We start from the raw sequence: 57,671 nt of genomic DNA on the forward strand, positions 1-57,671 counted from the left end.
GACCTTCGGGTCCTTGAGCTTGGCGCTCTGGCCGTTGAAGGTGAGCTGACGGTAGTTGGGGCCGCCCGCTTCACGGATCTCACCGGCCGACACCTGCGTCGCCTGCTTGTAGGCGGATGCGTCGCCGCCGACGTCGAAGTAGTCGACCTCACCGTTGGCGAAGGCGCCGGGCATGGAGGCGGAGTCCATCGCATGGAAGACGATCTTGTCCAGCCTGGGCTTGTCGCCCCACCACTTCGGGTCGGCGACCACCGTGACCGTCTTGGCGGACTTGTCGATGCCGCCCAGCTTGAACGCGTTACCGGTGACCGGGATCTTGTTGACGTAGGCGGTGTTGAAGGACTTGGCGTCGGAGACGTACTTCGCCGGATAAAGCGGCTGGTTGTTCGACGCGTTGTACATCGCCTTCCAGTCCGCGTACGGCTTGTCGAAGGTCATCACGGCCTCGTAGTCGTCCTTGCCCTTCTTCACCTCCGCGATCCGGTCGAAGCCGAGGGTTGAGGTCACCTTGTACGCCTCGTCTTGGCCGCTCAGGGCCGTGGCGTTGGCGGCGAGGTCCTTCCAGGTGATCGGTGTGCCGTCGGACCACTTGGCCTTGGGGTTGAGATGCCAGGTGACGACCTGCTTGCCCTTGACCGTGGCGGAGTCGGCATCCAGCAGGAACGCCTTGTTGGGGCTCTGCACACCGCGCGCGTCCGAGTGCCACAGACTCGGCATGAGGGCCTTCATCACTTCCGTGGGGCCGGCCTGCAGACCGTCGATCTCCGTGATGTTCCACTGGGTGGCGAACGTGTCGATGGCCCAGTTCATCGTCCCGCCCTGCTTGAGCTTCGCGGGGTCCGTCGCCTTGATGTTGACGGCGGTGGACTTCTGCGGCGCCTTCTCCTGCGCATCGTCACTGTCGGACCCGCCGCAGGCGGTCAGCGCCAGCGACGACACGGCGAGGGTCGCGACGAGCGAGAGCGGATATCTGGAGACCTTCATCGATGCCTCTTCCTTGAGCTGTTGGGAGGTGACGGCCATGGGTGCGTGCGGCCCACGTCAGTGCGGCGCTGTGGCGGGGACGACGTCGAGCGCCGTCGCGTAGTGGCAGGCCGCCGTGTGGTCGGGGCCGAGGACGGCCGCCGCGGGGTCCTCGTCCCGGCAGCGCGCCTGCTCGCCGTCGCCGAGCCCGGCGTACTTCGGGCAGCGGCCGGCGAACCGGCAGCCCGACGGCACATCCGCCGGACTGGGCAGATCGCCGCTGAGCAGGATCCGGCCGCGTTCCCGCTCCTTGCGCGGGTCGGGCAGCGGGACCGCGGACAGCAGCGCCTGGGTGTACGGGTGGGAGGGCGCGGCGAAGACGGCGTCGGCCGCGCCGAGTTCCACGATCCGACCGAGGTACATCACCGCGATGCGGTCGGCGATATGCCGGACCACGGACAGGTCGTGCGCGACGAAGAGATAACTGAGCCCGAGGCGGGTCTTCAGCTCGTCGAGGAGGTTGAGGACGCCCGCCTGGATGGAGACGTCGAGCGCGGAGACCGGCTCGTCGAGGATGACCAGCTTGGGTTCCAGCGCGAGGGCGCGGGCGATGGAGATGCGCTGGCGCTGGCCGCCGGAGAACTCCTGCGGGTAGCGGTCGGCGTGCTCGGCTTCGAGGCCGACCATGTCGAGGAGTTCGGGGATACGGGCGGCGATCCGCGCCTTGTCCCAGCCGTGCGTCCTGAGCGGCTCGGCGAGGATGTCTCCGACCGGCATCCGGGCGTCGAGCGCCGCCATCGGATCCTGGAAGACGATCTGCATATCGCGGCGGAGCCCCTTGCGGTCCGCCCGGCCGAGGCCGCGGATGTCCTTGCCGAAGACGGTGACGGTGCCGGCCTGTCCGCTGGGCAGGTCGAGGATCTCCAGCAGGGTGGTGGTCTTGCCGCAGCCGGACTCGCCGACCAGGCCCAGCGTCTCGCCCTCGCGGATGTCGAAGCTGATGCCGTCCACCGCCCGTACGGTGCCGACCTTGCGCTTGACGATCGCGCCCTTGGTGAGCGGGAAGTGCTTGACGAGCCCGTCGAGTTCGAGCACGGTGGGGCGCTCCGAGCGCGGCAGCCGCTCGATGGCCCCGGCTTCCGGCAGCGCCGGCACCGGGTAGACGGCGTCACGGTCGAGCCCGGCGCCGATCTCGTGCGCGCGGTGGCAGGAGGTCGGATGGCCGGCGCCCTCCGCGATCTCCAACTCCGGTTCGTCCGTGCGGCATTGGTCGACGGCGATGGGGCAGCGCGGGGCGAAGGGGCAGCCGGGCGCCAGGTCGACCATCTTCGGCGGGTTGCCGTCGATGGGGGTGAGGGCACGGCGTGCGGTGCCCTCCGCCCGCGCCTCGTCGAGTCGCGGGATCGAGCCGAGCAGGCCGATGGTGTACGGCATCCGCGGCCGGTAGTAGACCTCGTCCACGGGGCCCGCCTCGACCGGCCTGCCCGCGTACATGACCTGCACCCGGTCGGCGAAGCCGGCGATGACACCGAGGTCATGGGTGATCATCACGATGGCGGCGCCGGTGACCTCCTGAGCGGTCCTGAGCACTTCCAGGACCTGCGCCTGGATGGTCACATCGAGGGCGGTGGTGGGCTCGTCCGCGATGATGACCTTGGGGTCGTTGGCGATGGCCATGGCGATCATCGCGCGCTGCCGCATACCGCCGGAGAACTCGTGCGGGAAGGCGTCCACCCGGCGCCTGGGGTCGGGGATGCCGACCACGCCGAGGAGTTCGACGGCCCGTTTGCGGGCGGCCGCCCTGTCCAGTGACTGGTGGACCTGGATGGCCTCGACGATCTGGTCGCCGACGGAGTAGACGGGGGTCAGCGCCGACAGCGGGTCCTGGAAGACCATGCCGATGTCCTTGCCGCGGATCCCCGACATGGCGGCGTCGCCGAGACCCAGCAGCTCGCGCCCGGCGAGCTTCACGGACCCGGTGACCTCGGCGCTCTCGGGCAGCAGACCGAGTACGGCCATGGAGGAGACGGACTTGCCGGAGCCCGACTCGCCGACGATGCCGAGGACCTCGCCGGGGCGCACGGAGTAGGAGACGCCGCGCACGGCCCGTACCTCGCCGGCTTCGCTGGGGAAGGAGACCGTCAGGTCGCTGACGTCGAGGACGGGCTGCGCCGCGTCGGCAGCCTCGGTGGGCTGGGCCGCAGTGGTCTCGGTCACCGTCGGGGTCCTTCCTGGGGCGCGCGCTGCGCGGTGTGCTGGTGCTGGTCGTGGTTCATCGGGCGGAGATTCAAGGGGCGCAGACTGATGGGGCGCAGATTCAATGCGCTGGGGTTCTTTGCACGGGGATTCATTGCACGGGGATTCATTGCGCGGGGATTCATTGCGCGGCGCCCTGGCCGTCCGCCGCTGCCGTTGTTGCTTGCGCCGGAACCGCCGCGACCGTTCGCTCCCGCTTCGGTCCCTCCCGCCTCGGCCGCTTCCCCTTACGCGATGAACGCGCCTTCGCACCGGCCGCGTTGGGGTCGAGTGCGTCGCGCAGCCCGTCGCCGATGAAGGAGATGGAGACACCGATCAGCACCAGACAGCCGGCCGGGAAGAAGAACAGCCACGGGTAGGTGCTGGCGTTGGTGGTGTTGTCGGCGATGACCGTGCCGAGGGAGACATCGGGCGCCTGCACACCGAAACCGAAGTACGACAGGCTGCTTTCGCCGATGACCGCGGCGCCGACCTGGATGACGGTGTCGATGATCAGCATCGAGGCCATGCTGGGCAGGATGTGCCGGAAGATGATGACCGGTGCGGGGACGCCCATGTACTTGGCGGCCTTGACGAACTCGCGGTCCTTGAGCGTGAAGGTCATGGAGCGTACGACGCGACCGGTGACCATCCAGCTGAAGGCGCCGAGCAGCACCACGAAGATCAGCCAGGTGGAGCCGCGGAACGCGGGCGACAGGACGGCGATGATCAGGAACGAGGGCATCACCAGCAGCAGGTCGACGATCCACATCAGCACCCGGTCGGTCCAGCCGCCGAAGTACGCGGCGAAGGCGCCGACGGTGGCGGCCAGGAAGGTGGAGATGACACCGACCAGCAGCCCGATGATCAGCGACTTCTGGAGACCGCGCATGGTGAGCGCGAAGAGGTCGACGCCGCCCTGTGTGGTGCCCCACCAGTGGTCCCCGGAGGGGCTGGAGAGGAAGTTCATGAAGTCGTGCTGCTGGTAGTCCCACTTGGTGAGGAGCGGGCCGCCGTAGGCGCCGAGGAACAGCAGCACGAGGAGGCACAGTCCGAACAGTGCCAGTCGGTTCCGGGCGAAGCGGCGGACGGTCAGCCGCAGCCGTGAGGTACGGGCCTTCGCGGGGCGGCCGCCGTCCGCACCGGGCGGGACGGGACCGGGGGCCGGTTCGGTGGTGGGGGGCAGCTGGACGCTCATCGCGCGCTCTCCTGAGGGGCGGTGGGGTGGGGGTCGATCTGCGGTGGGGGTACCTCCCAGCGGAAGCTGGGGGTGGGGGCACCTCCCAGTGGCAGCTGGGGAGGTCAGCGGACCCTTACGCGCGGATCGAGCGCCGCGTACAGCAGGTCGGACAGCAGTCCGGCGATCAGCACCAGTACGGCGGTGAACAGCCCGACCGTGGCAACCGAGTTGACGTCCTGCTTGTTGATGGAGTCGACGAGCAGCTCGCCCATGCCGTGCCAGCCGAAGGTCTTCTCGGTGAAGGTCGCACCGGTGAAGAGCAGCACGATGTTGTAGACGAGCAGGGGCACGACGGGCAGGATCGCGGTCCGCAGGCCATGTTTGACCAGGGCCTTTCCCTTGCGCAGCCCCTTGGCCCTGGCGGTACGCAGGAAATCGCTGCCGAGGACGTCGAGCATGGTGGAGCGCTGGTAGCGGCTGTAGAGCGCGACCTGAAGGATGATCAGGGTGAGTGCCGGAAGCAGCATGTGCTGGGCGCGGTTGACGAGAGCGTCGAGATTCCACTGCCCCGCGTACTGCGGGTCGTACTCGCCGAGCACCTTGATGGTCTGCGAGCCGTCGTTCAGGGCGGTGGCGCCGATCTTCAGCGCGACGCCGATCACGAACACCGGCATGGCCAGCACGAAGAACGAGGCCAGGGTGGTGAACCGGTCGAAGAGCCGGTACTGCCGAATGGCACCGAACGCGCCCAGGGCGACACCGCCGAGAGAGCCGATGAGGGCGGCGATCAGCAGCAGCCGGGTGGAGACCCCGACCCGGCGGCCGAAGTCGTCGTTGACGTCGTCACCCTCGATGGTCTTGCCGAGGTCGCCGTGGACGACGCCGTCCGCCCAGTGCCCGAACCGGGAGAGGATCGGGGTGTCCGGGTTCATGTTGTAGTCGTCGAGCGTCTTGGTGATGGACGCCTCGGGAAGCGGCGGGTTGCGGCCCTCGAACTTGGCGCGCGGATTGAGACTGAGCCCCGCGAGGAAGTACGTCAGTGACGCGGCGACGACCACCAGGACCAGATAGTTCGCCAATCGGCGCAGCAGATATCGGCCCATGTCGCAATGCTCTCCCTCGTGCGCACCGCACCAGCACGTTGCGGCTGGGGTGGGGACGGTGCGGGTCGAACGCCATCTTCAGGCCATAAGAGGCGTTTGTCGATCACGGGAAGCGCGCGGGACGGCAATGCCAACTCCATTGCCAGCTGAGGTATTTGGGTAGATCATCCGGTGAACTCGTAGGTCATGGCGCGCATTTCCCTGTCATTCGCAGGCGTAGGCCCGATCTTCGGGAAGCAATGCCCGCTATGCGGACGCCGCGCCGAACGTGGTCATGTACAGGGCGAATTGACGAAGACTTTACGTACGCGGCCGGTGGCAACGCGGCCGCGCTGCCGTATTCGACCGTGCTGTCGTATCCGGCCGCGGTAGGTCCTCCCTAGGCCGACACGATCCGGACTATCTCGCGAGGGCGTGACTCGCGCTCGTCGTAGGTGGTGTCCAGGCCTGCCGCCTCGACGGCGGCGAACGCCGCGGCGAATGCCTCCTCGGACTCGCACTCCACGATGGAAATCACCGCGTCGCTGTCGGGGGACACCCAGCAGTCGGCCGAGAGGCAGCCCGGCGTCCGGCGGAACTCCTCGCCGACCCGGTGGACGCGTGCGAGGAACTCCTCGCGGTGGGCGGCGTGCGGGTAGTGGTGTGCGACCATGCCGACCTTCATGCTGTTCTCCCTTGGATATCCGTATGGGTGGGCAGCCCGAGCGCGCCGGCGGCGGCGCCGGCCACGAGCGACTCGTCGTGCGGGGCCTGGCCGGACAAGGCGATCGAGGTGCCCTCGACCGCGCCGACGAAGGCGAGTGCGACGGCCCTGGCCGGCGGACCGTCAGGGATCGAACCCGCCTCGCGTCCGGCTCCGATGAGGCCGGCGCAACGCTCGATGAGTGATTGGTAGCCCTTCTCGACTTCGCGGCCGACCGGATGGTCCTGTCCGGAGAACTCCAGCCGCAGTGCGATGGCCACGCGGGCGATGTCGCGCCGGCAGTAGACGGCGTGGCCGCGTGCCAGGGCCAGCAGCGCCGCAGCCGGATCCTGCTCCTGCGCGACGAGTTGGCCCACCTCCTCGTCCCAGGTGGCCATGACCCACTCGCTCACGGCCAGGGTGAGGTCCTGCTTGTCCTTGAACTGGTGGTAGAGCGCGCCGCGTGTGTATCCGGCCTCCCTGGCCACCTGCTCCAGTACGAGGTTGCCGTAGCCGTAGCGGGACAGTCCCCGAGCGGCCGACTCCAGCAGCGCGTTGCGTGTACGCGCCCTCCGCTCGGCCTGGGTCGGGCGGCGTGGGCTCGCGGAACCGCCTGCGTCCGGTCGGTTCGCTTCGTTTTCCCGTACTTGGCTCTCTCGCACATGACTTTCTCGTACATGCATGAATGTATGTTACTCGATTTTGGTGGCGTGTGACCAACTGGCCAACCTGCCCACGGTGTTGGAGCCGCCGCCCACAGGGCCGGGCCCAGCCCGACCTGGTGGCCGGAATGCCGTCCTTTCCCGACAGTCTCACCACTCACTACGTTCCGCGGCGGGAGTGGGGTGCGTGCGGGGGAGTGGCGCCCGCACAGGCTTCGGCAGATTCGGCAGAAAGGGCAGCATGGACCAGGGAGAGACTCCGGCGTCGATTGCGGACCTCGGCGTCGACCGCCGCAAGGAGCTACGGGCTCAACGTCATGCCATAGTCGCGGCCGACGAGTGGCGGCTCGCCCCTGGATTGTCGGCGGAGTTGGCCCCGCTGGCCGAGACATGGGAGCGGCTCGACCCGGATCCGCATTTCGGTGGCGGTCGCCGGGCCACCCGCACACGCCGCTACAGCGACTTCGACTACGCACCGGACACCGGTGAGTTGGCCAGGCGCGGTCATGTCGCGTACCTCCAGAGCGAGGAGATGAACTCCTTCGTCGGCGGAACGGCCCGGCACTTCGGCGATGTCGAGCCGCGGACCTGCACCAATGCGCTCTTCCGCGCACTGGTCCGCTATGACTTCGACAGCCTCCCGATCGAACCCGAGTACCGCTCCCGCAACTGGCGCTGCCAGATCCACCAGATCCGTATCACGGTCCATCCGGGCCGGACGTACGACGTCGTCCCCGAGGGCGTGCACTCCGACGGGTACCCCTTCGCCGGGCTGCATCTGATGGCCCGGGTCGACGTCGCCGGCGGGGAGAGTTCCCTCCTGAGTTGGGGCGAGGATCGTCTGCTGGCCAGAACGACACTTCGTGAGCCGCTGGACACGCTGATATTCGAGGACCGGCGGCTGAAGCACCACACGACGCCGATCAGCGCTCCGCGTGAGAGTGAGGGGCACCGTGATGTGCTGGCGATCTCGTTCTCGCTGCCCGACTCGCCGTACCAGACTCTGGTGTGACGGGCGCGGGCGCCACAGGGGCAGACATGCCGGCGCAGAGACAGGAGGAGGCCGCGTGGTAACCATCCATCTGAAATATGAGATCGACACCGAACGCCTGGAGGAATTCGAGGAGTACGGGCGCCGCTGGATCCGACTGGTCGACCGCTTCGGCGGCACCCACCACGGCTTCTTCCTCCCGAGCGAGGGCGACAGCGACATCGCCTATGCCCTGTTCTCCTTCCCGACGCTCGCCGCATACGAGCAGTACCGTCTCGACAGCGCCACGGATCCCGAATGCCGGGCGGCATACGAACTCGCCCGTGAAACCCGCTGCATCAAGCGCTACGAACGCCGCTTCCTGCGTCCGCTCCAGCCCTGAGTCAGGGCGCCGGCGGCCGTCACAACCGACCGGCGGACAAGGACTGATCGGTGTCGGGCCGCTGATGCCGCGATCACCGAATCCCCGAAGTGATCTTCCCTGGAATGCCGGTGCCCCTCGTGATGACTTAGGTTAGCCTCGCCTCAGTGCAAGGGGAGTTGGCGTGCTGTCAGTTCCCGCTGTGAGGGCTGGTGTCGACCGCGCCGGCCCCCGAAGGAATGCAAGGAAAGCGAGGAGCCATGACCGAGCCCCGCCGTGCAGCGGACCGTAGGACTCTCCCGGGGGGAGCAGGAGGGGAGGGCATGCGGATGTCGCGCCGGGGTCTGTTGGCCGCGGGAGGGATGGTCGGGGTGGGCGCCTTGTTAAGCGCCTGCGGCGCCGAGGGGAAGGGGGCGGGCGGCGGTGCCGGCGGGTGGAGCTTCAAGGACGATCGGGGGGAGACGGTGAGAGCGGACAGCGTGCCGAAGCGGATCGTCGGGTATGCGGCCGCCGCGGCGGCTCTCCATGACCTCGGGATCGAGTGCGTGGGCGTCTTCGGGCCCGTGGCCTACAAGGACGGCACGCCCACGCCGCAGGCCGGCTCGCTCGACGTGCGGAAGCTGACGTCGCTGAGCGGCGCGGTCGGCGGGGACTTCAACGTCGAGAAGTACGCCGCCCTCAAACCCGATCTGCTCGTCAGCAATGTGAACCAGCCGCCGCAGCTGTGGGCCGTCCCTCCGGAGACCTCGGAGAAGATCCGGGGCCTGGCGCCCAGCGTCGGCATCATCACCGCGAAGGTCTCGGTGCTGCAGTCCATCCGGAGGTACGCGGCGCTCGCCGAATCCCTCGGCGCCGACCTCCGGGCCAAGAAGGTCACCGACGCCAAGGCGCGCTTCGAGCGGGCCGCGGAGCGGCTGCGCCGGGCCGCCGAGGCCAAGAAGGGGCTGAAGGTCCTCGCGGCCGCGGCCCAGCCCGATGCCCTGTCGGCGGGAGTGCCCACGGCCTTTCCCGACACCCGCTATTACGCGGAGCTCGGCATCGAGTTCATCGTGCCCCGCAACCCCGGCAAGGACGGTTTCTGGGAGCCGGTGAGCTGGGAGAACGCCAACTCCTACGCAGCGGACGTGATTTTGCTCGACGCGCGTCCCAACAATGTGCCGCTGGCGGAGCTCGCCCGCCTGAAGCCCACCTGGAACCGGCTGCCGGCGGTCAAGGCGGACCAGGTCGTCCCGTGGAACAACGAGGCACAGTCCAGCTACGCCGGCTACGCCCCGCTGATCGAGAAGCTGGCCGACGCGGTGGAGAAGGCCGAGAAGGTCACCTGAGCGCACTGCCGGGCGGCAGCGCGCCGTCCAGGATGTGAGTGAGGCCCAGACGGTAGCTGTACTGGGCCTCCAGCTGCCGGGAGTCCGCCGCGACCTTCGCCAGGTGCGGGAAGGACGTCGGGGCCGGTTCGGTGGCGGCGACCTTGGGGTAGTGCGGGGCGCCGTGCCCGGCGTCCTGGCCGGGCTCCCCGTGCGGTGTGTGCAGCGCCTGTCCGGCCGTGTAGTACCAGATCGTCTGGTGGGTCCAGAAGGCCTGTTCGCGGCCCAGGCCGGAGTCGACGAGCGCGCCGATGATCTCCTCCGTCATCCATACCGCCGAGAGCCCTACGAGTTCGCCGCGCGCGACGACCGGTACCACCCATGGGTTGTCGATGAACGCCCGGTGCATCAACTCGCAGACCACGATGATGCGTTCGCGCGGATCCTCGGGCAGCGGCGGGCGCGGCAGATCCTGTGCGACGTGCTCCAGGACGAGCATGAGGAGCTCGTCCTTGTCGCGTACGTGGTGGTAGACGGCCATGGGAGTGCTGCCGAGGACCCGTGACAACCGACGCATCGTCAGGTTCTCCGCGCCCTCGTCGCGCACGATGCAGTACGCCGCGTCGACGATCTGCTCCCGCGACAGTCTCGGCGGACGTCCCCTCTTCCGGCTTCCGGGTGCGTTGGTGTTCAGCGCTCTGCCCTCTCTCCGATTCCCGACGGTGACTGGTGCAGCCTGCCACAGGGGTTGAGGATGAAGTTTTTATACATGTACAGTAACCGTTGTTTCAGGCATCCTCCGGTGATCCCCCGTGTGCAATGCACACCGGGGGATGCCTGGGCACACGACCCTGATGTGAAACGAGGTAGGTTCTCATGGCGCGAGTCGATGGGAGCGCCCGCAAACGGCGCGAAGTCCCGGAGATCCGCACGTACTTGGCCACCGTGCTCAGGGTGGCCGCGCTGACCCCGAGGCTGCTGCGGGTGACCGTGGGCGGTCCGGGGCTGCGCGGTTTCGAGGCCGGCGAGCGGGCCGAAGAGCGCATCAAGCTCTTCTTCCCTCCGGAGGGGCAGACGGCGCCCGCCCTGCCGGAGTACGGGCCCGACGGGGTGCGCTTCCCTCCGGGAGCCCCGCTGCCGCATGCCCGTAACTACACCGTGCGCCGCTTCGACCCGGCCGGCCCCGAACTCGACGTCGACTTCGTGGTGCACGGAGACGGCCGGGCCTCGAACTGGGCGCGGCAGGCCACACCCGGCGCGCTGCTGGGCATCGCCGGGCCGACCGGCGGATCCCTGCCGTCGAAGACCGCCGATCTGCATCTGATGGTCGGTGACGAGACGGCGCTGCCGGCGATCGCCTCGCTGCTGGAGCGGCTCCCGTCCGGCGCCCGCGCCCATGTGATCGCCGAGGCCGCCGACCCGGCCGAACGGCAGGAGTTGGTATGGCCGCCGGACGCCACGGTCACCGTGCAGTGGGTGTACCGCGCGTCCGGGACCTGGGTCACTCCCACGCCGTTGGAGTGCGCCGTGCGCGCGTTTCCGTGGCCGGCCGGCGTGGTGCACGCCTGGGTGGCGGGCGAGGCGGCGGCGGTGCGCGACATCCGGCGGTATCTGCGCGACGAACGGAAGTTGGGCCGCGAGGAACTGCACGCGTCCGGCTACTGGCGCCACGGCAAGACCGTGGAGGAGTGGGTGCAGGGGGAGGGCGAGCCCGCCGCGGAGTACTGATCCCTCCGGACGTGTGGACGGGACACGCGGACCGGATGCCGGCGGCCGGGCGCGGTGCGCCGCGCCGGCCAGGGGCCGTTTCCGATCAATTCAGGGCCGATATGACCAACAGGTGCGGCATGACCAATTCAGGTGCGGCATGACCAACTTAGGGGCGGGAATGCGGAAAGAAGGAGCGGCGGAGAAGTCCTCCGTCCGGCTCGGCTGGGTGCTGTCCGTTGTGGTGGCAGCCCAATTCATGGTGACGCTGGACGCCTCCGTGGTGAATGTGGCGCTGCCGGCGGTACGCGCGGATCTCGGCTTCAGTGAAGCGGGACTGCTGTGGGTGGTGAACGCCTACACCCTGGTGTTCGGCGGGTTCCTGCTGCTGGGGGGCCGGGCCGCGGACCTCTTCGGGCGGCGCCGGGTGCTCTGGCTCGGGCTGGGCCTCTTCGGCCTGGCGAGCCTCCTGGGCGGGCTGGTACAGGAGCCCTCGCAACTGGTGGTGGCCCGAGCGGTACAGGGGCTCGGCGCCGCGGTGCTCGCACCGGTGGCGCTGACGATCGTCACCACGACCTTCCCCGAAGGCGCCCAGCGCACCAAGGCCCTGGCGCTGTGGAGCGTGGCGGGCGCCTCCGGCGGTGCGGCCGGTGTGCTGATCGGCGGTGTGCTGACCGACTACCTCAACTGGCGCTGGGTGCTGCTGATCAACGTGCCGATCGTGCTGTTCGCGGCGGTGGGCGGCAAGGAGGTGCCCGACGGCAGGCCGGAGCAGCGGTCCGGGCTCGACCTCATCGGCGCGCTGCTGGCCACCACGGGGCTGGCGGCCCTGGTCTACGGCGTGGTCCGCATCGGTGGCGACAGCCTGACGTCCGGGGCGACGCTCGGCTTCCTCGGTGCCGGCATCGTGCTGCTCACGGCCTTTGTGCTGTACGAGGCCAAGGGCGCCCGTCAACCGCTGGTCCAGCTGCGGCTGTTCGCGCACCGCTCGGTCAGCGGCGCCAACCTGGCCATGCTCCTCCTGGCGTCCGGGCAGTTCGCCAGTTTCTACTTCGTCTCGCTCTACCTCCAGCAGGTGCTGCACTTCACGCCCGCCGCGGCGGGGCTGGCCTTCCTGCCGTTCTGTGTCGGCTTCACGGCCGCGGCCATGCTCTCCGGCCGGGTGCTCGCACGTACCGGTCCCCGCATCCTGGTGGTCGCCGGGACGCTGATCGGTGCGCTGGGGCTGGCGTGGTTCAGCCGGATCTCCACGGACGGTGGTTTCCTGGCGAACATCCTCGGCCCCTCGCTGGTGGCCAGCTTCGGTATCGGCGCCTGCTTCGTCCCGTTGGCCAACGCGGCCACCGGCAGCGTGCTCCCGCAGGACGCCGGTATGGCGTCCGGTCTGCTGAACAGCGGTCAGCAGGTGGGTGGTTCGCTCGGTCTCGCGGTCACCGTCAGTGTGGCCACCAGCCGAACCGCCTCGCTCTCCGACGGCGGCAAGCCGACGCTGGCGGCGCTCAACGACGGTTACGGCGCGGCGTTGCTGGCCGGGGCCGGACTGCTGGTGCTGGCGGCGCTGGTCGCGCTGATCCTGCCCGGCCGTCAGCCGGCCGGGTCCGCGGAGTCCGCCCCCGCCGAGCCCGACGAGCAGGCCGAGGCGAGGATCACACAGCCGTCCTGACGCTTCGGAAGGGTGCCCCGGGGCGTGTGGGGGGGGGGGGGGGGGCGCCCCCCCCCCGCCCCCCCCCCCCCACGGCTCCCCGTACCCGGGTCCGGATGTAAGGACCGAACCGACACATGGCCCCTGACCTGCATAAATGCATCGCGAGGGCGCGTGGACCCGCCGATGGCTTTCAGGTTAAAAGCTATATGCGTAAAGTAATGTGACGTGGGTCACCCCCTATTTGGTTGATGGGCTGATCGCGCTGTTGTTAGGTTGTCCTTGCCTGACCAGCACGAATCGGGGGATCACGGAGGGGGATTTTTCTATGTACGGGGAATTCTTTGACTGTCCGGGGATTGAGCGCGAGCTCTCCCTGCTTCGGTAGTCGCAGCGGCACACCGCATTCATGACCAACGCTGCGTCCAACTCTTTCTCTCGCATCGGCGGAATTGCCGATTTTTGATTGATTCATCGACCCAAACTTTTCCGGTCGATTTCCGGTCTCTGTATTGGTGACTTCGGGCGGCTGCGGCCGGTCCGCGGCCGTTTTTCCGGAATCGATGAGTGTTGCCGGCCCGTCCGGTCGCGGGGCATTGTCGTACGCCTCGAAAAGTCCACCCCAATGTTCCTGGGTAGAGCTCTGCCGAAAATCACAGAAGGAGCAGTAGTGCCGGAAACAATTCCTTTCACGATGGATTCCATCAAATCTGATGTGGCGGAGATACTGGGGCTGAGCGCCGCGGAAATAGGGGACGACGACAACCTCTTGGTGGCCGGGCTGGACTCCGTTCGCATGATGACCCTGTCGGCCCGCTGGCGGGAGACCGGAGTCGAGGCGTCCTACCCGGACCTGGCCAGGAAACCCACCGTACGCAGCTGGTTCGAGCTGCTCGGCGCCGGTTCCTAGCCACACCTTCAGGGCCCGCGCGCAGGAGCGGGCCGCCGCCTACGGGACAGGGGAGCAGTATGCCGAACCCTTTCGAGGACGACGCCGGGACGTTTTTCGTCCTGACTAATTCCGAGGGCCAGCATTCGATCTGGCCGGAATTCGTGGAAGTGCCGGAAGGATGGTCCGTCGCGCACGGGCCGGTGGCCCGTGCGGCCGCACTCGATCACGTCGAAGAACACTGGACCGACATGCGTCCGAACAGCCTTAAGGAAGTAGCGCTCTGATGGTCGATCCTCTTGCTCTGGATGAAGCGGTCCTGGATGTCGTCGGATTAGGCTACGGGCCGTCCAATCTCGCCCTCGCGGTGGCGCTCGCCGAGCACAATGCCGGCGCCCCGGGAAACGCTCAGCTCACTTCCTGTTTTTTTGAGAAGCAGCCCTCTTTCGGCTGGCACCGCGGCATGCTGATCGACGACACCACCTTGCAGGTCTCGTTCCTCAAGGACCTGGTCACCATGCGGAATCCGACCAGTGAGTACAGTTTCCTGGCGTACCTGCAGAGCAAAGGTCGGCTGGCGGACTTCATCAATCACAAGATGCTGTTCCCCTCCCGGGTGGAATTCCACGACTACCTGGAATGGGTCGCGGACAGCTTCAAGGAAAACGTGCAGTACCACTGCGAGGTGGTCGATATCCGTCCGGTCGAGGAGGACGGTGAGATCACCTGCTTCGAGGTCGAGGCGCACGACCGGAGCAACCCCGGCACACCGATGATCCGGCGGGCCCGCAACGTGGTGATGGCCGGCGGCCTCCAGCCGCACCTCCCCGAGGGCGCGCAGCTGAGCGACCGGATCTGGCACAACCATGAACTCCTCGACCGGCTACGGCAGTTGACCGGGGCGGAGGCGCGCAGCTTCACCGTGATCGGCGCCGGCCAGAGCGCCGCCGAGACCGTCGAGTATCTGCACCGCACCCAGCCCGAGGCCGAGATCCATGCGGTGTTCGCACGCTACGGCTACGCGCCGGCCGACGACAGCTCCTTCGTCAACCGCATCTTCGACCCGGAAGCGGTGGACCACTTCTACCGCTCGCCCGAGGACGTCAAGCAGATGCTCCTCGACTACCACCGCAGCACCAACTACTCCGTGGTCGACCTGGAGCTGATCGACGAGCTCTACCGCCGCCTCTACCAGGAGCGGGTGACCGGCCGCGAGCGGCTGCGCGTCCACAACATCTCCCGGCTCGTCGAGGCGCGCACCGTCGAGGACTCCGTGCGGGCCACCGTGGAGTTCCTGCCGACCGGCGAGCACACCGTCATGGACACCGACTACCTCGTCTACGCCACCGGGTACCGGCCGATGGACGTCCTCAAGGCCCTCGGCACCGTCGCTCCGTACTGCCGCACCGACGAGAGCGGAAGGGTACGGGTGCGCCGGGACTACCGCGTCGAGACCGACGACGCGCTGCGCGCAGGCATCTTCCTCCAGGGGCCCACCGAGCACACCCACGGCATCACCTCGTCGCTGCTGTCCAACACCGCGGTCCGGGTCGGTGAGATCGTCCGCTCCATCGCCGGCGGCCGGCACGACACGGACCAGGCCCCCGCCTACGCCGACGCCGAGGCCTGAACGTGCTGCCATCAGCGACGGTGGGCGCGCCCTCCAGCCCGTGGATCAGGAACCACGGCGCGCGCACCACGCCGAGAACCCGCCTGGTGTGCTTCGCGCACTCCGGCGGCGGGGCGAGCTTCTTCCGGGACTGGGCACCGGGACTCCCGGACGACTGCGAGCTCTGGGCGATCCAGTACCCCGGCCGTGAGGACCGGCTCCACGAGCCCTTCCTCCCCGACATGGGCGCCCTGGCCACCGCCATCACGGGACAGCTGGTCCGGCACCAGGACCTCCCCATGGTCCTGTTCGGCCACAGCATGGGGGCGTCCGTCGCCTACGAGGTCGCCCGGCGGATGGCGTTCCGCGCACCGGGCACCGTACGGCACCTGATCGTCTCCGGCCGGATGGCGCCGCACCGCCAACCGGTGATCCCCGAGGGCGAGATGACCCATCTGCGGAGCGACCAGGAGATCGTGGACCGGCTCACCGCACTCGGCGGCAGCCGCTCCGACGTCCTGGACGACCCGGACCTGCGCGCCTTCGTACTGCCCGCGGTACGCAACGACTACCGGCTCATCGAGAGCTATCACGCCAGGCCGGGCCCGCTGCTGCCGATCGACATCACCGCGCTGACCGGGGATGCGGACGACGGCGTGCGGCCCGAGGACGTACGGGCCTGGGAGCAGTCGGGCAGCGGCGACTTCGCTTTCCGGTCCTTCCCCGGCGGTCACTTCTATCTGATACCGCGCCGGACCGACGTCACCGAGGAGATCTCCCGGGTGCTGCGGTCCACGACCGCGGCCGGCCCGGCCGCCCCCTGACGCGGGGGACGCCGTGAACAGCACAGCAGACCAGTGAAAGGTGATCCAGCGTGAGCATCGGCCTCCCCCGGTTGATCCACGACCCGGAAGCGCGCTTCGAGCCGTTTCCGCTGACCGACACCCAGCAGGCGTATCTGCTCGGCCGCACTGACGTGTTCGAGCTGGGCAATGTCTCCACCCACGCCTACTACGAGTTCGAGGGCGAACTCGACGTGCCGCGCTTCATCGCGGTGTGGGAGCGGCTGATGGCCCGGCACGACGTGCTGCGCCTGAGCATCGAACCGGAACTCGGCGAGCAGCGGATACTCCGCGAAGCGCCCCCCGTGCCGGTCGAGCTGATCGACCTCCGGCAGGACGGTCCGGCCGAGGCGGACCGGGTCCGCGAGGAGATCCGGGAGCGGATGTCGCACCGGGTGCTCCCGGTGGACGGCAGCCCCCTGTTCGGCATCGTGATCTGCCAACTGCCCGGCGGCCTGCTCAGGATCCATATCGACTTCGACGCGCTGATCCTGGACTACCTCAGCTGGAAGCTGCTGCTGGCCGAGCTCTCCGTGCTCTACGCCGACCCGGACGCCCGGTTACCCGAACTGGAGCTCACCTTCCGGGACTATGTGCTGGCCGAGGCGACGCTGCCGGAGACCGAGCGCTACCGGAAGTCGCTGGAGTACTGGACCCGGCGGCTGCCCGGTCTCCCCGCCTCGCCCCGCCTCCCGCTGGTCAAGGACCCCGCCGAGGCGAGCCACCCGAAGTTCGTGGGCCGCCGCGCCCGTATGGACGCCGAGCGCTGGGAACGGCTGCGGATACGGGCGGCCGAAGGCGGCCTGACGCCCACCGGTCTGGCCCTGGCGGCCTTCGCCGAAGTGCTCGGCACCTGGAGCGACAGCGCCCACTTCACCCTCAACGTGCCGCGGATGAACCGGATGCCGCTGCACCCCCAGGCCGACGCCATCCTCGGTGAGTTCGCCTCCTTCTCCCTGCTGGAGGTGGACAACCGGCACTCGGACACCTTCGCCGCCCGCGCGGGACGGATCCAGGAGCAGGGCTGGCACGACCTGTCCCACCAGGAAGTGAGCGGCGTACGGCTGCTCCGCGAGCTGGCCCGGGTGCAGGGCGGCGGACATGGCGCACGGATGCCGACCGTCCTGACCAGCACCATCGGGCTGCGAGGCGGCGAAAAGCCGCTGCTCGGGGGACATCTGAGGGAACTGCGCAGCATCTCCCAGACCCCGCAGGTCTACCTGGACGTACAGATCGATGAACACGACGGTGAACTGTTCGTCAACTGGGACGCGGTGGACGAGCTGTTCCCGCCGGGCCTGATGGACGAGATGTTCCACGCCTTCTGGTCGCTGCTGGAGCTGCTGGAGGCGGACCCCGACGCCTGGCAGGCGCTGGAGCCGCTGACCCTGCTCGACGGCACCGTCCGGACCGGGATCGCAGGCCCCGACAGGGCCGTTCCCGACGTCCTGGTGCAGCACTTCTTCGAGTCCCGGGTCGCGGCACACCCCGAGCGCACCGCGGTGATCACCTCCGCCACCACCCTGACGTACGGGGAGTTGTACGCCCGCGCCAACCAGGTGGCGCACTGGCTCAGGGACCGCGGCGCCGCCCCGGGGCGGCCGGTCGCCATCGCCATGGAGAAGGGCTGGGAGCAGCTCGCCGCCGCCTTCGGCGTACTCCTCGCCGGCGCCCCGTACGTCCCCCTCGACCCCCGCCAGCCCACGTCCCGCCTGCACGGCATCCTGCGCAGGACCGGCGCCGAGCTGCTGCTGACCCAGTCGGCGCTGGACGAGCGGCTGCCGGTGCCCGACGCCATCCGGGTGCTGCGGGTCGACACCGAGCTGACCGCGGAGCTGAGCACCGAGCCGCTGCCGGCCGTGCAGGGCCCTGACGACCTGGCCTACGTCCTGTTCACCTCGGGTTCCACGGGCGAACCCAAGGGCGCGATGATCCGGCACCGCGGCATGGTCAATGCCGTACAGGCGACGATCGACGAGTTCGGCGTCGGCGCGGGAGACACCTGCCTGGCGGTGACCGCCCTGCACCACGACATGTCCACCTTCGACATCTTCGGCGTGCTGGGCGCCGGCGGCACCGTGGTCGTCCCCGACGCGGACCGCGCCCAGGACCCCGCGCACTGGGCCGAGTTGATCGCCGCACATGGAGTGACCCTGTGGAACTCCGTGCCCGCGATGATGGAGATGCTGCTGGAGGAGACCGCCTCGGACCCCGCCACGACGGGCGGCACGACACGCCCGATCGACTCGCTGCGGCTGGTCCTGCTGGGCGGCGACTGGATTCCGCTGTACGTCCCCACCGACCTCGCCAAGGCCGCCGAGGGCGTCCGCGTGGTCAGCGTCGGCGGCCCGACCGAGACCACGCTGTGGAACATCTGGCACCCGGTCGACGGCATCGACCCCCAGTGGCGCAGCATCCCGTACGGCAAGCCGATCGCCAACACCCGCTACTACCTCCTGGGCGACGGGCTGCGCGGACGTCCGGACGGTGTGACCGGGGAGATGTACTGCGCCGGCCCGGGTGTCGCCGCCGGATACTGGGAGGACCCGGACCGTACCGCCGACGCCTTCCGCCGGCACCCCGTCACCGGCGAGCGCCTCTACCGCACCGGCGACCTGGGCCGCTTCCTCCCGGACGGCGGCATCGAGTTCGCCGGCCGGGCCGACTCGCAGATCAAGATACGCGGGCAGCGCATCGAACTCGGCGAGATCGAGGCCGCGTTGGGCGCACACCCCGCCGTCGCCTCGGCGGTGGCGGTGGCCCTCGGCCGGCCGACCGGCAGCGGGTACCGGGGCCTGGCCGCCTTCGTCACCCTCCACCAGGGACAGCCGCATCCCGAGGCCGAGGAGATCCGCGCCTCACTGACCTCGCGGCTGCCCGCGTACATGGTCCCGGCCGCGCTGCACGTCCTGGACCGCTTCCCGCTGACCGCCAACGGCAAGGTGGACCGCCGCGCCCTGGCGGAAGGACACGAGAGCGCCGAGCGGCAGGAGACCGTCACCGCCGGCACCTCGGCGCCCGGCACACACCTGGAGCGGGCCATCGCGCTCATCTGGGAGCGGGTGCTGGACGCCGAGAACATCGGCGCGCACGACGACTTCTTCGCACGCGGTGGCGACTCGCTGCTGGCCACCCGGCTCGTCAGCCGACTCCGGGAGGCCCTGGAGATACCGGATCTGACGGTGCGTTCGGTCCTGACCGGGCCGACCGTCACCCAACTGGCGGCCGACCTCGCCGGACGGGAGAGCGACCCGGCCCGACTGGAACTGGTCGCCGAGATCTTCCTGGAGATCGAGGGCATGACGGCGGCGGAGATCGACGCCGAACTCTGACCGACCAGCAAGCACGGGGCGAACAGCACAACGGACGACCGGTCCGTCCAGCACGGGAACGAGGGGGAAGAAACATGACGAAGCAGTCGGGCATCGAGGACATCTGGCCGCTGGCGCCGTTGCAGCAGGGGTTCCTGTTCCAGGCGCTCTTCGACGAGCAGGCCCACGACGTCTACACCATGCAGCTCGTTCTGGAGCTGCGCGGACCGCTCGCGCCGGACGTGCTGCGACGGTCGGCCGAGGAGCTGCTGCGCCGCCACCCGAATCTGCGCGCCGGATTCTGGAACGAGCGGGTGGCGCGCCCCGTCCAGGTCGTCCCCCGGGAGTTCCGGCTGCCGTGGCGGGAGACCGACCTGACCGGCCTGCCGTCCGCGGAGCAGGACGCGGAGCGCCGGCGTGTCCTGGATGCGGACCGGCAGGAGCGCTTCGACCTCGCCAAGCCGCCGCTGCTGCGCTTCCGGCTGCTCCGGCTCGGTGCGTCGCTGCACCACCTCGTCATCCACGCCCACCACATCCTGCTGGACGGCTGGTCGATTCCGCTGCTGGTCCGTGAGCTGTCGGAGCTCTACGCCCGGGACGGCAGCGCGACGGGCCTGCCGCGGCCGCACTCCTACCGCGACCACCTGGCCTGGCTGGCGCGGCAGTCCACCGAGCAGGCCGAGGCCGCCTGGCGCGAGACGCTGTCCGGACTGAGCGGCCCGACGCTGCTGTTCGGCCCCGACCGCACCCGTGAGCCGCAGTTCCCGCGGAAGCTCACCGCCACGCTGAGCGAGGAGACCACCGCGCGGCTCGGCGGCTGGGCGCGCGAGCGGAACCTGACCCTGAACACCGTCGTACAGGGACTGTGGGCCGTCCTGCTGGGCCGACTGACCGGCAGCCGGGACGTGGTCTTCGGCGCCTCCGTCTCCGGCCGCCCGGCGGAGCTGCCCGGCGTCGAGTCGATGATCGGGCTGTTCATCAACACCCTGCCGGTACGCGTCCGGCTGCGCCCCGACGAGCCGCTGGCCGCACTGCTCGAACGGATCCAGCAGGAGCAGGCCCGGCTGCTGCCGCACCACCACCTCGGCCTGGCCGACGTACAGCGGGCCGCGGGCACCGGCGAGCTGTTCGACACCCTGATCGTCTTCGAGAACGCCCCGCTGGTCTCCGAGAGCCTGGAACGCGGGCACACCGCAGACAAGGTCGAGGTCAAGGGCCTCGACAACCACGACGCCACGCACTACCCGGTGACCCTCGTCCCGCTGCTCGTGCACGACCGGCTGCACCTGGGGTTCGAGTACCAGCCGGCAGTGCTGGCGGAGCCGGCGGCCACCGCCCTGCTCGACCGCTTCCTGCGGCTGATCGACGCACTCCTGGACGACGCCGAACGCCCGGTGGGGCGGCTGGACATCCTCGGGGCGCAGGAGCGGCGCACCCTCCTCCGGGACTGGAACGACACCGCTTTCGAGGTCCCCGAGCAGACCCTGCCAGAGCTGTTCGCCGAACAGGTCGCCGCCGCCCCCGGCCACCCGGCCGTCGCCTTCGACGGCACCGAGCTGACCTTCGCCGAGCTCGACGCCCGCGCCAATCGGCTCGCCCACTGGCTCATCCGCCAGGGCGTCGGCACCGAGGACATCGTCGCGCTCGCGCTGCCCCGCTCCCTGGACATCGTCATCGCGCTGCTGGCCGTACAGAAGGCCGGTGCCGCCTACGTCCCCGTCGACCCCGAATACCCCGCCTCCCGCATCGGCTACATGCTGGCCGACGCCCGGCCCAAGCTGCTGCTGACCTGCGCCGAGGTGCTGGACGGGGCGCTGCGCAGGTCCGCGGGCACGGTGCCGACCACCGCGCTGGACACCGTCCAACTGGCCGCCGCGCTGCGCGAGATGCCCGCCACCGCACCGACCGACGCCGAGCGGCTGCGCCCCCTGCTGCCGCACCACCCCGCGTACGTCATCTACACCTCGGGCTCCACCGGCGACCCCAAGGGCGTCGTCACCGTCCACCAGAACGTCATCAGCCTCTTCGCCAACCACCAGCGGCAGGTCTACGGGCCGGCCGCCGAGGCCGCCGGACGCCGGCTGCGGGTCGGCCACGGCTGGTCGTTCTCCTTCGACGCCTCCTGGCAGCCGCTGCTGGCCCTCTTCGCCGGTCACACCATCGAGATCCTCGACGAGGACACCCGGCGCGACCCGCAACGCCAGCTGGACTGGCTGCGCGCGCGGCAGATCGACTTCATCGAGGTCTCGCCGTCCTTCTACGGACAGCTCTCGGCGGCCGGACTCGTCCAGGACCGGCGCAGCCCGCTGGCCGGGCTCGGCGTCGGCGGCGAGGCCGTGCCGCAGGCCATCTGGGACGAGCTGCGCGAGCTGACCACCACCCGCGGCTACAACTTCTACGGACCCACCGAGTGCACCGTGGACTCCGTCGTCGCCGAGGTGGGCGACAGCCCCACCCCGGTCATCGGCCGGCCCATCGGCAACATCCGCGCGTACGTCCTGGACGACTTCCTCAACCCGGTGCCGCCGGGCGTCGAAGGCGAGCTGTACCTCGCCGGCAACGGGCTCGCCCGCGGCTATCTGCGCAGGCCAGGGGTGAGCGCCTCGCGCTTCGTCGCCGATCCGTTCGGGGCGCCCGGCACCCGGATGTACCGCACCGGCGACGTGGTGCGCTGGACCCACGACGGACAGCTGGACTTCTCGGGCCGCACCGACCACCAGGTCAAGATCCGCGGCTTCCGGGTCGAGCTGGGCGAGGTGGAGACCGCGCTCGGCGGGCACCCCGACGTCGCCCAGTGCGCCGTCGTCGTCCGCGAGGACCGCCCCGGCGTCAAGCGGCTGGTCGGCTACGCCGTACCGGTACCGGGCACGGAACTGGACCCGGCCGCGCTGCGTGCCCACCTGACCGGCGCACTGCCCGACTACATGGTTCCCGCGGCCCTGGTGCCACTGCCCGAACTCCCGCTGACCACCCACGGAAAGCTGGACCGGGCCGCGCTGCCGGTCCCGGCCGCCACCGCCACCAGCACCTCGCGGCCCCCGCGCACCGAGCCGGAACGCGCCCTGTGCGCGCTGGTCGCCGAACTTCTCGGACTGACCGCCGTCGGCCCCGAGGACAACTTCTTCGAGCTGGGCGGCGACAGCATCGTCTCCATCCAACTCACGGGGCGCGCCCGCGCGTTGGGCCTGTCCCTCGCACCCAAGGACGTCTTCGCCGCCGCCTCCCTCGCCGACCTGGCCGCCGTGGCGTCCGCCGACACGGCAGCCGGCGCGCGGACCGACGACACCGGCACCGGCCAGCTGCCGCCGACGCCCATCATGCGGTGGCTGACCGGCACCGGCGGCCCGATCGACCGCTACGCGCAGGGCAACCTGCTCCGGCTGCCCTTCGACCTCACGCACGACGCGCTCATCACCGCCGTCCAGGCACTCCTGGACCGGCACGACGTGCTCCGGACCCGCTTCACCTGGACGCCCGGCAGCGACACCGCCGACTTCGAGGTGCGCCCCGCCGGATCCGTGGCGGCGAGCGACATCGTGCACCGCGTCGACGCCACCGGCCGCACCCCGCAGGAAGCGCGCCACGCCCTGGCCGCCGCGTACGACGCCGCGCTCACCCGCTTCGCCCCCGCCGACGGTGTGGTCTTCCAGGTCATCTGGTGCGACACCGGCGACCGGGACCGCGACCGGCTGCTCGTCCTGGGCCACCACCTCGTCGTCGACGGCGTGTCCTGGCGGATCCTGCTGCCCGACCTGTCGGCCGCCTGCCGCGCGGCCCTGGCCGGCGACACCCCCGACCCCGCGCCGGTGCCCACCTCCTTCCGCCGCTGGGCCCAGGCCCTGCCGGCCGAGGCCCGCCGGCCCGAGCGGGCCGCCGAACTCGCCCTGTGGCGCGAGGTGCTGGACGGCGGCGACCCGCTGCTCACCGACCGGCCGCTCGACCCGGCGCGCGACACCGTGGGCACCCTGCGGCACCTCACCCGGACCCTCGCGGCCGGGCAGACCGCACCCCTGCTGGCCGAGGCACCCGCCGCGTACGGCACCGGCGTGAACGAGGTGCTGCTCTCGGCACTGGCGCTCGCCGTGGCCGCCTGGCGCACCCGCCGCGGCGCCACCGGAGAGGACCGCTCGGTACTCGTCGCCCTGGAGAGCCACGGCCGAGAAGAGCAGCTGCTGCCCGGTGCCGACCTCTCGCGCACCGTGGGCTGGTTCACCGGCGTCTATCCCGTACGCCTCGACCCGGGCCCGGTCGACCTGGACCGGGCGCTGGACGGCGGCGGCGAACTGACCGACGTGGTCAAGCGGGTCGGCGAACACCTGCGGGCCGTACCGGACAACGGCATCGGCTACGGACTGCTGCGCCACCTCAACCCCGAGACGGCCGAGCGGCTGGCCCAACTGCCCGTCCCCCAGATCGAGTTCAACTACCTGGGGCGGTTCACCACCGGCGAGACGGCCGCCACGGAGTTCGCCATCGCCGACGAGCAGGCCGACTTCAGCGACGCGGCGGACCCCGCCATGCCGGTCACCTACAGCCTCGATGTCAACGCCTACACCCTCCATCGTCCCGACGGACCCGAACTGCATGTGCGCTGGTCCTGGCCCGAAGCACTGCTCACCGAAGCGGACGCCGAAGCGCTGGCCGACCTCTGGTTCCAGGCGCTGCGCGCGATCACCGTCCAGGCAACCCGGCGGTAGCACACCCCCGCCCCGCCCCCCTCGCAGTCCGACCCACCCCCGTACTGCGCCTTCCGCAGGAGTTGAACCATGGTCACCGAAACCGTACGAGCGGCGGTCCGGCGCGCCCGCGCCGCCCAGGAAGAGTTCGCCACGTGGTCCCAGCAACGCGTCGACGACGTTGTCGCGGCCGTCGGCTGGCAGTGCTATCAGGAGGACACCGCCCGGGAGCTCGCCCTGCTCAGCGAGCGCGAGACGGGCCTCGGTAACAGCGAGCACCTCTGTGCGCTCCAGCGCCGCAGGGTCCTCGGCATTCTGCGGGACATGCACGGCATGCGCACGGCCGGCGTCGTCGAGGACCTGCCCGAACTGGGCCTGGTGAAGCTCGCCAAGCCGCTCGGAGTGATCGCCGCGGCCAGCCCGGCCACCGCCCCCGCACCGGGTCTGATCTGCAACGCGTTACCCATCCTCAAGACCCGCAACGCGGCGGTGTTCACCCCCAACCCCCGTGCGTACCGCACCGCGAAGCGGACCGTCGAGCTGATGCGGGAGGCGCTGGACGCGGCGGGCGCGCCCCGCGACCTGATGCAGTGCCTGGAAGTGACGGGGCGTCAGGCGGCGGTGGAGCTCATGCGGGCCGCCGACCACATCGTCGCGGTGGGTGGCACCGGAACCGTACGGCGTGCGTACGAGAGCGGCACCCCCGCCATCGGCGCGGGCGAGGGGAACCCGACGGTCATCGTCGACGAGACGGCGGACGTGGCCGACGCCGCGGAGAAGGTGGCGTACGGCGCCGGCTACAACAACGGCACGTCCTGCTCCTCGGAGAGCAACGTGCTGGTGCACTCCTCGGTGGCCGAGCGCTTCCGCGGCGAGCTGGTCCGGCACGGCGTGCACCTGTGCTCCGAGGAGGAGACCCGGCGGATCCGCGGCGTGCTGTGGACCGAGGACGGCAAGCTCGACCGCGACCTGGTCGGCCGCCCGGCCGCCGAGATCGCCGAACGCGCCGAAGTCGCCCTCGCGGACCCGGACAAGGCCATCGTGCTGGCCCTGACCGGCACCGACCCCGAGCACGACGACCCCGTCCTGCGCGAGAAGATCGCGCCCCTGGTCACCCTGCTCACCTACGACAGCTTCGACCACGCCGTCCACCTCGTCCAGACACTCTCCGACCGGTGCGGCCGGGGCCACAGCTGCGCCATCCACACCACCCGCACCGACCGGGTGATGCGACTCGCGGAGACCATCACCACCTGCCGGGTGGTGGTCAACCAGTCGACGATGACCAACACCGGCAGCTTCGCCAGCGGCGTGCCCTTCACCACCACGCTCTCCAGCGGCAGTTGGGGAGGCACCAGCGTCGCGGGCAACATCACCTGGCGGCACTTCCTCAACTACACCCTCATCTCGCGCCCGATCCCCGAATCGCTCCCGGACGAGCAACAGATCTTCGGCAGGTTCTGGGGCACCGCCCCGCAGCAGCACGCCGCCGGTACACCCGAGGAAGGCGCCCCGTCCCGTGTCTGAGCAGTCCAGGAACCAGACCCACGACGCCGACCGGCTCGCCGCGAAGAAGAAGGAACTGCTGCGCCGCAAGCTCGCCGAACGCGGGCTGACAGCATCCGGCGGCACCGGCACCGGCACCGGACGCGCTTCCGGAACACCGGACGCCCGGCGCACCCCCACCCTCTCCTCCGCCCAACGCCGGATGTGGGCCCTCCAGAAGCTCGCCCCCGAAGCCGCCGCCTACAACCTCTGCCTCGCCTTCCACATCGAAGGCCACCTGGACACCCGGGCCCTGGAGGCCGCCCTGTCCGATGTGCAACGCCGGCACGAGGTGCTGCACACCGTCTACCGCGAGACCGCGGACGGCACCGTGACGCCCGAGCTCGTCACCGACCCGCGGCTGCCGCTGACCGTGGCGGACCTCCGCGACACCCCCGCCGAAGATCGCGCCGCCGCGGCGGACCGCCGGGCCGCACAACTCGGCAGGCACCCCTTCGACCTGGCCGCCGAGCCACCGCTGCGCGCGACCCTGCTGCGCACCGGCGACACCGACCATGTCCTGGTGCTCGTCGCACACCACATCGCCCTGGACGAGGGCAGCTGGAACGTCCTCTTCGACGAGCTCGCCGAGTCCTACCGGCGGCACACCACCGGCGTGAACGCCCCGGTGCCGCCCCCGCACACCCAGTACGCGGACTTCGCCGCATGGGAACGGGAACGGAACACCGACGCCTGGACCGCCCGCCAACTGGACCACTGGCGGAGCCGGCTGACGCCCTGGCCGGAACCGACCGCACTGCCCACCGACTTCCCGCGCCCCGCCACCCCCGAGGAGGACGGCGCCACGCACACCAGGCCGCTCGGCCCCGACCTGGCCGCGCGCGTCCGCGACCTGGCCCGCGAGCAGCGGGTCACCCCCTTCATGGTGCTGCTCGCCGCCGCGGCGGTCCTGCTCGGACGGCGCACCGGAAGCCAGGACATCGCCCTCGGCACGCCCGCCATGAACCGCGACCGCACCGAGTTCGAGAACCTCATCGGCAACTTCGACAACACGCTGCTGCTGCGCGTCGGCCTGGCCGGCGACCCCGACTTCCACGAGGTGCTGGACCGCGTACGCACGGTCTGCACGGACGGCTACGAGCACCAGCAACTGCCCTTCGAAAGCGTCCTCCAGGAGCTGCGGCCGCACCGCACCGCCAGCCGGAACACCCCCTTCGACGTGATGTTCCTGCTGCGCACCGACACCTTCCGCGAGTTCACCCTGCCCGGCGTGCGGGTGACGCCGCGCCCGGTCTCCAACGGCACCAGCCAGTTCGAACTGACCCTGGCCGCCGTGGTCGCCGGCGACGAACTCGCCCTGGAGGCCACCTATCGCACGGACCTGTTCCGCCACGAGACCGTCGAGGCGCTGCTGGCCCAGCTGGAGCAGCTGCTGACCGACCTCACGCACCACCCGGAACAACCGGTCCGCCTGGCGTCCCTCCTCACGCCGGACGAGCGCGAAAAGCTGCTCGTCCAGTGGAACGACACCGCCCGCCAGGTGCCCGACGGACCACTCGGCGCGCTCTTCGCCGCCCAGGCCGCTCGGACGCCCGACCGGACAGCCCTGGTCTTCGGCCAGGAGACACTCGGTTACGCCGAGCTCGACGCCCGCGCCAACCAACTCGCCCGGCTCCTCATCGACCTGGGCGCCGGGCCCGAGTCCGTGATCGGCCTCGCCCTGCGCCGCTCCGTCGACATGGTCGTCGGCCTGCTGGCCGTACTGAAGGCGGGCGCCGCCTATCTGCCCCTGGACCCGGACTACCCGGCCGAACGCCTGGCGCTGATCCACCGCGACGCCGCCCCCGGCCTGCTCCTGACCACCTCCGACGTGGCGGCCGCCCTGCCCGGTGTCGAGCCCGCCCGGCAGATCCTGCTGGACGACCCGGCGGTCCGCGGCCGGCTCGCCCAGCAGGGCACGACCGACCCGCAGCCCACCGGCCTCACCCCCGACAGCCCGGCGTACGTCATCTACACCTCCGGCTCCACCGGCACCCCCAAGGGCGTCGTCGGACTGCACAAGGGCCTGGTCAACCGGCTGACATGGTTCCACCGGCGCTACCCCTGGCACCCCGCCGCGCCCGTGTGCGCGAAGACCTCCCTGAGCTTCCTCGACGGCACCAGCGAACTGCTGGGCCCGCTGCTGCACGGCGGCACCGTCGTGCTCGCCGACCAGATCGCCGCCAAGAGCCCGGCCGACCTCGGCGCTCTGATCCAGCGGCACGGCGCCGCCCGGATCACGGTGGTGCCCAGCCTGCTCTCGGCCATCCTGGAACTCGACGACCGCGACCGGTCCCGCTTCGCCGGCTGCGACCTGTGGATCAGCAGCGGCGAGGCGCTCCCCGCGGCCGTGGCCGAACGCTTCGCCGAGGTCTTCCCGCACGCCCGGCTGCTCAACTTCTACGGCTCCTCGGAAGCCAGCGCGGACAGCCTGTACACGGAGGTCGACGGCGCCGACCCGGCACTCGGCGGCCCCCTGTGGAACACCCGCGCCCACGTCCTCGACGCCGGGCTCCAGCCGGTGCCGGCCGAGGGCGTCGGCGAGCTCTACATCGCCGGCGAGGGCATCGCCCGCGGCTATCTGCGCCGCCCCCGGCTGACCGCGCAACGCTTCGTCCCGGACCCGTACGGGCCGCCCGGCAGCCGTATGTACCGCACCGGCGACCTCGTCCGCCGAAGGGCCGACGGCGCCCTGGAATATGCCGGGCGGGCCGACAACCAGGTCAAGATCCGCGGCTTCCGGATCGAACCCGGCGAGATCGAGGCCCTGCTCCTGGAACGCGCGGACATCGCCCAGGCCGCCGTGGTCGCCCGGTCCGACGGCGCCGGCGGTACCGCACTGGTGGCCTACGCGGTGCCCGAGCCGACGGCCGAGCCCGACGCCCGCACACCGGACGGCCCCGAGCTGCGCGCGCACATCGCCGCCCGGCTGCCCGACTACATGGTCCCCGCCGCCACCGTCCTGATCGACGCCCTCCCGCTGACCCCCAGCGGAAAGCTGGACCGACGGGCGCTGCCGGCACCCGACTTCAGCGCCGCCGTGGGCGACGACCGGCCGAGCACTCCGGAAGAGGAACTGCTCGCCGGGCTGTTCGCGCAGGTGCTGGGCCTGCCGTCGGTCGGGGTGCGGGACCGGTTCTTCGAGCTCGGCGGCGACAGCATCCTCTCCATCCAGCTGGCGAGCCGGGCCAAGGCCGCGGGGCTGCCCATCTCCCCGTGGGACATCTTCCAGCACCCCACCGCGGCCGGTCTCGCGGCGCTGGCGGCCGCGTCCGCGCCGGACGCACCAGAGGGGAGTACGACACCCGTGCCGACGCCCCCCGCCGTGCGCCGGCTGGCCGACCCCGGGGCGGGCGCGCCGCGCCCCTGGTCGGCACTGCTGCGGCTGCCCATGGGGACCACCCGCGAACGCCTCACCGAGGTCCTCCAGGCCCTGCTCGACCGGCACGCCATCCTGCGGGCCGTGCCGGACGGCGCGGAGCTGCGCATCCCGCGCACCGGAGAACCGTCCGCCGCCAACCTGCTGACCCCGGTCGACGTCGACCCGACCACCGAAGCGTTCACGGAATCCGTCCGTCGTCAGCGTGCCGCGGCACCCGAGCGGCTGGACGCCCGCCGCGGTGTACTCCTCGACGCCGCCTGGTGGGACGGCGGGACACAGGCCCAGGGCCGGCTGCTGCTCAGCGTCCACCCGCTGGCCGCCGACGCGGACTCCTGGCGGATCCTGCTCGCCGACCTGGCCGCACTGGGCCGGGGGAGGGGTGGCCTGGACACCGCCCCCGCCGCGTACGCGGACTGGGCGCGGGAGTACGCACGCGCACTGCGGGCGACCGAGGACACGGCGCGGGCGCACTGGCAGGACCTGCTGTCCGGCCCCGACCCGTTCAGGGACCTCTGGGGTGCGGCCACCGCGCCCCGAGCCACCCGGACCGTGGAACTCGCCGACGGCCGCACCACGGCCGCACTGGACCGCGTCGCCGGGAGATTCCACGCGGACCTCGCCGAAGTCCTGCTGACGGGGCTCGGGTCGGCGACGCTCCGGCGGTCCGAGGAACGCGGTGCCGAGGCCTCCGACGGGGTGCGGGTCGAGCTGACCCGCTCGGGCCGGGACGCCGCGGCGCTGTCCGGCTGGACGGCCGGCGGCGCCCAACCCGCCACCGGCGTCGGACGGTTCGACATCCGGCTCGCCGTACGGTTCGGCACGGACCACGCGCACCAGGACCCCGGCGTACTGCTCAAGCACGTCAAGGAGGACGCCCGCCCGGCGGCCCCGGAGAGCCTGGGATACGACGCGCCGGACGGCCGGCTTCCGGCCCCGGGCCTGCGCTTCGTCCACCACGACACATCTCTCGACACCGATTCCGGGAGCGGTGGCGAGACCGATGGCGATGCCGGTGCCGACTGGTCGGCGCTGCCGTGCGACGACCTGGCCGAGAGCCCCGACGCCCTCCCCGGAACCGTGGCCGGCGGACCCGACCCGGCAGCGCTGGAACTGACCAGCTACCGCTCCTCGTCCGGCGGCGAGCCCGTGCTGCGCCTGGTGTGCACCTGGCCGACGGCGCCCGGAGCGGAACGGGAGGTGACGGCCCTGAGCGACGAGTGGGTGCGCGCGCTGCACACCCTGGTGGACCAACTGGACCACGACGACGCCGGCGGCCACACCCCCTCCGACTTCACCCTCGTCTCGCTCGACGCCGACGCTCTCGCCGCCCTCGAAGCGAACTTCCCAGCCCTCTGACCCGCCGGACCGCGGCCACGAACCGCCACTCCGGCCCGCCCGCCACCCCAGGTGCGGGCCGCCCGATCCGACCCACAGGAGAACAGGTCATGACCGTCGCCACCCGTACCGCGCGCCCCCGCCACTACCTGATGTGCCGCCCCACCCACTTCCGGGTCGACTACTCCATCAACCCGTGGATGGACCCGACGAAGCCGGTGGACACCGCGCTCGCCGTCGCCCAGTGGGAGCAACTCCGCGCCCTCTACCTGGAGTTGGGGCACACCGTCGAACTGATCGAGCCGCTCGCCGACTACCCCGACATGGTCTACGCGGCCAACGGCGCGACCGTCGTCGACGGCAAGGTGCTCGGCGCCCGCTTCCGCAACCCGGAGCGAGCCGGCGAGGGCCCCGCCTACCTGGAGTGGTTCCGCGCGCACGGATACCAGGAGCTGCACGACCCGGTGCACGTCAACGAGGGCGAAGGCGACTTCCTGGTCACCGGGAGCCGCGTACTGGCCGGCAAGGGATTCCGCAGCACGCCCGAATCCCACGCCGAGGCCCAGGAGTTCTGGGGCCGCCCCGTCGTGAGCCTCGACCTGGTCGACGAGCGCTACTACCACCTGGACACCGCGCTCGCCGTGCTCGACGGCGACGAGGTGATGTACAACCCGGCGGCGTTCACCCCCGCGAGCAGGGCCCTCCTGGAAGAGCTCTACCCGGGGGCGATCCACGCGGAGCCCTCCCAGGCCGCGGTCTTCGGACTCAACGCGGTCAGCGACGGAAAGCATGTGGTGCTGCCGGAGGCGGCCACAGGCCTGGCCGCCCAGCTGCGCGAGCGCGGCTACGAACCGATCGGCGTCGACCTCACCGAACTGCTCAAGGGCGGCGGCAGCGTCAAGTGCTGCACCCTCGAACTCCGCCCGGCGGCCGCCTGAGCCCGGCCGGTCTCCGCTCACCCCCCTTTTCTCTGCAGCACTGATTCTCTGCGGAACTGATCTCTTACTGATCTCTTGAGGAGCAGAAATGCTCGATGGCTGTGTCCCTTGGCCCGAATCGCTGGCACGCGAATACCGGGCCAGGGGCTACTGGAACGACGAAACCCTCGGCAGATGGCCCACGGATCCCGGCCGCGGCGAACGGATCGCCCTGCGCACCGCCGACCGCACCCTGACCTACGCCCAGCTGGACCTGGCCGCCGACCGCCTCGCCGCCGGACTGCGCGCCCGAGGCCTGGCCGCCGGCGACCGCGTCGTGGTCCAACTCCCCAACGTGGCCGAGTTCGTGGTGCTCTCCTGCGCACTGTTCCGGATGGGCGCCCTGCCGGTCTTCGCCCTCCCGGCGCACCGTGCCGCGGAGATCGTCCACCTCGTGGAGGTCTCCGGCGCGGTGGCCTATGTGTGCCCGGACGAAGTGCTCGGCTTCGACTACCGGGCGCTCGCCACCGAGGTCCAGGGCAGCACCGGCACCCTCCGGCACATCCTGGTGGCCGGTGACCCCGGCCCGTACACCGCCCTGGCGGACGTGGACGCGGAACCGGAGCGGCTGCCGGCCCCCGACCCGCAGGACGTGGCGCTCTTCCTGCTGTCCGGCGGGACGACCGGCAAGCCCAAGCTCATCCCGCGGACGCACGCCGACTACGCCTACCAGCTGCGGCAGAGCGCCCGGCTCTGCGGAGTCGGGCCGGACAGCACGTACCTGGTGGCGCTGCCGGCCGCCCACAACTTCGCGCTGGCCTGCCCCGGCGTGCTGGGCACCCTGCGGGTGGGGGGCACCGTCGCACTCGCGGCGACGCCGTCACCGGAGGACTGCTTCCCGCTGCTGGCCGGCAGCCGCGACGCCGTGACCTCCCTGGTCCCGCCGCTCGTCCCGCTCTGGCTGGAGATCGGCAAGCGAACCTCCCACGACCTGTCCGGCCTCAAGCTGCTCCAGGTCGGCGGCTCACGGCTGGACCCGGTCACCGCCGCGCGGGTGGCACCCGAACTCGGCTGCACCCTTCAGCAGGTCTACGGACTCGCCGAGGGACTGCTCAACTACACCCGGCTCGACGACCCCGCCGAGGTCGTCGTGGAGACCCAGGGACGCCCGCTGTCACCCGGCGACGAGATCCGGATCGTCGACGAGAACGGCATCGACGTCGCGCCGGGACAGCCCGGCGAGCTCCTGGCCCGGGGCCCGTACACCCTGCGCGGCTACTACCGCGCGGCCGAGGGCAACCGCACCCGCTTCACCGCGGACGGCTACTTCCGTACCGGCGACGTGGTGCGGCTCACCCCCTCCGGCAACCTCGCCGTCGTCGGACGGCTCAACGACGTGATCAACCGCGGCGGGGAGAAGGTCCCGGCAGAGGAGGTCGAGGGGCATCTGCTCGCCGACCCCCGCATCCGGATGGCGGCGGTCATCGGCCTGCCCGACCCGTACATGGGCGAGCAGACCTGCGCCTGCGTCGTTCCGCAGGACCCCGCGGACCCGCCCACGCTCGCCGAGGTGCACCTCGCACTGCGGGCCCGCGGCCTGGCCGCCTACAAACTGCCCGACCGCGTGGAGCCCTTCGCCACGCTGCCGTTGACCGGCGTCGGCAAGGTCGACAAACGGTCCCTCACCGGCCTCGTGCTCGAAAGCCTCGCGGTCCGACCCAGCTGAAAGGAATCGCCATGCCGAACCAGTACCACACGATGAAGGCGCCGGCCGCCGGGGACCGGCACGCCGTCGCGGCCCAGTTGGCCGCCTCCCAGCAGTTCGACAGCCATGTCGTCTACGAGACCCCCGAGGGGCTGTCGATAGCCCTGGGCAGCCATGCCGAACTCCGCCTGAACCAGCGCACCGCCCGCGTGGTGAGAGGGGGCGAGGTCACCGAGACCGAGTGGCACGGCGATCCACTCGAACCGGTGCGGAACTTCCTGCGGGACGTGGAGCCGGCGGACTGGCGGGTCTACGGCTGGTGCGCCTTCGAACTCGCCTACGCCATCTCCGGCAAGCCGGCCGGCGGCGCGGACGGCCCGGACGGCTCGGATGAGGTGTTGGCGCACCTGATGGTGCCGCACACCGAAGTCCGCCTGCACGACGGCTACACGCTGATCCGCAGCCTGGACCCGGAGGCGCTCGGCGCCGTCGCCGACGCGCTGTCCGAGCCCGCCGACCTCGGCGGCCCCACCGCGCCCCGCGCCGACGTGGACCTGGAAGCCTCCGCCGCCGACTACTCCCGGGCCGTCCTCGCGGCCATCGAGGACATCAACGACGGACGGCTGCAGAAGGTCGTGCTCTCCCGCCTGGTGCCGGTCGAGGAGGAACTCGACTTCCCCGCGACGTATGTGGCCGGCCGGCGCGCCAACACCCCGGCGCGCTCCTTCCTCCTGCACATGGACGGCCTCAAGGCCGCGGGCTTCAGCCCGGAGACCGTCGTGGAGGTCACCAGCGAGGGCCAGGTCACCACGCAGCCGCTGGCCGGTACACGGCGGCGGACCGGCGACGCGGCCCTCGACGAGCAACTGCGCGAGGACCTGCTCAGCGACGCCAAGGAGCTGCACGAGCACGCCATTTCGGTGAAGGTCGCGGTGGACGAGCTCATGGGTCCCTGCAAGCCGGACACCGTCGTCGTGCGGGACTACATGCGCATCGCCGAGCGGGGCAAGGTGCAGCACCTCGCCTCCCGGGTCGTGGGCCGGCTTCCCGAGGGCGGCAGCCCCTGGGACGCCTTCGCGGCGGCCTTCCCCGCGGTGACCGCCTCCGGAGTGCCCAAGCACGCCGCGTACGACCTGATCCGCCGCGACGAGCCGGTCCGCGGCCCCTACGCGGGCACCGTCATGACCATCGACGCGGACGGTTCGATGGACGCGGCACTGGTCCTGCGCACCGTCTTCTCCCGCGACGGCAAGACCTGGCTGCGTGCCGGTGCCGGCGTCGTCGGCAACTCCCGTCCGGAACGCGAACTGGAGGAGACCCGCGAGAAGCTGCGCAGCGTCTCCGGTGACCTCATCCGGCGCGTCCCCTGACGGAGCGGTCGTCTTCGGCCCACCGGATGCGTCGGCCCTGACCTGGTACGTCAGCCCTGCCCGGAATTCCCGCTCCAGCGGGGTGGGAATTCCGGGCGCCGAGGCGCCGCGTCCCGAAGCGAGCAACGGCAGCGCAGCGATCACCGCGGTCGCCGAACACCGCCCCGATGTCGTGCTCATGGACGTCAGGATGGCGTGGCGGGCATGGACGGGCTGACCGCGCTCAAGGAACTGCGGCGCTCGTTTTCACCGTGCCTTCGCTCATGGCCAGTTCGCGTCCGATCTCGGCGTTCGACAGGCCTCTTGCCACGGCCCTGACCACGTCGGACTCCCGGCCGGTCAGCTCCGCCAGTCGCCTGCGTGCCTCGGTGGCGCCCTCCGACCGCAGTCACACGTTCTGGGAATCGACGAGACCGGGGGAGTGACCACCACGGCGGCACCCCCCGGACAAGCGGGCGCGGGATCCGGTGCGGCACCCCGTACGCGGGGATTTACGCTCCCGCAGCGGAGCGCCGTGGATCTCCGGGCCCGCACACGATGTGCTCCGACACCGAGACCACGCCGTCAACGGTCCGGCACAGCCGCACAATGATCGGGATCAGCCCTGCGACCTCGACCGTCCCGCCCAGCGTGACCCGCCCCTCGCGCACCTCCGCGGTCACCGCCAGGGGAGCGAGCCCCAGCGTCTGCTGCAGCACGTCCCGGTTGATCTCCTCGCGGATCGCCTCGTCCCGGCGCAGGAAGATCCGCAGCAGGTCAGCGCGGCTGACGATGCCCTGCAACCGGTCCGTCTCGTCCACCACCGGCAGCCGCTTGACGTTCTGGACCTCCATCAGGCGCGCCGCCTCCACCACGGTCCACTCCGGTCGCGCGCACACGGCGGGAGCCGACATCAGTTCCTCGGCCGTGGCCCCCTCGGCCTTGGCCCGCTCCCACGCCTCCAGATGCGGCATCGGCGTCCGGCCTGACGGGTCGGCCTGACCGGAGGACTTGCGCAGCAGATCGGCCTCGGACACCACACCCATCGGACGGTCCAGCTCGTCGACCACAGGCACGGCGGTGACCCCGTTGTCCGCGAGCAGCTTGACGACCTCCTTGAACGGCATGTCCCGCCGCGCCCGGACGACCTTCCGGGTCATGAGCTCTCCGACCGTGCGGTGCAGCATCTTCGGCTCCTTCCGGCGGGTGACAGCCGGCCGCGGTCACCTCCTCAGCGTGTCAGGAGCCGGTCTCGCAGAGGTGAGGCCGACCGGACCGTCCTGAGCCACCGACCGGCCCCGTCCCGGGGCCGGTCGGCCCGATGGACCGGGCCCGGTCGTCCGATGTGGCCGGCCCGCCGGGCGTGACACGTTGGGTATGGCGACGTTTCGGAGGTACCGGCCGACGTCCGGGAGGAGCGGGTGATGACCATGCGAGCTCACCTCGGTGACCACCTCATCGTCGAAAGCCCGGTCACCGGCGCCGCCCGGCGCGACGGCGAGATCGTCGGGCTCCATCACGACGACGGCACGCCGCCCTTCGACGTGCGCTGGTCGGACACGGCTCGGGTGACGCTCGTCTGTCCAGGTCCCGGCGCGCATATCGACCATGTCGAGCACGGCCCCGAAAGCACCCGGCAGGACTCCCGGCACGGCGGGGCAGAGGCGGGCAGGGCGGACAGGGAAGCGGTCGCCGCGTCCGATCGGCACCCGTCCAGGGCATCGGGCCCCGGCGACATCGGCCGGCGGGTGGCAGCCGAACGCGGGCGAAAGGGACTGACCAGGACGGAGACGGCCCGCCGCGCCAAGATGGCGCCGGACTACCTGGCCTATCTCGAAGAACGGCCGGCCGACCCGAGCCTGATGAGCCTCATCCGGCTGGCCGACGCTCTGGGCACCACCGCCACGGCCTTGCGCGGGGGAGGCATCGACCTGCCGCCGGGCAGGGGCCAGGCGCTGCTGCACCCCGGGCTGTCGGATCTCGGTCCCGATGAATGCCGCGCCCGGCTGGCCACGCATGGCGTGGGGCGGGTCGCGGTATCGACCCCCGACGGTCCGGCGGTCGTCCCGGTGAACTACGAGGTCGTCGACGACACCATCGCCTTCCGGACGGCGCCCGACGCGGCCCCTTCGGCGGCCGTGGGAACGGACGTCGCCTTCGAGGTCGACCAGCTGGACGAGGCCGCGAGGACGATGAACGCCGGTCGGTCGATGAACGCCGGTCGGTCGATGAAACCCGGCCGGTCGATGAACCCCGGTCGAGCGGCGTCGCGAAGGGAGGCTCCGGTGACGGAACAGGGACTCTCCGAAAAGCGGGTGACAGCGCTGGTCCACGATGCCGCTGCCGCTCCGTCGATGCACAACGCGCAGCCCTGGCACTTCCGTTACTTCCGCGGCAGCCGCGTCTTCCACGTACGCGCCGATTTCGACCGTGTCATGCCGCACGCCGACCCCGACACCCGCGCCCTCCATCTCGGCTGCGGCGCAGCCCTGTTCAACCTGCGGGTCGCCGTGGTCCACGAGGGCTGGTACCCGGCCACCCAGGTGCTGCCCGATCAGACCGATCCCGCCCTGCTCGCCACCGTGCAGCTGATCGGCCTCGGCAGCGACGAGAGCGGCCTGGCCGCGCTGTATCCGGCGATTCACCAACGGCACACCAGCCGCTTCCCGTTCGAGGAGACGGAGATCCCCCAGTCCGTGCGGACGGCCCTCAGCGGTGCCGCCCATATCGAGGGAGCCTCACTGACCTTCCCCACCGCATGGCATCTGCAGGAACTGCTGGATCTGGTGCGGGAAGCCGAGGCACGCAACCTCACCGACCGCGCCAGCGACCAGGACCTGGCGCGATGGACACACATCGACGACTCATCAGAACGCCCTGCCCCCGACGGAGTTCCCGACTACGCCTTCGGGCCGCGAAAGCTCGGCGGCAAGGCACCGATGCGCGATTTCGCCGGCACCAGGCCCGTAGCGGGCCGCGACGCCGCGGAGTTCGAGCACTCCCCCCACCTGGCCCTCCTGAGCACCGCCCACGATCGCCCGGAGGACTGGGTGCGCGCCGGCCAGGCCATGCAACGCGTCCTGCTGCTGGCAACGCTCAAGGGCCTGTCGAGCTCCCTCGCCACCCAACCCCTGGAGTGGACCGACCTGCGCTGGCCGCTGCGGGACCCGATATCGGGGGAAGGCCATGTACAGATGCTGCTGCGCCTCGGATACGGCCCCAAAGGCACCAGCACCCCACGCCGTCCGGTGTCGGAGGTCCTCGACATCGAGCCCTGACCAGCCGAGCACGGAACATCCGGAAAGCGCTGGAAGGGCGGGAAGCGCAGAACATACGGAGATATCACGGAGAGAGCCGTAGGAGATGAACTGTGATGCGTGTGGTCATCGTTTACGAGAGCTTGTTCGGCAACACCCGACAGGTTGCCGAGGCGATCGGCGAAGGCGTGCGGGAGGCTCGCCCGGAGGCCGAGATCGACTGCGTACGGGTGGACCAGCCGGCGGCCCGGGAGCGTGCCGGTTCGGCCGACCTGCTCGTCGTGGGAGGTCCCACCCACATGCGGGGCATGACCTCCGGCCTGTCCCGGAAGATGGGCGTGAAGGCCGAGATGAGAAAGGAAGAGGCGGAGCGGCACGACCCCGAGATGGGTGGCGAGGGACCCGGCCTCCGGGACTGGTTCCACGAGCTGCCCAAGACCCGTAGCGCCCACGCCGCCGCTTTCGACACCCACGCGGACGTCCGTATGGCAGGCGGCGCCGCCCCCGCCATCGCACGGCGCCTGCGCAGCCACCACTACGAACTCGTCGCGGAACCAGAGGGTTTCCTGATCGAGGACACCGAAGGCCCGCTCCGGAAAGGGGAACTCGACCGGGCGAAGGCATGGGGAGCGGCGTTGCATGCCTGATCTCTGAGCCGAGCGACAACTCGGTACGTTCGGAACTCAGTAGCGGTGTCCCGGCCAGTGCGGGTCGTCCCAGCGGTCGTTTCCGGTGAGTCCGAGCAGTCGTATCCGGTGGAGCAGCTCTTCAGGGGCGCCGTGGGCCCGCAGCCGGGCAGGGGCATGGAGCAGCAGCCAGGCTGTCAGCCCGGCGCGCGTGTCTTCCTCGTCATGCCAGGTGTCCCAGGGAAGCCCGTCCCCCAAGAGCTCGTACTCCCAGTGGGCCACGGCTTCGGCCAGGTGCTGGTCGGCCGTGGGGTGAGTCTGCGTCTCCCAGATGCGGAGCCAGGGGCTGAGCGTGGCGGACGCCTCCGCGTTGAGCGCGAGGACCTCGTACGCCGGCACGGCGGGGTCGGGATCGGCGAGGGTGTGGGCCCACCAGGCATGCAGGAATTCCCGCACTGCGGCGGTCTGTTCGACGGGCCACTGCTGCCACTTGGCGCGGTGGAAAGCGCGTCCGACCTCCTGCATGCCGAAGAGAGGCTGGATGAGTCCGCGCGTGAGGGCTGTGGCGAACTGGGGCAGGATCCGGCGCAGTACGGATGCCTTGTAGGCCCAGTCGGTCGCCTGCCAGGTGCGACGCAGAAGGTCCGGGTCCAGCTCCGTGTCCGGCGTTTTCAGCTGCGCCAGGTCTTCCGCGTTGCCCCAGTGGCACTCACAGTTGTGTTCGTCGGGGTGGGCGGCCATCCCGCGAAAGACAGCGGCGACGCCGTCCAGCGCGCTGTCGAGGCGAAGTCGTGCGGGTGTCCGGTCGCGGAGCGTCATGGCGGTCGCCTTCGGGGACTCCGGGAGATTGCGGTCACCCGAAGGTCACCAACTTACCGGTCTGACCCCAGCACTGCACCACTGCCTCCCCCGTAACAGGAACAGCGCCTCCCCGTAACAGGAACAGGCCGGATGCGCCGCCCTTACCGTGACCGAAAGGGAGCAGAAGCGAATATGCCGCCGCTCCGCGCTGGGGCCCTCGCTGCCGGTGACCAGTTGCCTCCGGAATCACCATGGCCCCGGTCACCACATCTTCCACCGACCGGAGGGAAGTCCACCGCACACTGTTTGTCGATCAGGCATCGACTCACCGCAACGATCGGCATGTTAAAGGGGTGTTGTCGTGCATTTCCCGCCAGGGCGGCGGTGAATGCGATCGACTCCCGGACCGCCTCGTTATGGCCCATCGGTTTTGCCGGCCGGCGGGGCCGGCAACCCCCGGAAGGGAATACACGGTGTAGCGCTGATCTCACTCTCAGGCGATGCGCGTCGGCCGATAAATACGGTCTGTTGCCAAGTCCGTCAAGTGGATCGCGGGAAACGAGCAAAGGCGGCAACTATTGACCGAAGAGTTGCGTCATCCGTGCAGAGTTGTCTAGTGAAATACCCGTCCCTGACCGTGGCATGAGGCCGGACACGGGGTCTTGAAGGAGAAGGTATGCGACCGTTTGCGTTGAGCTACGCCCGCCCGGCGGTGAAGTCGGCGGCCGCCACTCCGTACACCTACGACGCCACGCGGCAACTCAACGTGCTGCCCGACGGCCGGCCCGCCACCAGCAGCCGGGCGGTCCTGCTGGCCACCGGCACCACCGCCTCCACCGCCGGGTCCAAGACCCACTTCGACGACTGAACGTCCATGACCGTTCTCGTCCTCACCTGTGAGGAAGACCTGACCGCGGACATGGTCGTCGCGACGCTGAACGACCGCGGCGTTCCGCTCGTCCGCCTCGACCCGGCCGACCTGCCCGGCCGGATCGACCTGTCCGCGGACTACGGGGGCAACGGCTTCCACGGCTACCTCAAGACCGACGAACGCATGGTGAGCCTCGGCAGCCTGCGTTCGGTGTGGGTCCGCAGGCCCGGCACACCGGGCACTCGCGCAGCGGAACCGTCGGCCTGGCTCACGCTGGAGTCCGAGCAGGCGCTCTACGGCATGCTCACCGCTACCCAGGCCCGCTGGATGAACCACCCGGCGGCGGCCGGACAGGCCCGCTACAAGCCTTGGCAGCTCCATATCGCCCAGCAGAGCGGCTTCACCGTCCCCGCCACACTGATCACCTCGTTCCCGTCGGTCGCGCGTCAGTTCGCCGCCACGCACCAGGACCTCGTCGTCAAGTCGGTCTCCGGGAGACACCCCGGCGATCCTCCGATGGTGCTGCCCACCACCCGGATCAGCCCCGACGCGGACTTCAGCGCGGTCGCGGCCGGACCGACCCTGTTCCAGCAACACATACGCAAGCAGGCCGACATCCGGCTGACCTGCGTCGACGGCCAACTCTTCGCCGCCCGTAAGGAAGCCGACCCCGACGAGGTGGACAGCCGCTTCACGGAGAACGCGGCCTGGAAGCCCGCCGACGTCCCCGACCTCATCCGCCGGTCGGTGACCGCGTACATGACCACCGCTCAACTCGCCTACGGAGCATTCGACTTCGCCGAGGACCGCAATGGAACCTGGTGGTTCCTCGAATGCAACCAGGGCGGCCAGTTCGGCTTCATCCAGCTCGACACCGATCAGCCCATCGCCCAGGCCATTGCCACCTGGTTGGCGGCGGACCCGCTCACGTGAGGCGACCGGCCATTCACCAAGGCTTTTCCGCCTGGCGCTCGGCAATGGCAATGGGAAGCGGAAGTGGAAGCGGAAATGGAAGTGGCAAAGGCGCGTTGGGGTACGGGCGGCTGAGCTTGTGAGCCGTGAATACCGAGCCGCGAATTTCGAATGTGCCGGTGCAGCAGAACGATTCATCCGATTGGGGTTTGCGCTTCCAATCCCGACACCTAATCGGGCCGTTTGATCGGGCCGTTCCGCGAAACACCGCAACGGCCCGACGACGGAAAAGATCGTGTTATGCCGCAGACCGCGGTCATCACCGGAACGAGCACGGGGAACGGCCGCGCGACCGCCCGGCTCTCCACCCTCCGGCGCGGAGGAAATCGAGCAGCGCCGCGGCCGGGAGCCCGTGCTCCCCGGTGGCATTAGGACGCCATCGACGTCCGGTTCAATGCCGCCTTCACCTCAGTGCTCGCCCCATTCGCCGAGCCGAAGCGAGCCGAACCGAGTCGTGCCGGGAGAATTCCAGCGGGTCGCCGAATCACCTACGTTGTCGGCGACGTCTATGGAACCCGGGCCGCGTCGCGCCGGGTGCTGCCGCGTAATGCGGTGACCATCGTGCAGGTCGGCTCGGTGCTTAACCATCGCTCCCTGTAGTTGCAGTCGGCATATTGCGGAGCCGAACATGCCGTCAACGGATTCACCCGCAGTCCACAAGTCCCATGCCTTCTCCACGAGAAGAGCGACGTGCAAATCGCCGTGGTGCAGGGAGCGCCGCGAAAGAGCTGCTTCTAGTGCCGGTGGTCCTCAACGTCGACCACCGGCGCGCCGGGGGACGGCGGTTGGGTGTGTCGCCGCTTGAGGATGCTCACGTATGCCGAGAGACCGATGATGCCGACGATCATCAGGATGGCGCCCACGAGGTCGAGATTGACTCCGGCCATGTCCCAGTCCACCGCGAAGGTGAGGATCGCCCCCACCGCGAGCAGACCGATGCATCCGCCGATACCCATGCTGTAGGCCTCCGTAACTGCTGTGACAATTAGGCCTGTTGACGTTCGCGTACCCGACGGCGGGCGGCTTATGTTGTCCTCCGCGGCATGGATCGCGGGGGCTTGCATCCGACGCCGCACTCCAGGCCGTGCCCCTTTCGTGCTGGTGCAGTGCTCCTCTTGCGCCGTTTCCTGCGTATCCGGCCTGTGGGACTCTTCGGTCACCGTCCGCCTCCGACACAGGAATCGGATCGGGCGTGGCGTCCTGCGTCGCCGGGACGTCGTCCGCCATGGCCGGGCCGCTCGGCTCCCGCGGTGGCCGTCCTGCCAGGCGCCTACACCTCTGTGACCGAAAGGCGGTGCCTCCGTGCCCCGTACCCTCATGGGCGGGTCACCGCCCAGGACATCGCGTCGGCCGCGGTCCCGCTGGGGACGCCGTGTGACGACGGTTCTCGTCAGCACCCTGATGATCCTGTCCATGGGCCTCGGCGTGTCCCCTGCCCAGGCAGCGGTGAGCATCGTCGAGTATCCGCTTCCCGGGGACGGCACGCCGATCGACATCACCACCGGGCCTGACGGCAACCTGTGGTTCACCGAGGTCGTCGGCAACAAGATCGGGCGGATGACCCCGGACGGCGACCTCATCGCCGAGTACCCCGTGCCCACCGAGATCAGCTTCCCGCACGACATCACCGTCGGTCCGGACGGCAACCTCTGGTTCACCGAACAGAGTTCCCTCGGCAACGGCATCGCGAAGATCGATCTCAGCGGCACCATCACCGAGTACCCCCTGCCCACGCCCATGAGCGAGCCCACCGGTATCGCCACAGGCCCTGACGGCAACCTGTGGTTCACCGAACTCAACGGCAACAGGATCGGGCGGATGACACCGGGCGGTGATCTCATCGCCGAGTACCCGGTGCCCACACCGTCCAGCGGGCCGACCGACATCACGGCAGGGCCTGACGGCAACCTGTGGTTCACCGAGGGCTCGAACCAGATCGGACGGATCACCACGGCGGGGGACATCACCGAGTATCCCGTGCCCGAACCGAACGGCGCCCCCACCGGCATCGCTGCCGGCCCTGACGGCAACCTCTGGTACACCGTGTTCGGCACCGGCGAGATCGGCCGGATCACCACGTCGGGGGACATCACCGAGTTCCTCATCCCCACCCCCGGCAGCCAGCCGCAGAACATCACCGCGGGGCCGGACGACAGCCTCTGGTTCACCGACAGGAACAGCGACGAGATCGGGCGGATCAACACGGCCGGGGCCATCGTCGAGTACCCCCTGCCCACCCCGTCGGCCGGCCCGTGGGGCATCACCACCGGACCCGACGGCGACATCTGGTTCGCCGAGACCGCCGGCCAGATCGGGCAGTTGGGCCTGACCGAGGGCGACCTGAGCGTGACGAAGTCCGACGCCGGTTCCGATCCCGTCCTTGAGGGCGAGAACGTGACCTACACACTCACCGCCACCAACAACGGCTCGGCGACCGCCGAGGGCGTCTTTCTGGTCGACAAGCTGCCCGCGGTGTTCCAGTTCGCCTCGGGCTCGCCCGACTGCACCGCGTCCGAATCCGCACCAGGGGTGGTCACCTGCGACATCGGAGCGCTCGGGGCCGGGGACACGGCGACCAGAAGCATCACCGTGACGGCGACCGCCGCGGGCACCTATCCCGACACCGCATCGGTGGCCGGCGCGGTCTCGGACAGCACCCCAGGGAACGACAACGTCACGGAGACCACCACCGTCCAGGGGTCCTGTCTCGGCCAGCCGACGACGATCGTCGGAACACCCGGCAACGACCGGATCGAAGGCACCCCCCTGCGCGATGTCATCAAGACCATCGGCGGAACCGACATCGTCAACGCCCGTGGCGGCAACGACCTCATCTGCGGCGGAGCCGACGGGGACACACTCAACGGCGACGCCGGCAACGACCGGATCGCCGGCGAGGGCGGCAATGACATCGTGCACGGCGGCAGCGGCAACGACGTCCTGACGGGCAATGAGGGCGACGACTTCCTGTTCGGCGAAGCAGGCCAGGACACCCTCGACGGCGGATCCGGCAGCAACGCCAACGACGGCGGCCCCGGCACCGACCAGTGCACCAACCCCAGCACGGGCCCCGGCTGCCCCTAGGGCCTGACCGATGCGTCAAGGTCGTTCAGACCCTAGGCCTGCTGGGTCGGCAGGATCACCACCTGCCGGAGGTTGACACGGGCCGGGCGGCTGGTGGTGTACGCGATCAGATCGGCGATGTCGTCGGCGGTCAGCGCGTCCATCGCGGTGAACATGCCGTCGAGTTGACTACTGAGCTCGGTGTTGTCGATATGGCCGCCGAGCTCGGTACCCGTCAGCCCCGGCTCGATGTTGGTGACGCGCACGTCGCGCGGGCCGAGTTCGGAGCGCAGCGATGCCGACAGGTGGGTGAGCGCGGCCTTGGTGGCGCCGTAGACGGCGTAGTTGGGGAAGGTGACATGGGCGCCGATGGAGGAGATGTTGACCAGATCGGCGAGACGGCCGTCGGCTGCGGCGGCGACCAGATCGGGCACGAAGGCACGGATGATGCGCAGCGCTCCGGTGAGGTTGGTGTCGATCATGCGGGCCCACTCGTCGTCGCGGCCGTCCGCGATCGGGTTGGGCAGCATGACACCGGCACCGTTGACGACCAGATCGGCCGGCCCGTACGCCTGGTGGATGCGCCGCGCTGCGCGCGTGACGCTCTCCTCGTCGGTGACGTCAACCTGCACCGCAAGGGCCTGGCCCCCGTCAGCGTTGATCTTCTCGGTCAGTTCGGTCAGCCGGTCGCCGCGACGCGCCAGCAGGGCCACCCGCGCGCCATGCGCGGCGAGCAGACGGGCGGTGGACTCGCCCATGCCGCTGGCGGCCCCGGTGACGACAGCGGTACGGCCGGACAGGTTCTGGTAGCTCATCTTCGACGTGCTCCTTGTCGGTGTCCTGGTGTGGGACGGCACTGAAACGGACCGATCAGTGACACCGGCAATCCTGTGACGCCTCCCCGCCCTTACCCAGGGCAACGGTTTTCCTGGGTCCGGCAGTACCAGGCCGGCCCGGCAGCGCGTCGCCTAGGCTTGCGTGTCATGAGCACTGACCTGGGGGAGTTCCTTCGCTCGCGCCGCGCCCGTATCCAGCCGCACGAGGTCGGGTTGCAGGAGCACGGGCGCCGCCGCGTGCCGGGCCTGCGCCGTGAGGAGGTCGCGCAGCTGGCCGGGGTGAGCGTCGACTACTACATCCGGCTCGAACAGGGCCGCGGCCCGAGCGTGTCGGATGCGGTGCTGGACGCCGTAGCGCGGGTGCTGCGACTTGACGAGGTCGAGCAGGCGCACCTTCGTGATCTGGCCCGTCCACAACGGCGGTCGGCGCGCCCGCGCGGAAGTCAGCGGCTCCGTCCGGGAGTCCAACTGCTGGTGGACTCCCTGCACGCCCCGGCCTTCGTGCTCGGCCGCCGGATGGATGTGCTGGGTTGGAACGCACTCGGCGATGCCGTTTCGGGCTTCTCCGGCATGCCCGACGGCCGGCGCAACCAGGCCCGCTACGCCTTCCTCGACCCGGCGGCCCGGGACTTCTACCTCGACTGGGACGCGGTGGCCGCCGAGACCGTGGCGTACCTGCGGCTCGACGCGGGACGGCATCCGCACGACAAGCTCCTGGCCGAGCTGGTCGGTGAACTGTCGCTCGGCAGCGAGCCGTTCCGTCGCCTGTGGGCGGATCACCAGGTCAAGGAGAAGACGCACGGAGTCAAACGCATGCGGCACCCGGAGGCGGGTGACCTGGAACTCGGCTACGAGACGTTGGCGCTTCCCGGCGACCCGGACCAGTTGCTGGTCGTCTACACGGCCTCTCCGGGCTCCCGAACCGCTGAGAAACTCGCCGTGCTGGCGAGCTGGACGGTGCGGCCGGCCGCCCCGCACGCCTGAGATCGGCCCCCAAAGACGATCAAGCGGTGGTTTCCCGGGGAGCGACCCTCTCGACGGGGACGCCGAGGCCGCGGATGGCCGCGATCTCCTCGTCGGACGTGGCGGTATCGGTGACGACCGACTCGTACAGGGCGACGGTGCCGTACGCATAGGTGGCGGTCTTGCCGAATTTCGAGTGGTCCGCCAGCAGGACGGCCTTGTTGGCGGAGGCCAGCATCGCTTCCTTGACCTCGGCGTACTCCCGCAGGGGGTGGAAGAGCCGCCCTTCGAGGACGGCCGTGGCGGACATCAGCGCGAGGTCGGCGCGCATCCGCGAGAGAGCGCCGGTGACCTCGGGACCGGTGCACGAATTGAACTCGCCGTGATAGCGCCCGCCCAGAAGAGTGACGTCCACACCGGGCGCGGATCCCAGACGCTGCGCCAGGCCGACCGAGTTGGTGACCACGGTGAGCTGATCGATGCCGGCCACTATGTCGGCCAGAGGGTAGATGGTGGTGGAGTCGTCCATGAAGACGGTGCTGCCCGGTGTGATCCGGCCGGCCACCGCGGCGCACAGCGCGCTCTTGGCCGCGAGGCCGACGCTTTCACGGAAGCGGGTGGCGGTCTCCATGGTCAGGGCGGGGAAGGCCACGGCTCGCCCGCGCTCCTTGCGGAGCAGGTGGCGCCCGGCGAGGTCGTCGAGGTCGCGGTGCATGGTCATCAGGCTGACGCCGAAGTGGGCGGCGAGATCGTCGGTGCGGATTTCACCCTGTTCGGCGACATAGCGCAGGACGGCCTGGCGTCGCTGTTCCACCTCGGCCTGCGACAGCCGTGGCTTGGCGGGCATACAGCCCTCCTTCCTCCCCATGCCCATATGGTGGTCAGCTCGGCTGCGGACGTACCAGGGGCTTGATCGTCGTGCGGTCACGGGCAGCCGCGGTGAGCGCCTGCCCTGCTTCCTCCAGGCCGTACCGGTGGCTGACCAGCCGGTCCAGTCGCACCTCGCCGGAGGCGGCGAGAGCGATCGCGGTCGGCCAGGTGTTGGCGTACCGGAAGGTGCCGGTGACCTCGATCTCGAAGTTTTGCACATGGGCCAGCGGGAGAGGCACCGAGTCGCCGCCCATGCCGACCAGGACCGCCCGGCCGGCCCGCCCGACGGTGCGGATCGCCTCGTCGATGACGGCCGGGACGCCGGAGCACTCCAGCAGGACGTCCGGTGCGAAGCCGGTGGCGGCGAGGCCGGTGTCACGGGCGTCCACGGTGGCGGTGGCGCCCAACTGCCGGGCGAGGTCGAGCCGGTGGGGCGCGATATCGCTGACGACGACCTCCGTGGCGCCGAAGGCACGGGCGGTCTGGGCGGCGACCAGCCCGATGGGGCCCGCGCCGGTGACCAGAACCCGCGATCCCGGGGTGACCCGGCCCTTGCGGGAAGCCCAGACACCCACCGACAGCGGCTCCAGCAGGGCCGCGGCCTCCGCGGTCAGCCGGTCGGGGACGGGGTGCGCGAAGTTCTCGTCCACCGCGACGTATTCGCACAGAGCGCCGTCGACCGGCGGGGTCGCGTAGAAGGACACATCGGGGCAGAGGTTGTACCGGCCCCGGCGGCACTGTGCGCAGGTGCCACAGGGCACGCCCGGCTCGACCGACACCAGCTGTCCCGGCTGGTGTCGCCGCGCCCCCGGGCCGAGGGCGACCACGGTGCCGCCCGGCTCATGGCCGAGGACCATGGGGGAGCGGACGACGAAATCGGCGATCCTGCCGTGCTCGTAGTAGTGGACGTCGGAGCCGCAGATGCCGACCGCTTCGATACGTACCAGGACCTGGCCAGGGCCGGGCCGCGGTACCGGCCGTTCCTGTATCTCCAGTTCCCTCGGCGCGCGCAGCACGGCGGCGCGCATGGTGGACGGGAGGTGCGAGGGCAGGGTGGTGACGGTCATTCTCCGGTCACGGCTCCCATGGTCAGGCCGGTGACCAGCCACCGGCGTACGGCGAGGCCGACCAGCATCATCGGGACCACCACGACGGTCCCGATGGCGGTCAGCTGGCCCCAGTCGATACCGGTCTGGGTGACCAGCTGGCTGGCGGCGATGGGCAGGGTCTGGGTGTGCGGTCCGCTGAGCACGAGGGCGAAGGCGTAGTCGTTCCAGGCGAAGACCAGACACAGCACGAAGGTGGTGACCAGCCCGGGGCGGGTCAGCGGCAGGACGACGTACCGGAACGCCTGCCAGTTGGTGCAGCCCGCGACCTGCGCGGATTCCTCCAGGGAGGCGGGCACCTCGGCGAAGAAGGCACTCAGCAGCCAGATCGCGAACGGCAGGTTGAAGCTCAGATAGGCCAGTACGAGACCGGGCAGGGTGTCGATCAGCCCGAGGAACCGGAAGATCAGGAAGATCGGCAGCACCACGGCGGCGATCGGGGCCATCCGGGTGGAGATGATCCAGAAGGACAGGTGTTTCTTGCCGCGCGCCCGGGTTCGGGCCAGTCCGTAGCCGGCGAGCGCCCCGAGCGCGGTGGCCAGCAGCGCGGAGGCGCCGGCGGCGATCACGCTGTTGCTCAGGTACGGCCAGAGGTTGTTGGCGCCGCCGAAGAGGTTCCGGTAGTGCTCCAGTGTCGGTGCGAACCAGAGGTCGGGGGTGGACGCGGTGACCTCGGCCGTCGGCTTCAAGGAGGACAGCAGCATCCAGCCGAGCGGAACCAGCGTCCATATCAGGGCGAGGGCGAGGACGACGCGTACGAGGGTGCGGGAGGTGCGGGTGCCGCGTTCCAGCGGGCCGGCCGTGGCAGCGGTCATCGGGTCGGCTCCTTTCGTTCGAGGAGGCGGACGAAGTAGCGGGCCACGACCGTGGTGACGGCCAGCATCAGCAGGCCGGTCACGGACGCGTAGCCGAAGTCGAAGAACCGGAACGCGGTCTCGTACAACTCGACAGAGGCCGTCTTGGTCGCGTCGGCGGGGCCACCGCCGGTGGTGTTCCAGATGATGTCGAAGTAGCGCAGCGCGTCCATGGAGCGGATCAGCAGCGCCACCAGGAGCACCGGGGCGATGGACGGCAGCACGATGTGGCGCAGCGTCCGCAGCAGACCGGCGCCGTCGAGGGCGGCGGCCTCCAGCACGGCGGAGGGCACCGAGCTCAGACCGGCCAGCGCGATCAGGGCGATGAGCGGCGTCCATTCCCAGACGTCCATCAGGGTCACGGCGGCGAAGGCCGTCGTCTTGTCGGCCATCACATCGCCGTGGTAGCCGACTTGCCGCAGCAGCCAGGCGTACAGCCCGAAGGTGGAGTCGGTGAGGAACCGGCCCAGCAGGCCGGCGATGACCGGTGCCACGAACATCGGGAGCAGCAGCAGGCTGAGCGCGGCGTTGCGGGCGCTCCGCAGCCGCCACAGACAGATGGCGAGGGCGGTGCCGAGTGCCATCTCGCCGCCGACGGTGAGGACGAAGTACCCGGCGGTACGGGCCCACGCCCAGGCCGTGTCCGGGTCACCGAACAGGCGTGTCCAGTTGGCCGCACCGACGCTCTCCAGCCGGAGACCGCCGAGCAGATGCACCCGGGAGAAGCTCATGGCGACGACCGCGGCGAACGGCAGCAGCGACACGGCGGCGAGCACCAGCAGCCCGGGCGCCATCATCCGGCCGGCGAAACCGGGCAGAGCGATCCTGGAGCGGCGTGCCGGCTGTCCGGAACGGTCGGCACGGTCGGCACCGCGCACGGCGTCGGTCACGGAGGAATCCATGGTCACTTCACCCGCCTGCGGGTCGTGATGCGGTCGATACGGTCGGCGGCGGCGTGCATCGCCGCGGCGGGCGAGGTGTCCCCGGCGAGCATGCCGGACACCTGCGTGTAGATCGTGGTGTCGCACTCCGCCCACATGGGGATCTTCGGCCGCAGTCCGATGTCGGCGCTCTCCCAGGTCCGCCGTACGGCGCGCGCGGACAGCATGTTGGGCATCTTCGAGGGCCGGTGTTCGGCCGCGGTGACGCGCGGCATCGCGTAGACCGAGGTACGGGTCGGGGTGCCGCCGCCCACCGTGCTGGCCAGATTGGCCAGCTGGGTCTTCGGCGCGGTGGCCCAGTTCAGGAAGAGCCAGGCGGCTTTCCTGCGCCGGGGCGGGACGACGTTCGAGATGGCGATCCCGGTGCCGCCGTACATCCCGGCCGAGCGGGCCGGGCCCTTGGGCAGCCGGGCGTAGCCGACCTTGCCCGGCATGGCGGCCTCGTTGGACGCCGCGTACTCGTGCCAGTTGGGACACATCGCGATCCGCCCGGCCCGGAAGGCGGCCCCCACCCCGTCCCAGTCCCAGGTCCGCGAGCCGGGGTCGGCGGTGGCCAGCAGCCGCTGGTAGAACTCGGCCCCCGCGATCGCCTCGTCCGAGCGCAGCAGGCACTTTCCGGGATCCCCGGTGCCCAGCCGGCCCACCTGCTTCCCGTTGTCGAAGTAGTCACCGCCGTAGGACCAGAGCAGGTTGGAGAAGTCGCACATCAGCGAGTCGTGCTGCTTGGCCTGGTGGCCGGTCCCGTACCGCACCTCGTCGGTCTTGTCGTTGAACCAGCGGGCGATCGCGGCGTACTGCTCCCACGTCGAGTCCTCGGACGGTGTGGGGTCGAAGCCGAGATCGTCGGCCATCCGCTCCCGGTGCCTGGCGAACAGGTCGGCCCGGTACTGCCAGACCATGGTCGGGCAGTCGTACGGCAGTGCCAGGACCTTCTCCGCGTCCTGGAAGCGGCCTGCCGCGTCCAGGTGGGTGGGGATGAAGTCATCGAAGCCGCCCGGCAGTTGGGGCAGTGCGGGGTCGTCCTCGAACTCCCGCAGATCGACGAAGGCGGGCGCATACGGGGCGAGCACCTGATACGGGTCCGCGTACACGACGTCGTATGCGCCGTTCCCCGAGGCGAAGTCCAGGGCGACCTTCTGGGCCAGCGCCGACAGCTCCAGCGTCACGATGTTGACCCGTATGCCGGTCAGTTCGGTGAACGGCTTGAGGTTGGCCGCGATCGCGGCGGTCGGTGCGGTGTTCTCGGAGATGAAGTTCAAGGTGGTGCCGGCGTACCGCCGCCAGGGTGCGGCGCCGGCGTCGAAGGCCGCGTCGGCGCGGCTCGCACAGGAGGTGAGCAGACCCGCCGCGCCCGCCGCGGCGGCGCCCCGCAGGAGGGAGCGGCGGCTGACGGGCGGGGTCGGGGGTCTGGCAGGCAGGGGAGAGGACATGGAGGTGCGTCCCTTGGGAGTCGTCGGGGGCGAACATCGATAGGCAGCATTGTTAGCAGAAGATCTCCGCTTTGTTAACGCATCTTGCGTGAAATATCTTGCCGACTTATCGTTGTGGTCGGTGCGGAGGGGCTGCGAGCCATGCCCTGGTGATCAACGCGGCGACCCCGGTGAGCAGGCCGACCGTGCTACGTTCGAGCCATGGTGAGAGACCATCGCCAGGCCACGTTGGCGGATGTGGCGCGCAGGGCCGGGGTCTCGACATCGACGGTTTCGCGGGCGGTCCGCGGGGTGTCGACGGTGTCCCCGGAAGCCCGGAGCCGCGTGGAACGAGCGGCCCAGGAGTTGTCCTTCGCTCTCTCCCGTAGTGCGTCGAGCCTCGTCACGGGCAAGACCGGCCGCGTCGCCGTCCTGACGCCCGGCCTCCCGCGGGCCCCCTGGTTCCTCGGCACCGCCCTCACCGGCTTGGCGGAAGGGCTGCGCGACGCCGATCTGGATCTTCTGGCCTATGTCATCACCGACGCTTCGGAACGGGCGGCCTTCTTCGACCGGCTGCCGGCCCGGCGCAACGCCGATGCCGTGATGGTGATGTCCTTCATCCTCACCGAGGAGGAGCGGGAGCGGCTCGACGAACTCGACGTACCTCTGGTGTTCGTCAGCCAGCACGCACCCGGCAGGGCCAGCGTCTACATAGATGACGCCGCCGGCGCCCGCCGGGGCATGCGGTACCTGCTGAACCTCGGGCACCGGCGCATCGCCCACCTCCAGTCGGCCGCCGTGGACTCGTTCGTCTGGAGCGCCTACGACCGGCTGGTCGGCTACCGCGAGGCCCTGGAAGAAGCCGGACTGCCCTACGACGACGCTCTCGTGGTGCGCGCCGAACTCAACCGTCCCGGCATCCGGGAAGCGATCGGCGCTCTGCTGAGCGAGCCGCAGATGCCCACCGCCATCTTCGTGGAAGCCGATGACATGGCCTTCGAGGTGATGAGCGTCCTGCGATCCTGCGGCATCGACGTGCCCGGACAGATCTCCGTCCTCGGCTTCGACGATCACCCCCTCGCCGAGATGCTCGACCTGTCCACCGTCGCCCAGTCCGCCTGGCACACGGGACACACCGCTGCCGGACTTGTTTCATCGATCCTCACGGACCCGGACAGCGACCCCGCCCGCCACATCGCGCTCCCCACCCATCTCATCCCCCGAGGGAGCACGGCCCCGCCCCCGGCGGACCGCCTTGCGGAGGCCGCTGCCGAAGGACCACCGCCACCAGGTCCTACGGGAGACGGCGCCTGACGGGCCGTCACCGCAGCGAGGTGGCGCAGCCTCCCGCGCCGGTCAGCCGGTCTCCTCGCCGGCGTGGGGGAGCGGGCCGGTGCCGGTGTATCCCCGTTGGCCGGCGGGGTTCCGGGACGCCCCGAGACGTTCGAGCAGCAGCCCCTCCCGGGTGGACCATGGACAGATCTCCACGCTCTCCACTCCACACGTCACCATGAGGCTCTCGGCGACCAGCGCCCCTGCCAGGGACTGCTCGGCGCGATGTCGTGAGATGCCCGGCAGTGCGGCTCGGCGCTCCGGGCCGACGCCGGCCAGCAGGCGGATGGTCGCCCCCAGCTGAGACAGGGTCAACTGCCGCCGTGACCGTCGTGGCCTGCTCCCTGAGGCGTTGGCGAGCCGTGCCAGTTGCTCGAACGTCCGGGAGCAGGCGACGACTCGGTCCCCCTTCTCGGCCGACGGCATACCGGGTGCCGCACTCAGGCAGTGCCGCAGATGCCGCCGGACCTCGTTCAGGTGCTGCCGGGAGGACGCGGTCCCGCCGGGCAGCAGCTCCCGGGTGACGCTCCGGGCGCCCAGTGGAAGGGAGCGCGCGAGCCGGGGCTGGTCACCCGTCCCCGAGGCGACTTCCACGGTGCCGCCGCCGATGTCCAGGACCAACAAGGGGCCCGCCTCGGGGCCCACCCACTGGCGAGCCGCCACATAGGCCAACCGTGCCTCCTCCTCACCGGACAGCACCTGCAGCCAGGTGCCGGTGGCGCGGGCCACCCGCGCGATGACCTCCTCGCGATTGGGGGCGTCCCGGATGACGGACGTGGCGAATGCGAACACCTCCGCCAGGCGCAGCCGCGGGTCCGCGGCGATCGCCTCGGCAACTCCCCGCTGCACGCTTTTGATCCCCGCCTTGCCCAGCCGCCCTCTCCGGTCGAGCGTCTCGTGCAGTCTCAGACGCACCTTGTGGGAGAAGACCGGCTCCAGCACCGAACCCGGTCGCCACCTCTGCACCGTCAGCAGAGCACTGTGGCACCCGACGTCGAGCACACCTGCTTGCTGCATCCCCACCCCCTGTCATCACGCTGCCGGCCCCCCGACCGTGCGGATCGAGTCCCACGGCATCGCAACGCGTCCTGCCGGAAAGGGACTTACACCCACCCCCATTATGTAACCATGATGTCACTGTATGTGGCTATATCGGTGGCGATACCGACGCCCTAGGCTTCCCTTCCGGCATCGACTTCGACCCAGGAGCGCACCTCATGATCGACCCTGCCCGGAAGCACCCGTATCCCGACGCTCTGGGACCGGACGAAGCGCCTGCGCCGCACGCGCTGCTCACTCCGTTGCTCGGGTTCCTGGGAACCTGGACCGGCCGGGGCCGCGGCGGATATCCGACGCTCGCCGAGGAGTTCGCGTATGCGCAGGAGGTCGTCTTCAGTCACGACGGGCGCCCCTTCCTCCGCTACGAGGCGCGCGCCTGGTTGATCGACGCGGACGGGACCCCGCTGCGGCCGGCGGCCCGGGAGAGCGGCTGGTGGCGGCTGCAGTCCGAGGGGCGGGTGGAGGCGTTGGTCACCCAGCCCACCGGCATCGCGGAGATTCTGGTCGGCCGTGCGGCCGATGGCACGGTCGACCTCACCACCCATCAGGTGGCGCTCGCTCCCACGGCCAAGGAGGTCGACGCCAGCCGCCGCAGCTACACCCTGACCGACGAGGGCACGCTCGACTTCGTCCACGACCTCGCCGCGGTCGGCCAGCCGCTACAGCACCATCTCGCGGCCCGGCTCCGACGCGTGGGCGACAGCTAGGCCGCGCCAACCAGCAGACGGCGGCGCAGCAGCGTCGCCGTCTGCCGTTTCACGGCTCAGGCCGCCACCAGGGGAACGATATCGCGGGGGCGTGATTCGCGCTCGTCGTAGGCGACATCCACTCCCGCCTCCGCCACCGCCGCGAACGAGGCGGCCCGTGCGTCCTCGGACTCCCACCGCACGATCGAAATCACCGCGTCGCCGGACGCCCAGCACTCGCCCGACAGGCATCCCGGTGTCCGCAACATGACGTCGCGGACCTGGCGGACGCGGGAGATGAACTCCTCGCGGTGAGCAGCGTGCGGATAGTGGTACGCCACCATTCCCACGTTCATGATGATCTCCCTGGTATCTCTGGCATCTCTGGTATCTCTCGCATCTCTCGGTGGAGCTTCTTGTTTCGGACCCCGGTGGATCGGGTCACTGCCGCCCTCGCCGGCCGTCCCATTCGGCCATCAGGCCGAACAGGGCGAATCTGTCGACCACGGGCTGGTCGGGGTGGATCTCGCGGTAGCGCCGGTAGACGTTGACCACGATCCGTTCGGCATCCAGCCAGTCGGCGTATTCGGCGAGATCGATCCCGAACGCCGCCTCGCGGAAGTCGAGTCCCTTGGCGTACGCGGCGTCCGCCTGCTCGACGACATGGGCGAAGTAGCCGCGGACGGCGCGGATCCCGGCGGCGTCCGTCACCGGGCCGTGGCCCGGCACCACGGTCGGCGCGCCGAGGTCGAGCATGGTGTCGCAGGCGGCGATCCAGTTGGCGATGGGGCCACTCCACACGATCGGTGTGCACCCGATGAACAACAGGTCGCCGGCGAAGAGCACCCCCGCCTCGGGAACGTGCACCACCGTGTCTGCCTCGGTGTGTGCGGGCCCGAGATCGAGCAGCCGCACCTCGCGGCCGCCCACCTCGAGGGTGAGCCGCCGGTCGAAGGTCCGGTCGGGGGCGCGTAGCCGGATGCCGCTGAAGTCGAACGCGCCGAAGCGGTCGCGCAGATACGGTGTGAGCGTCGGCCCGAGGTCCATGACCTGAAGTGCCGTGGTCAGCTCGGGCGGCATCTCGGTGCGCATCTCGTGCGCCGTCCCCTCGGCGGCGAGGACGCGCACGGCGCCGGGGAGCAGTTGGCCGCCGTGGGTGTGGTCGCCGTTGGCGTGGGTGAGCACGGCGTGACCCAGCGGGTGCCGGTCGGTGATCGGCCGCATGCCGGACAGCATCTCGGCCGTGAGCGGAAGGTCGTAGAGCGTGTCGACCAACAGGGAGGCGCCGTTGCCGGCGACGAGCCCCGCGTTGCTCCTGCCGTATCCGCCGTCGGGCAGCAGCCAGGCCCAGACGCCGTCACCGACCTGGTGCAGCCCCTTGGTGTAAGGCAGCGCGGAGGCGGCCGGGTTGGCCTGCCGCCGGCGGGGCTTCGCGGTGGGGTCCGGTCTGGCGGCGAGCGGATGCGGGGCGGTGCCGGCCCTTACGGTCTGCCGCACCTCGCCCAGCCCCTCGGCGTGCAGCGACACCACGTCACCGTCCTTGAGCCAGCCGCGAAACGCGGCGAGGTCGTCGAAGTCGAGATGTTCCGTCAGGCAGCAGCCGGGAACGGTGCCCGAGCCGAAGACGTCTCCCGGCTGGAGCTCGACCCCGCGGGACGCGTACGAGATGACCTCGCCGAAGGACCAGTCCATGGAGTCGGTGCGGCCCTCGCCGACCAGCTCGCCGTTGACCTCGGCGCGGACCTGGAGCGCGAGCCTGCCGTCCGGGCCGAAGGGCAGTTCGTCGGGTGTGACCAGCCACGGCCCGAGCGTGGACGCGCCGTCCTTGCCCTTCGCCTGGCCGATCTTGAGCTGGCCTTCGAGGGCCTGGAGGTCGCGGGCGCTCCAGTCGCAGAACAGGGTGTAGCCGGCGATACGCTCCTCGGCCTGTTCGGGTGTCAGGTCCCGGCCCGTGGCGCCGATCACCGCTGCGATCTCCAGCTCGAAGTCGAACCAGGCGCTGCCGGGAGCGATGGGCACGTCGTCATAAGGGCCGATGACGCCGGCGGGGTTGGCGAAGTAGAAGGCGGGGATCTGGTACCAGGTCGGCTCCAGCGTTCCCGTGCCGCCGGTGGCTCTGAGGCAGCGGCGCATGTGGTCGAGGAAGCACAGGCAGTCCCGAACCGAGGGCGGCCTCGGGATGGGGGCTTTGAGTGTGACGTCGGCCAGCGCGACGACCTCGTCGGGCTCGGCGAGCGCGCGCCGGCCCGCCTGCCGCAGCGAGCGGCCCAGCAGTTCGACCAGGGGCGTGCCCTGCGGTAACGCGTGGATCAGGTCTCCGTTGATGACGCCGGCCCGGTCGCCGTCAGCCGAGGCGTATGTGACGAAGCGCAAAACAACCCCTCCTCCATGCCCTGCGGGAGTCCCGTGCTGCTCTGTGTTGGCCAGCATAGAATATTATTGCGAGCATAGAAGGAGGCAGGGTGGCGACACGGCGAGAGCAGACCAGTCACGAGAGCAGCGAGCGGATCCTCAAGGCGGCCGCGGAGCTGTTCGCGGAGAAGGGCTACCGGCAGACCACGTTCGCCGACGTGGCCGAACGGTCCGGCATCAGCAGGGGATCGATCCCGTGGCACTTCGGCAGCAAGGAGGGCCTGCTGCTGGCCGTACTCGAACGCTCCGTGAGCCTGATCGGCGCCGGCCTGACCGAGCCGGACGAGCCCGAGGAGCCGGCGGCGGGGTTCGACCGCCTCGTGGCGGGCGCCCAGGCCCTGCTCGAAATGCCCACCACCAAGCTCTTCGTCACCCTCCTGGTGGAGGCCCTGGAGCCGGGCTCCCCGATCCACGGCCGCTACGTCGAGATCCACGACACCCTGCGCGGCCACTGCAGACGATGGCTGGAACAACTGCCGCTGCCACCCGGCCTGTCCGCCGACGCGCTGGCCGTCACGATCAGCGGCGCCGGAATCGGCATTCACCAGCAGTGGCTCCTGGCCCCCGACCGGATCGACCCCGAGGCGGCCATGGCCGCGCTGCGCCGTATGGTGGCGGCGGTGGTGCTGCCGGTCGGGGAGTGAACGCGATATGCGCCGCGCGGCGTGTTGGCGTTCTGCAGAACGAGGACGCCGGACACCCCGCAACGACCGGACGCCCGCTGCGAGTTCAGTGGAGCCGCATCGCCCCACGCCCGTTCGTGCTCGGTGTCCGCAGGGCCTGCCCCGCCGCCAGTTCCCGGTAGGCGGAGCTGGTCGTCAGGAGGTCCTCGTGGCGGCCCGAGGCGATGACGCGGCCCGCCTCCAACAGGACGATGCGGTCGGCGTTCTGGACCGTGGAGAGGCGGTGGGCGATGACCAGGAGGGCGCACTGGCGGGTGACGTCCTGGAGCACACGGCTGAGCGCCGCCTCGTTGATGGCGTCCAGATGGGAGGTCGGCTCGTCCAGGAGGAGGACGGACGGGCGGGTGAGCAAAGCCCGGGCGAGGGCCACGCGTTGGCGTTCTCCCGCGGAGAGGGTGTTGCCCCGTTCGCCCACGGTCCCGTTCAGACCACCGGGCAGGCGGTCGACCACGTCCGTGAGGTTGGCGAGCTCCACCGCCTTGCGGACCTCGGCCGGACTCGCCGTGGGTACCGCGTAGGTGATGTTGTCCCAGAGCGAAC

Annotated in this window: 46 protein-coding genes and 2 pseudogenes (2 of these 48 running past the window's edge); 27 read left to right on the forward strand and 21 right to left on the reverse strand. The window is 70.3% G+C overall.

Annotation, left to right across the window (positions count from 1 at the left end):
* The 6 genes from FCH28_RS02415 to FCH28_RS02440 all read right to left on the reverse strand — a co-directional run.
* Window positions 1–1,023: the 5' portion of an ABC transporter family substrate-binding protein gene (locus FCH28_RS02415; RefSeq protein WP_136737972.1), read on the reverse strand. The gene continues 711 nt to the left of window position 1, outside the view; only the first 1,023 of its 1,734 coding nucleotides appear in the window; it begins with the start codon at window positions 1,021–1,023; its stop codon lies beyond the left edge, outside the window.
* An 18-nt stretch (window positions 1,024–1,041) separates the two neighbouring features.
* Window positions 1,042–3,180 (reverse strand): ABC transporter ATP-binding protein, encoded by a 2,139-nt coding sequence (locus FCH28_RS02420; RefSeq protein ID WP_136737973.1) that lies wholly within the window; start codon window positions 3,178–3,180, stop codon window positions 1,042–1,044.
* A gap of 160 nt (window positions 3,181–3,340) precedes the next feature.
* Entirely contained in the window at window positions 3,341–4,396 is a 1,056-nt protein-coding gene (locus tag FCH28_RS02425; RefSeq protein WP_136737974.1) for an ABC transporter permease, read from the reverse strand.
* A 104-nt stretch (window positions 4,397–4,500) separates the two neighbouring features.
* Window positions 4,501–5,481 carry an ABC transporter permease gene (locus FCH28_RS02430; RefSeq protein ID WP_136737975.1) on the reverse strand — a complete coding sequence of 327 codons (981 nt, stop codon included), beginning with the start codon at window positions 5,479–5,481 and terminating at the stop codon, window positions 4,501–4,503.
* Between the two features lie 379 nt (window positions 5,482–5,860).
* Entirely contained in the window at window positions 5,861–6,145 is a 285-nt protein-coding gene (locus tag FCH28_RS02435) for an antibiotic biosynthesis monooxygenase (RefSeq protein WP_136737976.1), read from the reverse strand.
* A complete protein-coding gene (locus tag FCH28_RS02440) occupies window positions 6,142–6,846 on the reverse strand; it encodes a TetR/AcrR family transcriptional regulator (RefSeq protein ID WP_136737977.1) in 705 nt (234 codons plus the stop codon). The genes FCH28_RS02435 and FCH28_RS02440 overlap by 4 nt, the downstream gene beginning before the upstream one ends.
* A 220-nt stretch (window positions 6,847–7,066) precedes the next feature.
* Between FCH28_RS02440 and FCH28_RS02445 the strand changes: the two genes are divergently transcribed.
* The 3 genes from FCH28_RS02445 (at window position 7,067) to FCH28_RS02455 (ending at window position 9,502) form a co-directional block, all read left to right on the forward strand.
* Window positions 7,067–7,837 carry a 2OG-Fe dioxygenase family protein gene (locus tag FCH28_RS02445; protein WP_169314024.1) on the forward strand — a complete coding sequence of 257 codons (771 nt, stop codon included), beginning with the start codon at window positions 7,067–7,069 and terminating at the stop codon, window positions 7,835–7,837.
* Between the two features lie 55 nt (window positions 7,838–7,892).
* Window positions 7,893–8,198, forward strand: coding sequence for an NIPSNAP family protein (locus FCH28_RS02450; protein ID WP_136737979.1), 306 nt, complete (start codon window positions 7,893–7,895; stop codon window positions 8,196–8,198).
* Window positions 8,199–8,641: 443 nt separating this feature from the next.
* A complete protein-coding gene (locus FCH28_RS02455; RefSeq protein WP_342781559.1) occupies window positions 8,642–9,502 on the forward strand; it encodes an ABC transporter substrate-binding protein in 861 nt (286 codons plus the stop codon).
* On the opposite strand, the gene FCH28_RS02460 is transcribed toward FCH28_RS02455, so the two are convergent.
* The gene (locus FCH28_RS02460) at window positions 9,495–10,058 is read right to left on the reverse strand and encodes a TetR/AcrR family transcriptional regulator (protein ID WP_169314025.1); all 564 of its coding nucleotides are present in this window, start codon (window positions 10,056–10,058) and stop codon (window positions 9,495–9,497) included. The two genes, FCH28_RS02455 and FCH28_RS02460, sit on opposite strands and share 8 nt — an antisense overlap.
* Window positions 10,059–10,357: 299 nt before the next feature.
* Here FCH28_RS02460 and FCH28_RS02465 point away from each other — a divergent pair, with 299 nt between their 5' ends.
* From FCH28_RS02465 to FCH28_RS38820, 14 genes are all read left to right on the forward strand, one after another.
* The gene (locus FCH28_RS02465) at window positions 10,358–11,209 is read left to right on the forward strand and encodes a siderophore-interacting protein (protein WP_136737981.1); all 852 of its coding nucleotides are present in this window, start codon (window positions 10,358–10,360) and stop codon (window positions 11,207–11,209) included.
* A 160-nt stretch (window positions 11,210–11,369) separates the two neighbouring features.
* Complete coding sequence (locus tag FCH28_RS02470) at window positions 11,370–12,851, forward strand: MFS transporter (RefSeq protein ID WP_136737982.1); 1,482 nt, start codon at window positions 11,370–11,372, stop codon at window positions 12,849–12,851.
* Between the two features lie 694 nt (window positions 12,852–13,545).
* On the forward strand, window positions 13,546–13,740 hold the full coding sequence (locus FCH28_RS02475; RefSeq protein WP_246102285.1) for a phosphopantetheine-binding protein: 195 nt from the start codon (window positions 13,546–13,548) through the stop codon (window positions 13,738–13,740).
* Between the two features lie 59 nt (window positions 13,741–13,799).
* Entirely contained in the window at window positions 13,800–14,006 is a 207-nt protein-coding gene (locus FCH28_RS02480; RefSeq protein WP_136737983.1) for an MbtH family protein, read from the forward strand.
* Entirely contained in the window at window positions 14,006–15,349 is a 1,344-nt protein-coding gene (locus tag FCH28_RS02485; protein ID WP_136737984.1) for a lysine N(6)-hydroxylase/L-ornithine N(5)-oxygenase family protein, read from the forward strand. The genes FCH28_RS02480 and FCH28_RS02485 overlap by 1 nt, the downstream gene beginning before the upstream one ends.
* Before the next feature lie 2 nt (window positions 15,350–15,351).
* Complete coding sequence (locus FCH28_RS02490; RefSeq protein ID WP_169314026.1) at window positions 15,352–16,152, forward strand: thioesterase II family protein; 801 nt, start codon at window positions 15,352–15,354, stop codon at window positions 16,150–16,152.
* A 50-nt stretch (window positions 16,153–16,202) separates the two neighbouring features.
* Window positions 16,203–19,502, forward strand: a complete 3,300-nt coding sequence (locus tag FCH28_RS02495; protein WP_136737986.1) for a non-ribosomal peptide synthetase — start codon at window positions 16,203–16,205, stop codon at window positions 19,500–19,502.
* A gap of 74 nt (window positions 19,503–19,576) precedes the next feature.
* Window positions 19,577–24,178, forward strand: a complete 4,602-nt coding sequence (locus FCH28_RS02500; RefSeq protein ID WP_136737987.1) for a non-ribosomal peptide synthetase — start codon at window positions 19,577–19,579, stop codon at window positions 24,176–24,178.
* A gap of 69 nt (window positions 24,179–24,247) precedes the next feature.
* Entirely contained in the window at window positions 24,248–25,684 is a 1,437-nt protein-coding gene (locus tag FCH28_RS02505; RefSeq protein WP_136737988.1) for an aldehyde dehydrogenase family protein, read from the forward strand.
* Entirely contained in the window at window positions 25,677–30,440 is a 4,764-nt protein-coding gene (locus FCH28_RS02510; protein WP_136737989.1) for a non-ribosomal peptide synthetase, read from the forward strand. The genes FCH28_RS02505 and FCH28_RS02510 overlap by 8 nt, the downstream gene beginning before the upstream one ends.
* An 89-nt stretch (window positions 30,441–30,529) precedes the next feature.
* The gene (gene ddaH, locus FCH28_RS02515) at window positions 30,530–31,357 is read left to right on the forward strand and encodes a dimethylargininase (protein ID WP_187363743.1); all 828 of its coding nucleotides are present in this window, start codon (window positions 30,530–30,532) and stop codon (window positions 31,355–31,357) included.
* Window positions 31,358–31,445: 88 nt separating this feature from the next.
* Window positions 31,446–33,062, forward strand: coding sequence for a (2,3-dihydroxybenzoyl)adenylate synthase (locus tag FCH28_RS02520; RefSeq protein ID WP_136737990.1), 1,617 nt, complete (start codon window positions 31,446–31,448; stop codon window positions 33,060–33,062).
* A gap of 11 nt (window positions 33,063–33,073) precedes the next feature.
* The gene (locus FCH28_RS02525; RefSeq protein ID WP_136737991.1) at window positions 33,074–34,411 is read left to right on the forward strand and encodes a salicylate synthase; all 1,338 of its coding nucleotides are present in this window, start codon (window positions 33,074–33,076) and stop codon (window positions 34,409–34,411) included.
* On the forward strand, window positions 34,386–34,628 hold the full coding sequence (locus tag FCH28_RS38820; RefSeq protein ID WP_246102287.1) for a response regulator: 243 nt from the start codon (window positions 34,386–34,388) through the stop codon (window positions 34,626–34,628). Before FCH28_RS02525 ends, FCH28_RS38820 begins: the two co-directional genes overlap by 26 nt.
* Window positions 34,629–34,634: 6 nt before the next feature.
* Here FCH28_RS38820 and FCH28_RS02535 read toward each other — a convergent pair whose 3' ends face one another.
* The gene (locus FCH28_RS02535; RefSeq protein ID WP_136738338.1) at window positions 34,635–34,799 is read right to left on the reverse strand and encodes a LuxR C-terminal-related transcriptional regulator; all 165 of its coding nucleotides are present in this window, start codon (window positions 34,797–34,799) and stop codon (window positions 34,635–34,637) included.
* A gap of 103 nt (window positions 34,800–34,902) precedes the next feature.
* A complete protein-coding gene (locus FCH28_RS02540) occupies window positions 34,903–35,577 on the reverse strand; it encodes a CBS domain-containing protein (protein WP_136737992.1) in 675 nt (224 codons plus the stop codon).
* Window positions 35,578–35,820: 243 nt separating this feature from the next.
* Between FCH28_RS02540 and FCH28_RS02545 the strand changes: the two are divergent.
* The 3 genes and pseudogenes from FCH28_RS02545 to FCH28_RS02555 all read left to right on the forward strand — a co-directional run.
* Window positions 35,821–36,573: pseudogene (locus FCH28_RS02545) on the forward strand (DUF1918 domain-containing protein); the annotation flags it as partial.
* A 153-nt stretch (window positions 36,574–36,726) separates the two neighbouring features.
* Window positions 36,727–37,668 (forward strand): annotated as a pseudogene (locus FCH28_RS02550) (Acg family FMN-binding oxidoreductase); the annotation flags it as partial.
* Between the two features lie 95 nt (window positions 37,669–37,763).
* A complete protein-coding gene (locus FCH28_RS02555; RefSeq protein ID WP_136737993.1) occupies window positions 37,764–38,294 on the forward strand; it encodes a flavodoxin family protein in 531 nt (176 codons plus the stop codon).
* Between the two features lie 36 nt (window positions 38,295–38,330).
* On the opposite strand, the gene FCH28_RS02560 is transcribed toward FCH28_RS02555, so the two are convergent.
* Window positions 38,331–39,092 carry a hypothetical protein gene (locus FCH28_RS02560; protein WP_136737994.1) on the reverse strand — a complete coding sequence of 254 codons (762 nt, stop codon included), beginning with the start codon at window positions 39,090–39,092 and terminating at the stop codon, window positions 38,331–38,333.
* 658 nt (window positions 39,093–39,750) lie between these two features.
* Here FCH28_RS02560 and tgmA point away from each other — a divergent pair.
* Complete coding sequence (gene tgmA / locus FCH28_RS02565) at window positions 39,751–39,942, forward strand: putative ATP-grasp-modified RiPP (RefSeq protein WP_169314027.1); 192 nt, start codon at window positions 39,751–39,753, stop codon at window positions 39,940–39,942.
* A gap of 6 nt (window positions 39,943–39,948) precedes the next feature.
* The gene (tgmB, locus tag FCH28_RS02570; RefSeq protein WP_136737995.1) at window positions 39,949–40,878 is read left to right on the forward strand and encodes an ATP-grasp ribosomal peptide maturase; all 930 of its coding nucleotides are present in this window, start codon (window positions 39,949–39,951) and stop codon (window positions 40,876–40,878) included.
* 773 nt (window positions 40,879–41,651) lie between these two features.
* Here the strand turns inward: tgmB and FCH28_RS02575 are convergent.
* Window positions 41,652–41,873: a hypothetical protein gene (locus FCH28_RS02575; protein ID WP_136737996.1), complete on the reverse strand. Its 222-nt coding sequence runs from the start codon at window positions 41,871–41,873 to the stop codon at window positions 41,652–41,654.
* Window positions 41,874–42,291: 418 nt separating this feature from the next.
* Between FCH28_RS02575 and FCH28_RS38825 the strand changes: the two genes are divergently transcribed.
* Window positions 42,292–44,001, forward strand: coding sequence for a virginiamycin B lyase family protein (locus FCH28_RS38825; protein ID WP_136737997.1), 1,710 nt, complete (start codon window positions 42,292–42,294; stop codon window positions 43,999–44,001).
* A gap of 32 nt (window positions 44,002–44,033) precedes the next feature.
* On the opposite strand, the gene FCH28_RS02585 is transcribed toward FCH28_RS38825, so the two are convergent.
* The gene (locus tag FCH28_RS02585) at window positions 44,034–44,795 is read right to left on the reverse strand and encodes an SDR family oxidoreductase (protein ID WP_136737998.1); all 762 of its coding nucleotides are present in this window, start codon (window positions 44,793–44,795) and stop codon (window positions 44,034–44,036) included.
* A 168-nt stretch (window positions 44,796–44,963) separates the two neighbouring features.
* On the opposite strand from FCH28_RS02585, the gene FCH28_RS02590 reads away from it, so the two are divergent.
* A complete protein-coding gene (locus FCH28_RS02590; protein WP_136737999.1) occupies window positions 44,964–45,800 on the forward strand; it encodes a helix-turn-helix transcriptional regulator in 837 nt (278 codons plus the stop codon).
* A gap of 19 nt (window positions 45,801–45,819) precedes the next feature.
* Here the strand turns inward: FCH28_RS02590 and FCH28_RS02595 are convergent, their stop codons facing one another.
* The 5 genes from FCH28_RS02595 to FCH28_RS02615 are packed head-to-tail and all read right to left on the reverse strand — an operon-like array spanning window position 45,820 to window position 50,980.
* Window positions 45,820–46,626, reverse strand: a complete 807-nt coding sequence (locus FCH28_RS02595) for a DeoR/GlpR family DNA-binding transcription regulator (RefSeq protein WP_136738000.1) — start codon at window positions 46,624–46,626, stop codon at window positions 45,820–45,822.
* Window positions 46,627–46,660: 34 nt separating this feature from the next.
* Window positions 46,661–47,716: an NAD(P)-dependent alcohol dehydrogenase gene (locus tag FCH28_RS02600; protein WP_136738001.1), complete on the reverse strand. Its 1,056-nt coding sequence runs from the start codon at window positions 47,714–47,716 to the stop codon at window positions 46,661–46,663.
* Window positions 47,713–48,570, reverse strand: a complete 858-nt coding sequence (locus FCH28_RS02605; protein ID WP_136738002.1) for a carbohydrate ABC transporter permease — start codon at window positions 48,568–48,570, stop codon at window positions 47,713–47,715. The genes FCH28_RS02600 and FCH28_RS02605 overlap by 4 nt, the downstream gene beginning before the upstream one ends.
* Window positions 48,567–49,499: a carbohydrate ABC transporter permease gene (locus tag FCH28_RS02610; RefSeq protein WP_222852375.1), complete on the reverse strand. Its 933-nt coding sequence runs from the start codon at window positions 49,497–49,499 to the stop codon at window positions 48,567–48,569. Before FCH28_RS02610 ends, FCH28_RS02605 begins: the two co-directional genes overlap by 4 nt.
* 14 nt (window positions 49,500–49,513) lie before the next feature.
* Window positions 49,514–50,980, reverse strand: a complete 1,467-nt coding sequence (locus tag FCH28_RS02615; RefSeq protein ID WP_136738003.1) for an extracellular solute-binding protein — start codon at window positions 50,978–50,980, stop codon at window positions 49,514–49,516.
* Between the two features lie 201 nt (window positions 50,981–51,181).
* On the opposite strand from FCH28_RS02615, the gene FCH28_RS02620 reads away from it, so the two are divergent.
* The gene (locus FCH28_RS02620; protein WP_246102289.1) at window positions 51,182–52,273 is read left to right on the forward strand and encodes a LacI family DNA-binding transcriptional regulator; all 1,092 of its coding nucleotides are present in this window, start codon (window positions 51,182–51,184) and stop codon (window positions 52,271–52,273) included.
* Window positions 52,274–52,315: 42 nt separating this feature from the next.
* Here FCH28_RS02620 and FCH28_RS02625 read toward each other — a convergent pair whose 3' ends face one another.
* Window positions 52,316–53,308, reverse strand: coding sequence for a Ppx/GppA phosphatase family protein (locus tag FCH28_RS02625; RefSeq protein ID WP_136738004.1), 993 nt, complete (start codon window positions 53,306–53,308; stop codon window positions 52,316–52,318).
* A 200-nt stretch (window positions 53,309–53,508) separates the two neighbouring features.
* On the opposite strand from FCH28_RS02625, the gene FCH28_RS02630 reads away from it, so the two are divergent.
* Window positions 53,509–54,057, forward strand: a complete 549-nt coding sequence (locus FCH28_RS02630) for a heme-binding beta-barrel domain-containing protein (RefSeq protein ID WP_136738005.1) — start codon at window positions 53,509–53,511, stop codon at window positions 54,055–54,057.
* Window positions 54,058–54,113: 56 nt separating this feature from the next.
* Here FCH28_RS02630 and FCH28_RS02635 read toward each other — a convergent pair whose 3' ends face one another.
* Together FCH28_RS02635 and FCH28_RS02640 are read right to left on the reverse strand one after the other, a co-directional pair.
* Window positions 54,114–54,392: an antibiotic biosynthesis monooxygenase family protein gene (locus tag FCH28_RS02635; protein ID WP_136738006.1), complete on the reverse strand. Its 279-nt coding sequence runs from the start codon at window positions 54,390–54,392 to the stop codon at window positions 54,114–54,116.
* An 85-nt stretch (window positions 54,393–54,477) separates the two neighbouring features.
* Window positions 54,478–56,409, reverse strand: a complete 1,932-nt coding sequence (locus tag FCH28_RS02640) for a fumarylacetoacetate hydrolase family protein (RefSeq protein WP_136738007.1) — start codon at window positions 56,407–56,409, stop codon at window positions 54,478–54,480.
* An 89-nt stretch (window positions 56,410–56,498) separates the two neighbouring features.
* Between FCH28_RS02640 and FCH28_RS02645 the strand changes: the two genes are divergently transcribed.
* Window positions 56,499–57,092 carry a TetR/AcrR family transcriptional regulator gene (locus tag FCH28_RS02645; RefSeq protein WP_136738008.1) on the forward strand — a complete coding sequence of 198 codons (594 nt, stop codon included), beginning with the start codon at window positions 56,499–56,501 and terminating at the stop codon, window positions 57,090–57,092.
* A gap of 85 nt (window positions 57,093–57,177) precedes the next feature.
* On the opposite strand, the gene FCH28_RS02650 is transcribed toward FCH28_RS02645, so the two are convergent.
* Window positions 57,178–57,671, reverse strand: partial view of an ABC transporter ATP-binding protein gene (locus FCH28_RS02650; protein WP_136738009.1) — the 3' portion only. Its footprint extends 1,348 nt past the window's final position; the window shows 494 of its 1,842 coding nt (coding positions 1,349–1,842); the start codon falls outside the window, past its right edge; the stop codon is at window positions 57,178–57,180.

Source organism: Streptomyces piniterrae (assembly GCF_005048155.1).
In the GTDB taxonomy this organism is placed as follows: Bacteria; Actinomycetota; Actinomycetes; order Streptomycetales; family Streptomycetaceae; genus Streptomyces; species Streptomyces piniterrae.

Bases quoted from the DNA above. Each gene is read 5' to 3' on its own strand.
- FCH28_RS02425 (WP_136737974.1), bottom strand. From the start codon at position 4,396: ATGAGCGTCCAGCTGCCCCCCACCACCGAACCGGCCCCCGGTCCCGTC.
- FCH28_RS02430 (WP_136737975.1), bottom strand. From the start codon at position 5,481: ATGGGCCGATATCTGCTGCGCCGATTGGCGAACTATCTGGTCCTGGTG.
- FCH28_RS02435 (WP_136737976.1), bottom strand. From the start codon at position 6,145: ATGAAGGTCGGCATGGTCGCACACCACTACCCGCACGCCGCCCACCGC.
- FCH28_RS02440 (WP_136737977.1), bottom strand. From the start codon at position 6,846: ATGCATGTACGAGAAAGTCATGTGCGAGAGAGCCAAGTACGGGAAAAC.
- FCH28_RS02445 (WP_169314024.1), top strand. From the start codon at position 7,067: ATGGACCAGGGAGAGACTCCGGCGTCGATTGCGGACCTCGGCGTCGAC.
- FCH28_RS02460 (WP_169314025.1), bottom strand. From the start codon at position 10,058: ATGCGTCGGTTGTCACGGGTCCTCGGCAGCACTCCCATGGCCGTCTAC.
- FCH28_RS02465 (WP_136737981.1), top strand. From the start codon at position 10,358: ATGGCGCGAGTCGATGGGAGCGCCCGCAAACGGCGCGAAGTCCCGGAG.
- FCH28_RS02470 (WP_136737982.1), top strand. From the start codon at position 11,370: ATGCGGAAAGAAGGAGCGGCGGAGAAGTCCTCCGTCCGGCTCGGCTGG.
- FCH28_RS02480 (WP_136737983.1), top strand. From the start codon at position 13,800: ATGCCGAACCCTTTCGAGGACGACGCCGGGACGTTTTTCGTCCTGACT.
- FCH28_RS02485 (WP_136737984.1), top strand. From the start codon at position 14,006: ATGGTCGATCCTCTTGCTCTGGATGAAGCGGTCCTGGATGTCGTCGGA.
- FCH28_RS02500 (WP_136737987.1), top strand. From the start codon at position 19,577: ATGACGAAGCAGTCGGGCATCGAGGACATCTGGCCGCTGGCGCCGTTG.
- FCH28_RS02505 (WP_136737988.1), top strand. From the start codon at position 24,248: ATGGTCACCGAAACCGTACGAGCGGCGGTCCGGCGCGCCCGCGCCGCC.
- ddaH (WP_187363743.1), top strand. From the start codon at position 30,530: ATGACCGTCGCCACCCGTACCGCGCGCCCCCGCCACTACCTGATGTGC.
- FCH28_RS02520 (WP_136737990.1), top strand. From the start codon at position 31,446: ATGCTCGATGGCTGTGTCCCTTGGCCCGAATCGCTGGCACGCGAATAC.
- FCH28_RS02525 (WP_136737991.1), top strand. From the start codon at position 33,074: ATGCCGAACCAGTACCACACGATGAAGGCGCCGGCCGCCGGGGACCGG.
- FCH28_RS02540 (WP_136737992.1), bottom strand. From the start codon at position 35,577: ATGCTGCACCGCACGGTCGGAGAGCTCATGACCCGGAAGGTCGTCCGG.
- FCH28_RS02555 (WP_136737993.1), top strand. From the start codon at position 37,764: ATGCGTGTGGTCATCGTTTACGAGAGCTTGTTCGGCAACACCCGACAG.
- FCH28_RS02560 (WP_136737994.1), bottom strand. From the start codon at position 39,092: ATGACGCTCCGCGACCGGACACCCGCACGACTTCGCCTCGACAGCGCG.
- tgmA (WP_169314027.1), top strand. From the start codon at position 39,751: ATGCGACCGTTTGCGTTGAGCTACGCCCGCCCGGCGGTGAAGTCGGCG.
- tgmB (WP_136737995.1), top strand. From the start codon at position 39,949: ATGACCGTTCTCGTCCTCACCTGTGAGGAAGACCTGACCGCGGACATG.
- FCH28_RS02575 (WP_136737996.1), bottom strand. From the start codon at position 41,873: ATGGGTATCGGCGGATGCATCGGTCTGCTCGCGGTGGGGGCGATCCTC.
- FCH28_RS02585 (WP_136737998.1), bottom strand. From the start codon at position 44,795: ATGAGCTACCAGAACCTGTCCGGCCGTACCGCTGTCGTCACCGGGGCC.
- FCH28_RS02590 (WP_136737999.1), top strand. From the start codon at position 44,964: ATGAGCACTGACCTGGGGGAGTTCCTTCGCTCGCGCCGCGCCCGTATC.
- FCH28_RS02595 (WP_136738000.1), bottom strand. From the start codon at position 46,626: ATGCCCGCCAAGCCACGGCTGTCGCAGGCCGAGGTGGAACAGCGACGC.
- FCH28_RS02600 (WP_136738001.1), bottom strand. From the start codon at position 47,716: ATGACCGTCACCACCCTGCCCTCGCACCTCCCGTCCACCATGCGCGCC.
- FCH28_RS02605 (WP_136738002.1), bottom strand. From the start codon at position 48,570: ATGACCGCTGCCACGGCCGGCCCGCTGGAACGCGGCACCCGCACCTCC.
- FCH28_RS02615 (WP_136738003.1), bottom strand. From the start codon at position 50,980: ATGTCCTCTCCCCTGCCTGCCAGACCCCCGACCCCGCCCGTCAGCCGC.
- FCH28_RS02620 (WP_246102289.1), top strand. From the start codon at position 51,182: ATGGTGAGAGACCATCGCCAGGCCACGTTGGCGGATGTGGCGCGCAGG.
- FCH28_RS02625 (WP_136738004.1), bottom strand. From the start codon at position 53,308: ATGCAGCAAGCAGGTGTGCTCGACGTCGGGTGCCACAGTGCTCTGCTG.
- FCH28_RS02630 (WP_136738005.1), top strand. From the start codon at position 53,509: ATGATCGACCCTGCCCGGAAGCACCCGTATCCCGACGCTCTGGGACCG.
- FCH28_RS02635 (WP_136738006.1), bottom strand. From the start codon at position 54,392: ATGAACGTGGGAATGGTGGCGTACCACTATCCGCACGCTGCTCACCGC.